Here is a 57671-nt window from a genome sequence, read left to right as displayed (position 1 = left end):
CAGTCACAGGAGATGCAAGCGCAGTGAAAAATGCAGTCCTCACCGCACGTGAGACGGGGCTTAAACTGCTCATATCATTGGGAAGTTATCCAGAAACACCTTCCGTCCCTTATCTGCGGTAGTTATTTCATTTTCCTCAATTCTCTCACCGCAAATATAACAGCAAGCGATGCTGCCGCCGCATCTGCAATCGGTCCCGCATACATAACACCGTCGATCCCCATGAAGAGAGGGAATATTAAGATCAGCGGAAGCAGGAAGAGTACCTGCCTTGTCAGGGACATCACGATTCCCAGTCTGGCCTTCCCGATGGAAGTAAAGAATCCGGATGACATCGGCTGGATTCCGTTTGCAAACGTCATAAACATAAATATTTTCAGGTAACGGTCCGCAAAGCGGAAGTACGCTTCACTTCCGGTTCCGAATATGCTGACAATCTGTCTCGGGAAAATCTGAAAGCACAGGAAGAACAAGGTTGCAATTGCAGTACACAAAACAGCGGCCCTCTTGTAAGTTCCCCGTACCCGTTCATAATTTTTTGCCCCATAGTTAAATCCCCAGATTGGCTGGCATCCCTGTGATATACCGATACAGATTGCCATAAATACACTGTTGACCTTGGAAATTACCCCCACACAGGCGAGCGGGATATCGCTCCCATAGGCAGATGAGGCGCCATAGTGGCGGAGCGTATTATTCATCGCAATCTGTACAACCGCCATTGCGATCTGGTTAAAACAGGAGGCCATTCCCAGTGCGGCAATCGCTTTCAGATATTCTCCTTTCGGCCTGAATGACGAGGCCTTCAGTTCCATATTCCTGAACTTTGCAAAGTATAGAATGACAAGCAGCCCAGAAACAATCTGCCCGATAATCGTAGCGGCTGCCGCCCCCTTGATTCCCCAGTGGAATACGAAAATAAACACCGGGTCGAGTATGGTATTCAGGATCGCCCCGGTCAGCATACATACCATAGAATATGTAGGACTTCTGTCGGCCCTGATAATATGGTTGCCCCCGGTTGTCAGTACAAAAAACGGCAGTCCCAGTGCCGTAATGCCCGTGTAATCCAACGCATAGGGCAGGACATCTTTTGTGGCGCCGAAGACGTGAAGGAGCGGCTCCAAAAACAGCAGTATGACCACACCTATCACGGTTCCCGAAATAACCAGCATTGAAAGCCCTGTTCCTGCAATCTCGCTGGCCCGCTTTTCTTTTCCGGCCCCCATCTCCAGATTATAGTTGGATGCACTTCCGATTCCAAGGAGGAGTGCCGTCGCCGTTGCTATAATGGAAACCGGAAATGCAATATTGGTTGCCGCATTTCCCAGCATACCAACGCCCTGTCCGATAAATATCTGATCTACAATATTATATAATGCACTCACCAGCATACTGATTACTGCCGGCACTGCAAACTTGGCAATCAGCCCTCCGAGAGGCGCTGATGCCAGTGGATTTTGTTTTTCACTCATTTAATCACTCTCAAATCTTTCCATAAATTTCTTTTGTAACGTATGCCTTCACGGAAATCCCCTCAGGCACATATTCTTCTTCCAGCAGCTGTCCATTCTTACGAATAAGCTGAATCTTACCTGCATCTGTAAACGGATACAGCCTTTCTATATAGATCTGCTCCTTCCGTATAATCTCCAGCAGCACTTCCTTCAGCTTTTCAAGCCCCTGTCCCGTCTTCGCCGAAGTCAGGATCGAATAGTCCGCCTGAAAATCCCGGAAATTACCTGTCCCTTCAAGCTTATCCTGCTTATTAAACAGCGTGACAACTGGTTTTCCTTCCACACCGAGCTGCCTGAGTGTCTCATAGACCACATACATCTGATTATCCATCTGGGGATTGGATGCGTCTACCACATGAATGATGATATCTGCATACTTTGCTTCCTCGAGCGTACTCTTAAAAGCCTCGATCAAATGATGCGGGAGTTTATTAATAAACCCGACCGTGTCCGTCAGAAGAATCTCCTGCTTCTTGTCCAGTTCCAGCACTCTTGTCGTGGTATCCAGCGTAGAAAAGAGCATTGCATCTGCCAGAATCCCGGCATCAGTCAATGCATTTTCAATACTGCTCTTTCCGGCAGATGTATAGCCGACAAGCGCCGCCACTTTCATGTGGGAATCCTTCCTCTGTGTACGGATCAGTTCCCTGTGCTGCTCGACTTCTTCCAGTTCCCTTTTCAGCTTGCCGATTCTCCCCCTGATCAGGCGCCGGTCTATCTCCAGCTTCTTCTCCCCGGGTCCCCTCGTGCCGATCCCTCCGCCCAGACGCGACAGCGAATCCCGGAGCCCCACAAGGCGGGCCGCCCGGTACTTCAACTGGGCCAGTTCCACCTGAATCTTTCCTTCGCTGCTGGTCGCCCTGGCCGCAAAAATATCCAGAATCAAAAGCGTTCTGTCGATCACCTTGCATTCCAGCTCCCGCTCCAGATTATGAAGCTGCACAGAGCTCAGCTCATCGTCACAGACAATCCCTGTCGCCTCCGTCTCCCAGAGCAGCTCCTTCAGTTCCAGAATCTTGCCTTTTCCCACATAAGTAGTCGGATGGACTGCCTCCCTCTTCTGGATCAGCCGTCCCGCCACAGACGCATTCGCGGTCTTCACAAGTTCCGCCAGCTCATCCAGCGATTCCTCCGTCTTCTCATACTCATTCACCTGAATACCAACAAGAACCATACGTTCTTCCTGTTCCTGCATTTCATATACCGGCATATATTAACCTTTTCAAAGGGGTCTGACCCCTTTGCCCTTCATTTTCAGAATATTCTCAAGATTTGAATATTTTTTTATCCAGATCTGCTATGGTTATTTCCTTCAAACGTGCCAGACACCGCTGGTTCAAGTCTTCATAGACTTCTTCCATGAGTCCTCCCATTCCTGAAGCTATCAGACATTTCATCTCGGAACTGCCGCTTTTCCAGCCTGATGATACGAAGGTAAAGTCCAGCGCATCTGCAATCATATATAGCGTCACGTCTTTGCTGTCCATTACAAAATGATAGCCGCCCTCGATCCCCTCTTTTGTCTCTACCAGCTCTGCCTTTTTTAGTTTTGCCATAACCTTGCGTATTCTTGCAGGGTTCGTGCAGATATTTTCTGCCAGTCCCTCACTGGAATATACACATCCTTTGTGATTTAAAAATACAAGGGCATGCACTGCAACCGAAAATTCACTTGTCATCTTCTCCCACTCCTAATCATACTGTATTCTAACCGTTAACTTTTTGGTAACAGTTTTCCTTTTATATTATAATTCATTTTTTAAAAAATACCACCCTAATTTTTATTTTCACAGGCAAGCCTGTAAACAGTAACGTCTATTTTAACCGGATAATAAATACCGGCAGCGGGGGGTCGTTCTTCCGGTTAAAATACTGGTTAACAATGACCAGCCAGCGTTTCGGATCCAGAGACTCTAAATAGGAAAGTAAAGCATCCCGCTCTTCATACCCTGTATCCTTCCCACTGTAAATACACAGGCTCATGATCCCATCTTTCTTCAGAAGCTTAAGCCCTTCCCCGACCGCACGGATACTCGTGTCAGGCTTTGTCGCGACTGCATGGTCCGCCCCTGGCAGATAGCCAAAATTAAAAACGATGGCAGATACGCTTTCTTTCACGTATTCTCCCATCTTTTCATGCCCGTCATGTATCAGGCAGAATCTGTTTTCATAACCGCATTTCTCCAGCCGTTCTTTTGTGCCGAGAATCGCCTCTTCCTGTATATCAAATGCATATACCATGCCGTCTTCCCCACAGAGCCTGCAGAGGAACTCTGTATCATTGCCGTTCCCCGCAGTGGCATCCACACAAATATCCCCCGGTTCTATATACTGCTCCAGAAACCGGTGGCAGTAATCTGTAATCCTATAACTATATTTCATATGAAACTCCCAGAATGCAACTATCTTGTTCTTAAAAATTCTGCTTCCTTCTGCATATCCTTATCATCCGGATACGCAGCCAGATATTCCTCTGCCTTCGCCCCCGCAGTCTCCCAATCCTGCTGCCTTTCATAGCAGACAATCTCGTTATACTTCATTTCCCGGACAACCTCGGTATAATCAGGGGCATCCTCATCTTTCTTCCCGCCCGTTTCCCCGGAAAGCGCTATTCCTTTCTGAAATGCATCCAGCGCCCCTTCCACATCGTTAAGCTGCATGGAACATACGCCGATAAAGTTATAGAGTGTCGGGGTTTCATCCCCTTCATTGTCCAGAACATTCTGAAACGCTTCTTTCGCCGCCTCATAATCCTGCTGCTCATAATAGGCCATGCCAAGCCCCCTGTATGCTTCCGCGGCATCCTCCTTCTCCTCTAAAGACTTCTGGAAAGAAGATACGGCTTCCTCATACTGCTGCTCCTCCATCTGCTGCGTCCCCTGCTCTATATAATTTACCTTGTCCTTGCAGCCGGTCAGCATAAAAGCAGCAAGAATCATACAAACAATCCCTTTTTTCATATAGCTCTCCTCTTATTCCGGGTACTTCAGTACCCAGAAAGAATTCAATATATTAATCAGCATCACTGCCATATCGGCAATAATCGCATTCTGCATGGTTACATATCCGAAAACCGCTAACAGCAGCAGAACTACCTTCATCCCGATTGCAAATACCAGGTTCAGCTTCACGGCACGGATGGTTCCTTTCGATATCTTAATGGCATTCACGATCTTCGAGGGTTCATCCTCCATCAGTATCACATCCGCCGCTTCCAGGGCAGCGTCCGCTCCCAGACCGCCCATTGCGATGCCGATATCAGCAAGCGCCAGTACCGGGGCATCGTTGATGCCATCCCCTACAAACGCAAGCTTCTCCTCTTCCATCTGGCTTTCCATGAACTCTCTGACCTGATCCACCTTTTCTTCCGGCATTAGATTCGCATAGACATAATCTATCCCGAGCTGCTTCGCCACATCATCTGCAACCCGCTCATTGTCCCCTGTCAGCATGACAGCCTCAAGCTGGTGCCTCTGCAGCCAGTGGATCGTCCACTTCACATCGTCCCTTAGGACATCCGCTATCAGGATATATCCCTCATACTGGTCATCCACAGCTACATGCACGGCAGTCCCAATCGCCTGCACCGGCTGATAGAATAATCCCTGCCGGTTCATGAACTTCGAATTGCCGATGCAGACCTGTCTCCCGTCAATATAGGCCCTGACACCGAAACCAGAATACTCCTTAATCGTTTCCACTCTCCTGCCGTCGATCTCTTTTCCATAGGCTTCCCTAAGCGAAACTGCGATCGGATGGTTTGAATATGCTTCCCCATATGCTGTAAGCTCGAGAAGTTCATCCGCATCCATATGCTTCGGGCATATCTCTTTTACATGGAAAACACCTTCGGTCAGTGTTCCGGTTTTATCAAATACGAAAGTCTCTGTCTTTGAGAGTGCTTCCAGAAAATTACTCCCCTTAATCAGCACCCCCTGTCTGGATGCCGCCCCGATCCCTCCTAAAAACGCAAGCGGAACAGAGACAAGCAGTCCGCACGGACAGGCTGCCACAAGAAAAATCAGACCGCGGTATACCCACGTCTCCGCATCTCCTGATATCATCATCGGAGGAAGGATCATGACAAGAATCCCGAGCAAGGTAACTGCCGGTGTATAAAACCTCGTAAACCGGTCCGCGAAGTTCTCGCTTTTCGCTTTATTATTATTCGCGTTCTCCACCAGATTAATAATTCTGGATGCGGTGGAATCCGCATAAACCTTTGAAACGCGAGCCTCAAGCACACCGCTGATATTAATGCTCCCGCTGTAAAGCCTGTCTCCGATCTTTACTTCACATGGCTCTGATTCACCTGTCAGCGCCTTAGTATCCACCATGCTTGTTCCCATCGTAACAACCGCATCCACCGGTATCCTCTCCCCGGGCCTGATCACAATAATGTGACGCGGCTTAAGTTCCCTCGGATGTACCTTTTCTTCACGGCCATGTGTCTTGCGGTTTGCATACTCAGGACGGATATCCATAAATCTGGCAATCGACTTCTTCGTCCTTGTCAGAGAAATCACTTCCACCATCTTTCCAAACTGGAAAAAAAGCATCGCCCCTACAGCTTCCGTATATTTTCCAATAATAAATGCCCCGATCGTCGCCAGCAGCATCAATAGGTTCTCATCAAAAATATGCAGTTTTTTGAAGTTCTTTGCCATATCCTGAAAAATCCCAACCGTCATCACCAGATACGGCAGTAAATACAATATCAGCTCTGTCTTCCCAAAAAGATCCCAGTGTCTGACTGCCAATAATGCACTGATGTATAAAACCAGACCGATCCCGATTTCAATGCATTTCTTTTTTACTTCTTTTGCCATTGCGGCCCCCTCTTTTTCTTACATGCTGTCTTATACGGGGCATGCTGTCAGGTTATATCCCCGCGCTTACTCTCTGATATGTTCCATTCCCTGATTCATAATTGTCTTTATATGCCCGTCGGCAAGCGAATAGAACACCGTCTTCCCTTCCCGCCGGTTTGAAACCAGCTTCATCTGCTTAAGTACACGAAGCTGGTGTGAGATCGCAGACTGTGTCATATTCAGCGTCTGTGCCAGATCACATACACATACTTCTGACTGGAACAGCACATACAGTATTCTGATTCTGGTCAAATCTCCGAACACCTTAAAAAAATCTGCCAGATCCTGGAGTTCATCCGCCTCCGGCATATGTGCCTGAACCTTTTCAACTACATCCTCATGTACATGGACAAAGTCACAATGTTCTACCTCTATTTTTTCCATATATGGAATCTCCCTTCAAGTTCAGAATTTATTATACGTGAAATCCACCATCAGGTCAAGCGCTGCCCCCTGCCGCAGGCGACTTTAAATGGGCAGCAGCACCCTATTAAACGAATAAAAATATGCGGGCCTTCCCGGATATAGCAATGACTCCCGGCCGAAGAAATAACCCCTTCTGCCGGAAGCCCTGTGCACCCGTATATTTCGTTTTTTGAAATTACTTTTTATAAAGTACCCGGATCGAATTCAGGATGCAGATCATAGCCACCCCTGTATCCGCGAATACGGCCATCCACATGTTCGCCATGCCCGCAAGTCCCAGAATCATGACAAGTGCCTTGACTATGAGGGCAAAGGCTACATTCTGCTTTGCAATCACGCCGGTTGTCCTTGCAATCTTCAGTGACTGCGGAATCGCTTCCATAGAAGAGGTCATGAATACTACATCTGCCGCCTCAATCGCCGCATCCGCGCCGCTGCCCATTGCCGCACCCACATCCGCCCCCGCAAGTACCGGGGCATCATTAATGCCGTCGCCGACAAACATCACACTTCCATGTTCTGAGCGGATCTTCTGCAATTCCTCCACCTTATTCTGTGGCAGGAGTTTTGCATGCACTTCATCAATCCCAGTCTCTTTCCCGACACTTTCCGCACTTTTCTGTGCATCACCCGTCAGCATAGCCGTCAGGATACCAAGCCTTTTCAGTGACGCAACCGCCTGTTTTGCATCCGCCTTGATTGTATCGGCAATCACAATTCTTCCTGCATACCTGCCATTTAACGCTAGCAGGACTTCTGTGCCATATGTGGTATCCTCACACTCTGCCAGATCAATCTGGTAGTTTTCAAGCAGTTTTTTATTTCCGCACAATACCGTACCCTCTGGTAATTCCGCCTTGATTCCTTTTCCAGAAATCTCTTTCACTGCCGCCGGCCTCTTCAGTTCAATCCCTTTTTCCCCAGCCGCAGTCACAATGCTGTTTCCGATTGGATGGGTAGAAGTCAGTTCACAGCTGCCAGCAAACTTAAGCAGTTCTTCCCGGTCTACGCCTGCCGCCGGAACGATATCCTGCACAACAAAGTTTCCCTCGGTAATCGTTCCCGTCTTATCCATGACAATCGCTTTCACACCCTGAAGCGCTTCGATAGCCACGCCTCCCTTGAATAAGATCCCTTTCTTCGATCCAGCTCCGATTCCCGAGAAAAATGCCAGCGGTACACTTAACACAAGCGCGCATGGGCAGCTGATTACAAGGAACGTAATCGCTGTGTATACCCAGTAATTCCAGTTTCCGGTTACGATGGACGGAATGATGGCCGTTGCAGCAGCAAGTGCTACTACAAACGGTGTATACACTCTCGAAAATCTTGTAATAAAACGGTCAATCTTAGGCTTGTTTGCCGCCGCATTTTCTACAGAATCCAGAATTCTGGTAACCATAGAATCTTCCAGTGCCTTATCCGCACGGATTTTCAGCAGGCCCGATGTGTTCACACAGCCTGATGTCACACTGTCTCCCACTTTTGCAGCAACGGGTACGGGCTCCCCTGTTACCGGTGAAGTATCAATCCGGCTCTCTCCTTCCACGATCGTACCATCCAGCGGAATCCGGTCTCCGGGCCTGACCAAAAGAACATCTCCGATGACAGCCTCCTGCGCAGGAATCACGTCAACATCGTCACCGTTCATCCTGTTTACCACTTCCGGGCGCATATCCACAGCATCCATAATCTGGCTGCGGCTCCTTGCCACCGCAATCTCCTCGAAAAGCTCTCCTACGCGGTAAAACATCATAACACCCACTGCTTCCGCATAATCCCCGATCACCAACGCTCCCAGCGTGGCGATACTCATCAGGAAATTCTCGTCAAACACATGCCCTTTGCCGAGATTCTTAGCAGCTGTAAATAAAACCGCCCTTCCCAGAATGAGATATCCAAGGATGAACAATGCAAAAGAAAGATAGCCATTTACCGGTTCTGTCAGTTTTCCGGCAATCAGGAAAACCGCCCCAAGACCGATCTCCACAAAATCCTTCCTGTTTTCACTGAATTTTCCTGCTTTTCTCTCTTCTTTAGCCACAGGTTTTCTTTCCCTTTTAGATACCGTAACTTCCCCTTCTATTGAAGAACAGATTTTCTGGAAAACAGGGAGCAGTTCTTCCTCCGTATTCGTCACTACCTGAAGCTGTTTTGTTGCATAAGTAATGTTTGCAAAATCAACCTGGGGAAGCTCCTGAATCTTTCTCTCCATCTTTGCCGCACAGTTCGCACAGCTCAGGTTTTCCAAAATGTATACCTGCTTCTTGACGTTGTCAAATGCATGATTTACCTGGCGCCGTTCCACGGCCTCATGCACATGCCCGTCATGTTCCCCATGATCGTGCCCGCAGTGGCATTCTTCCCCATGTTCATGGTGATGACCGTGGACATGCGCTTCCTCATGATGGTGCTCATGCCCGCACCCACATTCCTCCCCATGTTCATGGTGGTGGCTGTGTTCATGTTGATGGCCGTGTTCATGTTCTTCCCCGTGATGGTGCTCATATCCGCACCCACATTCAGGATGCGCATGATAAACCTTTCTATTAACTGCCTGTTGTGCCATATCTATCCCTCCATCATAAACAACATATGAATAACTGTTCATATGTTCATGTAATCACATTGAAGCCGATTTGTCAATAGAATTTCATGAAAAAAGATATATTTTATAAAGAAAAAACCGGAACCGCAGAACATGGAAATCTTCTCCCAGTCCTGCCTGTTCCGGCCCTTAATTTCGCTTACTTTTCGTCTACAAAATGCACACTGTTCTGTGCCCGCTTATTTCCTATTACATTCTCCGCTATCTCTTCCAGCTTATCTTTGCCGCTTGTGTTATCACCGGCATTCAGAAGACATGCCTGAATGGCATCATTCAATGACAGCATCTTATCGTCCAGTTCGGCGACCATCTGCGCACATTCCCTGAGTTCGCGGCTGATATAATCCGGAGCATTTCCCTCAAACTTATAGTAAATCTTATGCTCCAGGCTTGCCCAGAAATCCATTGCAATTGTCCTGATCTGAATCTCTACCTTCGTATCCACGACACTGTCGGAAAGAAAAATCGGTACTGACACGAGCATATGATAGCTCTTGTAGCCGCTTTCTTTTGGATTCTTAATATAGTCTTTGATAGAAAGCACCTTCAGGTCACTCTGGTTCCCGATCATCTCCGCCAGACGGTAAATATCTGAAGTAAACGAACAGATCAGCCTGACTCCCGCAATATCATTTATGTACTTTACCATATTCTCTATCGAAGTCTCATAGCCGTATCTCTTCAGCTTCTTGACTATGCTCTCCGGAGTCTTGATCCTCGTCTTGATGTGTTCGATGGGATTATACTGGTGAACATGCTGAAATTCATCATTCAGAATCTCCAGCTTTGTCCCTACTTCTTTTAATGCAGCATTGTATAGAAAAATAACCGTCTTCCAGCTATCTACGTCCTCGTAATTCTTGATAGCGTCATGCATCTGTTGCTCTCCTCTCACGTCGGAAATCCCCCTTTCCCAGCCTTTTTCAGTATATCATAAATCGTGCTTTATGTCAGCCAGTTCATTCTTTTTTAAGAATTCAAAGGCAAGGAATAAACTGGAAAAGATAATGTACCATAAGCAAAAGAAAGCATACGTAACTCTTCTTGCAGCCATATTCCCCTATAATTCCAGTTTCATATCCCCGAACTTGATCCACTTTCGTTTTCTCATAAACTCGGATATTCCCAGTGTCACAAATGCCGGCAATAATATCTGGATCACCAGTATCTTTATTAATACGATCAGCTGGGCCTCATTCTGTGTCATAACCTGCCATGTCATAATCTGTCCTACCAGCCCGGCCGTCCCCATACCTGACCCTGTCGCGTTACTGGTCATATGCAGCACCATCGTACCGACCGGGCCCAGTATCGCACTGGACAGTATCGCCGGCAGCCATATAATCGGTTTTCTGACAATATTCGGGACCTGCAGCATGGAGGTTCCGATTCCCTGCGCCAGAAAACCGCCGATTTTATTTTCCCGGAAGCTGGCCACTGCAAATCCGACCATGTTGCAGCAGCATCCGATCGTTGCCGCGCCTGCCGCAAGACCGGACAAATTCAGAATAATCCCGAGCGCGGCTGAACTGATCGGCAGTGTCAGAATCATCCCCATCAGCACCGATACAATAATTCCCATCAGGAAGGGCTGCTGTTCTGTTCCCCAGTTAATCAGAGACCCCAGCCAGTTCATAAACCGTGAAATCGGAGGCCCCAACAGCAGTCCCACAGCAGAGCCTGTCCCGATTGACACAAGCGGTGTGAGGATAATATCCAGCTTTGTCTTCCCTGAAATCAGGATTCCGCATTCTATCGCTATGTATGCGGCCACAAAAGCCCCCAGCGGCTCTCCGGGGCCCGCAAATACCATTGTACCGTCCTGAATCACCTGCCCCGCCAGAAGCTTACTTGCAAAGGCACCTGTCATTCCCGCCGTGGCCGCAGACACAATCACGAGATGGCTGGCATCCAGCTTCCTTGCCACGCCGACACCTATCCCGGCACCAGTCATAGCCGCCGCAACTTTCCCCACGGCAAAAATCATATTTCCTGTCGACCCGCCCATAAAGGTACCAATCTGCTGTATAATCGTCCCTATGATTAAAGTAGCAAACAGCCCCTGGGCCATTCCGCCCAGACCGTCTATAAAGATCCTGTCCAGTAACTTTTTCATCCCTTCGTTCCTCCTGCACTTACATCTGTCTTGTCACTCCCCGCCATTTTATCATAAACCGTTTGAAAAGTCACTTTTTTTCACACTTAATAAACCTTAAAAAAGCTTCATGTAAAAGGCTGTGCAGTCCTCCCTTAAGGATACTGCACAGCCCTTTATTTAATCTGTTTCTTTCATTCTCTCCACTAATGTTTCTTTTTGAAGCATCTTCACGCCATATTGTGTCATAATCAGCTGCATAGCCGCCAGCAGTACGATGTACAGAAGGACCGGTATCCACGGGAAAGTATAACTTACCCCCAGTCCCAGCTGTATACATGCACGCACCAGGCCGTATCCGAGAACCCCGCCGAACACAAGCGTACATATGGCGGAAACACCGACATAACTCAAGGTCTCCCTGCTTAACATAGTCCTTATCTGCTCCTTCGTCATTCCGACTGCCTGCAGGATTCCCAGTTCTTTTTTACGCGTAAACAGATTGGTCATGATCGTATTCATCAGGTTGATCACACCAAATGCCACGAGGAATACAGCCAGCACATAGAGAATCATTTTCATGGCGAAACTCTCATTCTCCAGATACTCCCGTGTTTCGGTTTTGGATGACAGATACATATTTTCTTCTGCCCCAAACAGTTTCTCAAGCTCCCTGCCAACCACTTTTTCCGTCCCCGGCTCCACAGCGATTTCATAGCCGTAGGTTGTATTCATCGTAGTCCACTGGTCCAGCATTTTAGCGGGCATAAGCAGGGTGCTTCCCATAACAGCCAACGGAAGTCTTACATCGCGTCCCTCCTCAACATTCTTCTTGTTCCAGGAAATCATTTTAATCGTCGCCAGTACCGGCACATTCTCTTCTATCCTCTCGCCTGTCTGATTATAGTAAACTACAGAAATCGTATCCCCTCTTTTAATAGGATTTTCTTTAAAGTTACTATTGCTCTCGGTTTCTACAACCATTCCCGGTCCGTCCAGAAGTTCGTCATATGTTTCCGGCCCGTCATAATCCATCTCTTTGAGTAATGCAAAATCTGCTTCTGTAAAACCATTGACACCTTCCTGCTGTTCTTCCCTGAACATATTTGCGGCTATCGTGAGATATTTCCACGGTTTCGCAGATATCACGCCGTCTATGCTCTCCAGTTCCTCCTTAAGGCCCTCCCCCATCACATCTTCTGCCTGAAGCTGTGCATAGGCTTTCACGCGCCCTTCAAGACTTGTATCATTGTTATCATAACCAGATTCTGCTGTCAGCTGTAACTGATATTCTCCTTCCGGGAAAAAGTTATCTGCAGAAGCTCCGGGGTCATAAGATACGATGAAAGTGGCAATCGTCCCTAAAAGAACTCCTGCAAGTACGAGTGAACTCATCGTCAGGATACTTTTCTTCCTGTTCCTTTTTAAGTTAATACCTGCCAGGCTGTTAGGTGTCAGCCGGCGTTTCAGTACCGTGGATTCCTTCATTTTTTCAGTGTAACCGGTATATCCAAGCGCCTCAATCGGTGATGTTGCCGCCGCAATTTTAGCCGGTTTCCTGACAGAAATGCCAACGGAAACCATTCCCAGAAGCAGACAGACAAGTGCTGCCCCTAAAAATGTGAACGTATCCCAGCCTTTCGGGACAAGGGCATATCCCATCACGCCTCCAAGCAGGATCCCAAAAGGCATACCCTTCAGCGCCAGAATCATTCCTTCTCTCGATACGAGCGTACGCACCTGCTGCCTCGTCATACCGAGTGTACGCATCTGTCCGTATTCCCGGACCTTCCCTGCCACTGCGATGTAGAAAATATTATGGATGACAAGGCCTGCCGCTGCCAGTATCAGCAGTGCCACCAGAACAAGAGTAATGATGCTGCCTGTTGTAAGCCTCGAAACACCTGCCTGACCAAAGTAACCATCATTTACCTTGATCTGGCCTTCCGGTATTCCAGCCGCCTCCCCGATCTTAAGAGCACTCTGTCTGGCTGTATCCAGATCCATATCCATAGCACCCTTCATATTAACGGACGCACTGACTGTCGGAACGCTTTCCCCTTTGAGCATCATGGCACAGGGAAGTGATACATAAATCTTGTGACTATTTTTTGCTTTGGACGGCGTATCTACAATGGCCGTGACCCGGTATTCCCTGACTTTTTTGTTTCCAAGGTCGAGTGATACAGTATCCCCCGGCTGCACGGATAGTCCAAGCTGCTCTATATAATCTGCCGGCAGCATGATATCATGGTCTCCTTCCGGGAGTTCCCCTGTGTATTCGATCTGGTCCCGCTCCATAAAAGTCTCATCCTGATACATTACAAGAAGACGGTTATTCCCTACTTTTCCACTGCCTGCCTTACTGTCTGCTGCCGCCCATTTCACTCTGTCATCAGTCTTTAGCTGCTCTGCCTGCTCAGGTGTAATGTCCATATAAGACACCTGAGCCGTATCTTCCAGAAGTCTTAATTTCTCTTTGGAACTCCCAAACACATATAGTATAAATGTCAGCACCAATGCCACGGACAGGGCAATCGTCAGACATGTAAAGAGATTCCTTGTACGGCTGTTTTCCATGCTTTTGTTCGCAAGCCGGCGGATCACAGTCTTATTTACATTCCGGTCCATTTTCATTACTGCCACCTGCTTTCTCTGATTTTCCCGTCTTCGATGCGTATCAGCGTATCTGCCATCTGGGCGATTTCTTCATTGTGCGTAATCATGACAATCGTCTGTCCAAACCGCACGCCTGTCGTCTTCAGGAGGCCAAGCACATCCTGACTTGTACGGCTGTCCAGATTCCCTGTCGGTTCATCGGCCAGAAGGATCGCCGGCTTTGCAGCAAGGGCCCTTGCAATTGCAATACGCTGCTGTTCTCCACCGGACATCTGGTTCGGCATGTTCTTCAGACGTTTTTCCATCCCGATCATCCTGACGATTTCCATCACATAGTCCCGGTCTACCTGATTACCGTCCAGTTCGATCGGAAGCACAATATTCTCATATGCATTGAGCACCGGTACAAGATTGTAGGCTTGAAACACGAATCCAATCTGCCTGCGCCTGAAAATCGTAAGTTCATCGTCATTCATCTCTGACAGTTCCCTTCCCGCTACCATGACACTGCCTTCTGTCGGATTATCCAGACCGCCCAGCATATGGAGAAGTGTCGATTTACCGCTTCCGCTTGTTCCCACGACCGCCGCGAAACTCCCCTGTTCCACTTCTAAATCCACTCCGTCCAATGCCTTAACAATAGATGGTTCGCTGCCATAATATTTTTTCAATCCTTTTGTTTTTAAAATACTCATCGTTCTCTCCTTATCCCTGCTTCATTGTCTTGTTGTTTTCTATAATCCAATCCTATCATCACAATGTTACAGGACCCTCTCATAAAAAGAGAAAAAGGTATCAGTTTTGTAACATTTCATTCTGCAAAAGCGTGAAAAAAATAGCCTCCCGGGATGGGAAACTATTTTAGCCGCCTTTTTAAGGCCTCTCATTTGAAAGAAAAAGGGAAAATGTGCTGCCTTCGCCTTTCCTCGACTCTGCCATGATATACCCAGACTGCTTCATCAGAATCTCCCTTGTCAGGTACAGGCCGATTCCGACGCCCTCTTCCTTACGAACGGCCTCTTCCCTGTAAAACCGTTTAAAGATATCGTTGATATGTTCCGGATCTATGCCGGTTCCGGTATCACGGATTCTGATCCGTGTGTACATCTGCCGGTGATCTACATCAAGAATTATCTTTCCTCCATCAGGCGTATATTTCACTGCATTGTCCAATACATTGAATATCGCTTCTTCCGTCCATTTCGGATCATAAAAAAGCCTCAGAGCTTCAGGACAGTGCACTTCCAGTTGAATCTTTTTCTTTTCGGCTTTGGGGAGTACAGACGATACGGCTCCGGATATGGTTTGGAACAGAGGCGTATTTTCTTTTTTCAGTGTAATCAGGTTACTCTCCAGCCGTGACATTTTCACGAGTGAACGTACCAGAAAGTCCAGCTTGTTTACCTGATTTTCCATCACCGACAAGAGTCTTCTGTCTTCTTCCCCCAGATCCGGGCTCATGCTGACCGTATCGCTGTACATCATAATATTGGCAATGGGAGTCTTCAGCTGATGAGAAATGTCTGACACCATTCCCTGTATCTCCTGTTTCTGGCGGAGATTCTGTTCGCCAGACAATCTGGTGACCTCCCCCAGCTTCTCCACCTTCATCGCAAGTTTGGATGAAAGCGTTTCAAGGTCCGTATTTCTGGATGGTTCTTTCCCAGCGACCATATCGTCCAGAGTATCACTGATATACCCCGTCAGCTTCCGGTACTTTCTCCTGAATACCAGAAAGCTTATTACCACTGCCGCCGACATGCCTGCTGCCAGAATCACCACTGCCGCTCCCAGACTAATCGTCATCTTTTATTTTCCTCCATCCACTGGTATCCCATGCCGTAAACAGTCTTGATATAGGAATTGTTATCATCCTCGATCTTGCCCCTGAGACGGCTGATATTGATGGTAAGTGTGTGTTCATCCACAAAGTTTCCGTCCTGATCCCACAGTTTGTCAAGAAGAACCTGTCTTGTCAGGACCTGCCCCGGATTCCTTATGAATACCTGAAGCAGCTTAAATTCTGTCGGAGTAAGGGTCAGTACTTCCCCGTTCTTTGACACGGTCCGGTTCTCAAGATCCACCTCAAGACTGCCGCACCTGTGTACCTGTTCCTCCTTTGCCGGCTCACAGCGCCTCAGGATTGCCTGAATCCTCTGGAGCACAATCCGTATGTTAAAAGGTTTCGTAATATAATCGTCAGCACCGGCCTCAAAGCCGCGTATCATATCCTCATCCATATCGTGGGCCGTTAAAAATACAATAGGCGCGCTGCTCCCACTGCGTATCTCTTCTGAAAAATGAAACCCGTCACCATCCGGCAGGTTTACATCCAGCAAAAACATCTGAAACTCCTGCTCTTTCATATATGCCCGGGCCTGTCTTAAGTTATATGCCGGGACCGGATGAAACCCGGCCCTCTGGAGATTAAAACACAGGCCGTCATTGAGCATTTCATCGTCTTCTATAATCAATATATTTTCCATCACATTTCATTATACTGATACACCGCATAATTAAGTAACAGGCAGATAATCGTCAGCCGATGTACCGGGCGGATATACGCCCTGTTTCCTCTCTTCTGCCCGTACATATTTTAGCATGGGGCATTCGTGTTTGTCAAAGAATCCTGAGGGGGCTGTAACATGGAGAAAGGGGCTGGTTACTGTTCACTCCCCAGCCTATCACTACGCTGATAGGCTGGGAGCCGTAACTTAAAACAGACAATAAGCCTGCCCCTCGCCGCAGGCGACTTTAAATGGGCAGGCGCGTTACTGTTTACAGGCGTACCTGTGAACAGTAACAGGGGCTGGAATCACTTCCAGCCCCGGGAGGGAAAATTATGAAATTTATGCTATCTATTCAAAAATCAAAAGGTTGTTTTCCTTTGATGTATATAACTATACAAAGGAAATGTGACATGACTGTGAGCATCAGATTAACTATTTATGATTCTTTTTAAAGATAATCTTAAGAGTATAAAATATATCTGTACTCCATAAACAGAATATGAATCTTGGGGCTTTTAATCTTCCGCAATCCTCAGTCTTTCTACGACTGTGTTCTTTACAGCTCCCTTATAGCTTAGTATCGGAACGATGACAGATATCAGCAGCAGTACCGGTGTGCATAGCAGAACCGGCAGGATCCTGAAGTGCCATGTGAATATTGCCATCTGCCCGGCTACGGCATTTACAATCACATAACCGACAGCCATTCCCACAGTACAGGTCACTAGCAGGGTGAGCACTGCATACAGCAGCCCCTCAAACTGCAGCATCTTTTTCTGCTGCTGCCCTGTCATACCGATGGCTTCGAGCGTAGCCAGCTCTTTCTTCCGTGAAAGAATCGAGGTGATTGTTACATTTACAAAGTTCAGTATTCCGATCAGTGCAAGGATAAAGCTTAAGAATCCTCCGGCCAGTGCATACACGTTTTTCAGATTATCAAACATTGCCACGTAATCTGCCTTCGTTTTCCCGTCCAGATCCGTATTCACCTTTTCACAGTAGTTCTTCATCCATGAAGTAATCTCTGCCCCTTTTCCCTCCTCTGCATCAAAAATCGTTTTCATCGGCTGCGTCTCCCCATACCGGGCCATGAACTCGGTATCCGGCATGATGTAAGCGACTGGCATAGCAGAATGGTACCACTGTGACTGCAGGGCATATGGAAGTTCTCCTACGGCCAGCACCTCATAAGCTTTACTTTCTCCGCTGCTGGATTCCAGCATAACTGTATCTCCTATATTCAGATACGGGTGCTCAAAACTGGTGTGGTCACCCCATTCAAATGAATTGACAATCACATAATTCCCAGTCTTAAATTTTTCCCAGTCCAGCTTTCCATCTGCCAGATTTATCTTGTCTGCTGCTTCCTTATTTACGCCATATATATCGATGTTACTGGCCTTTGACTCCCTCATCTGCCGGATTTCGCCGGCGACATCCTGATTGGAAAAGAATTTTTTGTACTCCTGCATATAGGTCTCCATATTATTCCATTCAGTATCCAAAAAAGAATGATATTCAGTATGGATATATATGTTTCCGATGTCCTTCACACCATCCTGCTTCACAAGTTCCTGCTGAAATTCCTTTGTAACGCCTGCCGTATTTGTATATTGGCTTCCAAAATTTGTCATGGACGCATCTGTAACCATATAATTTGAAACCATATAAGTAGACAGGTATTTATCCATGTCAAACCCCTTCACCATCGTGTAAACGCTGTTCAGGAGTATCAGGCTCAGGGACAGGGATAAAACGACAAGAACCAGTTTTTTAGGATTCCGTTTAACATTGGCCATCGCCATATGGAATGGGGATGCTTTTTTTGTCCGCTTCTTTTTTCCCTTTTTTTGTTTTTCTGTATATTTCACAGCCTCCACCGGTGATACCTTTGCTGCGATCCGGCATGGTTTGATACAGCTGATATAAACAGTTACGATTGTAAAAACAGCGGCCCCTATAAATATCAGCGGATTTGCAGAATAGATCTGTACATCATTTGTTAAAAGGCTGAGTACCGATGGAGCCAGCAGCCTGCCCGTCAGAAAACCAAGCAGCAGCCCGGTGGGAATTCCTAATAAGCACAGCATCCATGCCTGTCTTCGCACGAGTTTTTTCAGTTGTTTTCCCGTCGTACCAATGGTTTTTAGCAGGCCGTAAAAACGGATGTCACTAAAAATATTCAAGTAGAAGATGTTATAAATGATCAGATAGCCTGACAGCATGATCAACACCATAACTACTACAAGCATCATCACTGTTGTTGGATCGACCGAGGAGAATCCATATGCCCAGTTCACACCATAGTCTACTTTTGTCGTATCGAATCCGCATCGCTCGCAGAGCTGAAGCATCTGTTTTTCGATATCCCAGGAACTGCTGAAGTTAAAATTGGGATTCATGTAACCACTGTAATCCCCGCTATTTTCCGCTTCATAAAAGGGGGTCGTTTCCAGCGGGGCCGTCTTATCGCTGTATTGACGGGATACCAGTATTTCCTGTGCACGAAGTGCTTTATCTCCCTCCCAGTATCCGCACAGACGGAAGGTCTGTTCTACTACTTCATCGTGGACCCTGATCTTAAGTTCTACCTTTTCCCCCAATTTATGCGGGATCTCCAGTGCGTCCAATACAATGGTGCTCATCGCAATATCATCTATTTTCTCCGGCATCTTTCCTGTTGTCGGGTAAGAAAAACTGTTTTTTGCATCCTGATCTTCGAAATACCGGACCTCCCCCTGTATTTTATTTAGTTCCGGATTTTCAGTAAAACCTACTACGATGTTGTAGGATAAATCTCTGATTTTGCTGTCTTCCTTTAGTGTTTCGTATTCTTCCCATGTAAAATTTTTGAACCCTGCATGGCTCCTTCCCCCGACCTGGCGCAGACTGGATTCTGTACTGCTTTGCATGATACTGCCCCCAATGGAAAAGATCGTCGTAAACAGGACGGCAGTCAGGGCAATTGCCAGCACACTGATGATATTTTTCTTTTTCCGGGCCCCCAGTGTCCGGGCTGAAAGCTTTCTAATGATCTTTTTATTTTTCACTCTAGCCACGGTATCCACCACCCTTGCCTGCTTTATTCCCTGACGGCCGGGATGTTGTGCGCCTGCCTGTCTGCGGAATACGGTCATCCGGTATATCGCTGAACTGTCCTGCTTTTCTGACCTTTCCGTCTTCTATGCGGATAATCCTGTCAGCCATCTGTGCGATTTCCTCATTATGGGTAATCATGACGATTGTCTGTCCGAACTGGTCGCTGGTCACTTTCATCAGGCTCAGTACATCCTGGCTCGTATTGGAATCCAGATTTCCTGTCGGTTCATCCGCGAGTACGATAGCCGGCTTTGCGGCCAGTGCCCGTGCAATCGCCACTCTCTGCTGCTGGCCCCCTGAGAGCTGTCCCGGCAGGCTGTCCAATTTCTGTTCCAGACCGAGTACCTGTACGATCTCACGGATGTATTTTCTATCCACCTTATTTCCATCCAGTTCTATAGGGAGTGTGATGTTTTCTTCCACATTTAGTACTGGTACCAGATTGTAGTTCTGAAAGATAAATCCAATCTTTCGTCTCCGGAAAATGCACAACGCATCATCCTTCAGTGAAAAGATGTCTTTGTCATCCACATATACTTTTCCCGATGTAGGCCTGTCCAGACCTCCCATCATGTGGAGCAGGGTTGATTTTCCGCTTCCGGAAGTTCCGACAACTGCGGCAAATTCTCCTTCCATGACAGACAGGCTGACGCCATCTAATGCTTTTACTGTATTTTCACCTGATCCATAATATTTCTTGAGTTCCTCTGTTCTCAATATTCCGTTCATATTCTGCCTCCTTTTTATTCATGTAATTTTAGAAATCGCTAAAATAGAGTTTCGCTTGCGAAACTCGCGCCTGCGGCGGTCGCATCGCGACATCTACCTTATACGCCGCAGTGCGCATCCCCCGGAGGGTTTATTATTTCATAGGACGTACTTTCCTATGAAATAATAAAAAGCCTATTCACTTCTATGAATAGACTTTAACATATGAATCTTTCCAGACTCTTTCCGAAATCTAACAGTTCTGAAAGTTTTCACGCGGCAGATATACGGCAAAAGACGCACCTGTCTGGTTCGTCGTGCTTACTTTGATATAACCGTGTTCCTTTTTCAGAATCTCCCGCGCCAGATACAGGCCGAGCCCCACGCCTTCCTTCTCCTGAAACTGACTTCCACGGTAAAACCGCTGAAAGATTTTAGGGATCTCTTCCTCCGTAATTCCCGGTCCCTCATCCTGTATGCAGATACTGACAAACATGGGATATTCTCTGATGGCTACGGTCACACAGCTTTTCTCTTCTGTGTATTTCAGCGCATTATCCAGAATGTTATAGACGGCCTCTGATGTCCATTTTCTGTCGAAACAGGCCTGACATTCATCGGTCCATCCCTTCTTTACAATCTGGATTCCCCGTTTCACCTGTTTCTCCTTCCCGCGCAGGACCAGTTCTTCCAGCATCGGCTTAAGCGGCTGCTTCTGAGGGGATACCTGTATAATATTCGTCTCAAGGCGTGACATCTTGACAAGGGACTGAATCAGGGATTCCAACAGGTCTGTCTGGGCCATCAGTCTTTTTGCCAGTTCCTTGTCTTCTCCTTCCAGTTTTTCCTCAATAATTTCCCCGTAGAGCCGGATGTTAGAAATCGGTGTCTTCACCTGATGTGAAATATCTGAAACCAGTTCCTTGACAGCCTTTTTTTCCTTCTCCACATTCTGCCTGCTGAGTGCAGATGCACCGAGAAACCGCTTCCACTTTACCTCCAGCTTGGACAGTTCGCTCTCGTCATAGTCAGACTCCTGAAAGTTTCCTGAAGTGGCCTCATCCAGCATCATATTCAGCGTTTCATAAGTATTTTTCCTAAACCGCAGCCCCATCTATATTCCCGCCTCTCTATTTCCAGACATACCCTACTCCATATACGTTCAAAATATGTTCCGGGTTTGCAGGTTCCTTTTCCAGCTTTGCGCGAAGCCTGCTGACTGCAACCGGAAGTGCATTTTCATCCACATATTCCATTCCGTCTGTCCATACCTTATCTATCATAACATCCCGGGGTATGGTATTTCCCCGGTTCTCCAAAAGGACCTGCAAAAGCTTCTGCTCCGTCCTGCTTAATACAAGACTCTGTCCGTCTCTCTTATAAACCATTTTTACCGTATCCAGCAAGAGATGCTCATCCTCATACCGCCCTCTGCCATGATCAGAAAAAGACAGCCGCAGAAGATTCTCGATCCTCGCTCTCAAAACTGCAAGGCTGAACGGCTTGGTCACATAATCGTTCGCCCCCAGTTCAAACCCCATCACCTCATTCACCTCCAGGTCATTCGCCGTCAGCATCAGCACCGGCCGTGAGCACGACTGGCGGTATTCCTTCAGGAAATCATATCCATTCCCGTCGGGCAGGTTAATATCTAAAATAACAAGCCCAAACTCATTCTCCTGTACAGCAGAACGCGCTTCATGCAGCGTGTAACACTGGGTGAAACGGTATGAAGTTTTTCCAAGACCCAAAACAATTCCCTCATTTAATGCTGAATCATCCTCAACGATCAAGATATCCGTCATATTATGCTCCTTTTATCTGAAAATTCTGAATACGGACCGCAAAAGGGTCTGACCCCTTTTCATCTTATCAAAAAAGGCCGTACATTTCAATGCACAGCCTTTTTCTTAATGTTCTCTACTCTTCCTCTACAAATACGTCTTTTCCAAGTCCGCAGATCGGGCATACCCAGTCATCCGGTATATCTTCAAATGCGGTTCCCGGCTCGATTCCTCCGTCCGGATCGCCCTCCTCCGGGTCATATACATATCCGCATGGTTCACATACATATCTTTTCATTTCAAACTCCTCCTATTTCTTTCATGTTATCTTGTAAATGCACAGTCCTGTACTGAACAGTTACATTAGTTTTCCCTATTCACACCTCTGTCATGCATAAATTTCCAAATTCAGAGGTATATTTTAAGTTACTTTTAAATTGCCCATTCGTATTTTCCGCTGTCTCCCACCTGATAGAAGTCGGCATAATTGATTTTAAATATATCTTTTCCGGTACCTCGTATATCTATGTGGTTCTTGATCAGGTACTGCCATGTCCCGGCATGTGAGATATCTCCCTGAAGCAGGATTCCCTCTACTTTTCCGTCTCTTAGGATGACGCGCTTATAATGCTCTTTATCTTCTCTTACCTGTATTTCATCACCTTCTTCCTCGCAGATTCTTCCTACGCATAAGCTTAAAAGTCCGAAGAAATTGATCGTGTTCTTGATGGCAAAGCGGTCTGCATACTCTGTTTTTAGACCGCACATATTCTTTCCCGCCACTCTTCCCTGATCGGCTGCATTCGGCCAGATTCCTGACAGGCCTGTGATGTCGCCTGCCGCATAGATGTCAGGCTGGTTTGTCTGCAAATAGGAATCCACGCATACTCCGCGTTCACACATGATGCCGCTGCCTTCGAGATACCCGGTTGATGCACGGACACCGGCTGCGACAACGATCATATCGCATGCTGCTTTTTCACCGTTGTCCAGAACGACTTCATGAATCCTGCCGTCCTCACCACACTGTGCTTCACTGGCCCGCCTTCCAAGGAGGAAACGGACACCGGCCTTTTCAAAGAGTTCCTGATAGCTCTGGGCGCCGTGGGCATCGAGCTGTACCGGCAGAATCTGGGGGGCCATTTCTACAATGGTAACTCTCCTCCCCCTCTCAAGCAGTCCGTAGGCCGCATCCAGCCCAACGAGTCCGGAACCGATGATTAGCACATTTTCTGCCTCTTCTGCTTCCTTTACAATATCCTGGGCATCGGAAAGATTCCGCAGCCCATACACATTGGAAGCCTTTCTTAAATCTCCCACAGGGGGAATACAGCTGTCCGCGCCATTCGCAATCAAAAGCCTGTCATACCCCACTTTTTCTCCTGTGTCCAGATGAATTTCCTTCTCACCGGGACAGACTTCTACGACCCGGACCCCCTTTTTCCAGTCAACACGATACTTTTCAAAGAAATCATCTTCCGTAAAATTCAGGCTCTTTTCATCGCGCTCCCCCCCGATAAACTTATGCAGCATACAGCGGGAATGAATCTGTGTATCCGCGGAAATCAGCAGTATCCCGGCGTTTTCGTCCAGCCCCCTGATTGTCTTCGCGGCTTCTGTACCGGCAACACCGGCACCTATAATCACATGCTTCATACTTTTACACCTCCTCTACATAAATCGCTTTTTTCGGACAGGAAGCTACACAGGATGGTTCTCCTCCCGCGTTTACGCAGAAATCACACTTGATCACTTTACTTTTCGTCACCTGATCCGGCTTTAAAACGCCGAACGGGCAGTTCATCACACACATAAAGCAGGACCCGCACCGGGTTTCATCATAAAACACGTGTCCGCTTTCCGCATCCTTGCGAAGCGCCCCGCTCATGCATGATTTCACACATTCCGGGTCAGCACAGTGCCGGCAGAACAAAGGTTTGTAGTGTCCCTCTGCATCCTTTAGGATAAAATTACGGGACTCATTTTTAGGGTCTGTCAAATCCAGATCATATATCGTCCCCGGCGTTTCCCTGTGCGCCTGCATACAGGCGGCGGAACAGTTCTTACAGCCGTCGCATTTCTCATAATCGATCATGATACGTTTCATTTTTACCGCCCCTTTCTAAATCTGAAGTCCCCGGCGTTTTTCCAGAATAATCTCTTCCAGAATCTCCGCAGATTCCTTTGCATCCGGGTTAATAATCACCTGTCCCCCGGTCAGCTCTTTCATATCCTCTGTCAGCACTTTTACAGCCACCTTACTTCCAGTCATGAATGGCGGCAGCCCAAGGTGCAGTGGAAGCCCGAGTGATAGTCCGTAGCACCCGTCAGCCAGCGCCTGCTCTTCCAGCCATTGTGCCGCAGAAAGTACAAGCGGCAGCTGCGGAAGGTCCACGCCTAGTTCTTCTGCCAGTTCAGTTGCTACGATCTCAAGGCGGCCGATTGCAAGACATGGTCCAAAGTTCAATACAGGCGGGATGCCAAGGCTCTCACAGACAGCCCTCAGCTTAGGCCCTGCATATTTTGCCGCTTCCGGTGTCATAAGTCCGCAGTTCTCAATTCCCCCTGAAGAACATCCGGCCGTCAGGACAATGATATCCTTCGCAATCAGCTCCTTCACGAGGTCTACCGTCAGTACATCGTGCCCGCCTGCAGTCAGGTTAGAACACCCAACCACGCCGGCAACACCCTTTATATCCCCTGATACAATCAGGTCGATCAACGGTTTCCAGCTTCCGCCAAGGAATTTCTTAAGGGAGATTTCACTGACACCTGTCAGCGTGTTATCATAACCGTGCTCTTTCATCAGGTTCATCGGTACGCTGCCTCTGCGTGCACTGTAAGCCGCAACCACCTCATCAATAATCTCCTCTGTCACAGCGGGACGGTTCTCAAAATCAAATTCCTTCAGCTCTGCATTTGCCTTTTTCGCCACATTGTCAATACATATCTGCTTAATCTTTAATTCATCGCAGATTGGTTCGATCCCCGGCAGTGTACAGTTAAATTCCGAGATAACAGCATCAATCCCACCCGTTGCCAGTATCGCTTCACTTGTATAGTTATTGCCTGCATGACCATCAAAGATATCCTCATAATGGGCGCCGCGCAGCTGCAGATCCTGTCCTACACAGGTACACCCGACCAGCTTGAAGCCTTTCGCCCCGGCCTTTTCTGCCTTCTTTACAACATCCTCATCCGTCAGACGGTCCTGCAGGAAGGTGAACATCGAATGCTGGTGTCCCGTAATCATAATATTAATATAATCCGGATCAATGACCCGCAGTCCAACCGGTGCAAAACGGATCTCCGGCTCCCCAAGCACTACGTCGTTGAGAAGATTCGTCAGTACCAGTCCGTAAATTCCTGTGGAAATCCCCAGTTTTAAACAGTCCAGCAGCATATTGACCGGATCTGAGTTCAAATTTGTAGAACATTTTACAACTCCGTGGAACACTTCCGACTTCGCACCACCCGGGAGAATTCCGAGTTCTTTCCATTTCTTATAACGCGGAGCATATGCCATTTTTTCCGTGAGCTGCATCTTCTCATATTCAGGGAGGTAAAGGTCTTTCAGCACTGCGTCTGCAACCGCCTCGGCCCTCCTGTGGATGTCCTCTTCCTCAATGCCAAAAATCGCGGCCAGCCTGTTCAGGGTATCCGGTCCTTTGATTTCACCTTTTGACTTTGCAACGTTCTTAACATTCAGTGCCGTATTTTCAACGACATGTATGTAACACCCTGAACCGGAAGCGACAGCCCGCAGAAAGTTTCTGGCTACGATTGTGTCAGCATCTGCCCCGCAGATTCCTCTCGGGGCCTCCGGTGTGATGCGGCACGGCCCGTTAGCACAGAGCCTGCAGCAGACTCCCTGAAGCCCAAATGCACATTTCGTGCTCTGTCCTTCCACACGATGGTGGGACGTCTCCATCGGCAGTCCGGCAATAAAGCCTTCTAATGGCTTATCAGCGCTCTTACATGTAGTGCATCCATAACATTGATTCATAGTTGTACCTCCTCAATACTTGATAATTTTAGTCCACTTTGTTTTATAAAATTTTCCCTCCGAAAAAGAGGGATTATTTCCTTAAATCATCTCTGCAGCTTAAAAAAGGTCTGACAGTTTCCGTGCCCTTAATTCCTTCATCAATACGCCCTGTATCTTTGCGAGCTCCGTATGTACCCTGCACCTGCTGCCACCGGAATTCCTGCTGCAGTTTTCTCTGAGGCATGGCATAATCAGAGGCTCCTCATCGACTGCTGTCACCACATCATACAGATTCAGTTCCTCAAGCGGCTGACTCAGCCGGCACCCGCCCGAAGCACCCCGCCCAACCTCAATCAGGCCGGCTCTCCTAAGCTTCTTCAATATCTTATAAGCAAACGCCTCCGGAATCTCTTCCGCCTGACATATCTCTTTTACCGTATGCTTTTCCCCATCTCTCATGGAACGAAGCATACGAATCGCATAATCATTCTCTCTTGTTAAAAGCATGAAAGCACCTCTCATCTTTTGTTAAAATTTTAGCATACTGGACTTTTTTTGTCAACTTTAAATATGAACATTTACAAGCTTTTCGAAGAATGATATACTGGTAACTATCCAATCCAAGAAAGAGGTCGAATTATGTTCCGTTTATGGGGTAAAGAATTTAAAGACAACAGAATGCTGCGTGATACGGTCATCTGTGATGACACGGACGACACACGCACACACAAAGTATTTCATGCACTTGATGCAATCTGCTATGAATTTGATCTGAGCAAACCAATCTGGCTCGATAAGACAATAAATGACTTCAAGAAACATGCCAAAGCAAGATTTTACCAGGATAATTTTGTAGATTCCATCGATTTCGATTACCTTGAAATCCAGATTATAGAAGAAGAGTAAGGGAACAAAACCGCCCTTACTCTTCTTTTCTATTACTCGTTATGTATGGCTGCAAGCGGGCTCAGTCTCATCGCCCTCAGCGCCGGGAAATACCCGGCTGCCATTCCCACAAACACCGCGAATGCCATCGAGGCAAGCACAAGCCACGGCGGGATATAGGAAATATTTCCGTCAATTCCCATCGCATTGCCGCTCTGCGTCAGGAAGTTGATAATGAAGGACAGCAGGAAGCTTAGGATATTCCCCACTACACCTCCTATAAACCCGATAAATGCCGCCTCCATAAGAAACATCTGTTTAATATTCTTCAGACCGCATCCCAATACTTTAATAACACCGATCTCCTTTGTACGTTCATATATCGACATCATCATTGTATTTGCAATACCGATTGCAGCTACGAAGAGAGATACCGCCCCGATTCCCCCGAGAACAGCCTGAATCATTGCAAACTGCTTTTTCATGCTCTCCATATATTCTGCATTCGTTGTAACCTGATATCCCATATTTCTGATCGTAGCGGACAGTTCATCCACATCGTCCAGATTTTCCGCCTGCACGCTTGCAGAACTGTATACAAACTGTTTATACGGCTTGCCTGACTTCGTGCTGGGCTGTCCGGGAATTACTCTGCCGCGGAACTCTTTCTTCAGCAGTTCCTCTAATTTATCTATGTCACAGTAAACATAGTAAAAATTAGCATTATAAGTATCGATATCCCCTTCCACTACTCCGCTGGACTGGACAACATATTTTTTCGGCGGTTTAACCGGTGTCTGATTCGCTCCTCCTTCACCGCCCCCTGCCGACATCCCGGCACCCTGATTCTGTGTTTGAAAATAGCCATCCTGGTCCAGAATCAGAAACATCTGGTCATGTGCCAGATCCACATCCGGTATCTCCCCGGTTTCCCAGTATCCCTTACCGGTTGTCTTCTCATAGAAACTGGTAAGAACGCCGTTTCCAAAAACAAGTTCCAGATTGGCACTATCAGGGTCTGGAAGCCTTCCTCCGGCAGCCAGTTTTATATTCTGCTCCTTAAGTGCTTCCGGCGTCATCCCACGCAGCTGCAGATATCCCATGTACTTGCCTTTTAATGCAATCGCGCTGACATCCAGAATTGGATTTGCACTCTTTACATGCTCCAGCTGCTTTAGCTGGTTAATGACATCATCCGTAATATACTTACTTGGCTCCTGCTGGTCGGAATCACCGGAAGACATATAATACATGGAACCTTCTGTCTGCTTTCCCGTGACTGTCAGGTTCGTAATTCCGCCGGACTGCTCGACTTCACGGTACATGGACTCCTGCATTCCAAGCCCCAGAGAAATCATGACCACAATGGATGCTGTTCCGATAACGACTCCCAGGATGGTGAGAAAAGTTCTAAGCTTTCTTCGCCTGAGGTTGCCACTACTCATCCTCAGTAAATCGATCCACCTCATCCAACAAGTCCTCCTCTTCTACAGACTCCTTCTTTTTCTTTCTTCTCTTGAGTACGATAATCAAGATGACAATCGCTGCCACAACTACAACTGCTCCGATTACAACCGGTAAAACCGGAAATCCTTTTTCAGCCGGCATATCAACCATCTGCGACATATCCATCGGTGCCTGCTCCGGTGTGATCGTCAGTGAAAATTCCTTCTCTACTGTTGATGCTTTTCCAGATTCATCTTCGTATGAGACAATCATCTTACACTTCTGGTCCGGCGCCATCTCCTGTGTAGCTGTAACGATTCCGTCGATAGAACCTGTCGCACCTGAATCCACATTTCCGACAAAGACATCTTTACCTTCGATTCCATCCCCCTGGAATTTTGCTTTTACATTGTATAATTTAATACGGCCTGTATTATAAAGGCTGCATGTAATATTAGCCTCCTCGCCTACCGCTACTGCCTCAGGTGCAATCTCGAGTTCGCTGAATTCAAATCTTGCCGCCTGTTTCACAGGAATCGCCAGACTTGAAGAACTCTCATATTGTGTAGCATTGCTGTCTTCATATTTCATCGTCATTGCAATACTGTATGGCTTCTGAACCAAATCCGCCCTTGCATTCAACGCAATGGAGATATCCTGTGTCCCGCCTGCCGGGATGTAGTCCAGATAAATAGAGCTGGATCCTGATGACGGCAGGAATGCCGGTGCCTCCGCTGCTGCTTCGGTCCCTGATGACGGTGCCTGCAGATCAAACAGCATGTTGGAAACCGCCGTTTTTGTAGAAGTATTCTTCAAATGGATAATCAGCTTAAAGTCGCTGCCTGCATTCACTGCCCCCGGATCTGTATTGAATCCAGTGACAATGACCCTCGGTACGGCATCCTTACCGGATTCTGAACCGCCCCCGCCGCCTGAAACGACAGGGTCACTGTTTGAAAAACCGGCTTCTCCGCCTTCCGGTTCCCCGTTTTCTTCCGGCTTTGGCTCCTCAGGTTTTTCTTCCTTCGGCTTTTCTTTTGTCCTTACAAATACATATTTATTCGTCTGGAACTGATTCTGAATCCCGTCATCACAGGTAATCTTAAAAAACAGTCTCACCGTATTATTTCCTACATCCGAACGTACTGTTAATTTATCCCAAACAGCCTCTGCACTCTGCCCGGAAGCTATATCGCCAACCGTGACTTCATTCGTCATATTTTCAATATTAAACGGCCATTCTGAGGCATCGTTCAATACTGGGATTATCTTTACATTTTTAGCATCTGCTTTTCCGGTATTCTCTAAAGTAATCTTCAATTCCTGTTCGGAATCCCCTGCCTGATATGACGGTGCATCCTGTCCTTCTGATACCGATATTTTGATATCCGGTATCGGCTCCACCGTATCCTCTGCACGTACCCCCGCCGGCAGTATCATAGCTGCTGTCAAAGCAAGGCTCATTGCGATCCCCGCAATTTTTTTAAATGGTCTCATGTTCCTTTTCCTCCCTCTTTTCATGGTTATCTTCTATTTTTACGATTTTCCCGTCTATAATATGGAATATACGGTCTGCATATGTAGCCAGATGATTATCATGGGTAACCATGACAAGTGTCTTCTTCTGCTCACGCACGACTTTCTGCATCAGTTCCATCACTTCTTCTGACGTATGTGAATCCAGATTCCCGGTCGGCTCATCCGCAAATATAATCTTAGGATCTACGACAAGTGCCCTTGCCACGCCAACTCTCTGCTGCTGTCCTCCTGACATCTGGTTCGGCAGATGCTTCTTATGCTTTTTCAGGCTGACCAGGTCAAGCATCCGGTTGGCCTTTTTCAGGCGGCTGCTCTTTGCTTCTCCCCGGAAACTTAACGGAAGCGCCACATTCTCCAGTGCATTCATCGTTCCAATCAGGTTAAACGACTGAAAGATAAATCCGATATTCTCTCTCCTGAACCTGACCAGTCCGTCTTCGTTTAAATGCTCCATGTGCTCATTGTTTATAATTACCTCACCTCTTGTCGGCTTCTCCAGACCCGCGAGCATATTTAGAAGTGTCGATTTTCCCGAACCGGATGTTCCGACAATTGCACAGAATTCTCCTTCATTTATCTCAAAGTCGACTCCATTGAGCGCCCGCACCACCGAATCGCCAACCTTGTACAGCTTATACAAGTTCTTTACCTCAATGACCTTATTCACGGTGTCCCTCCTTCATATTGTGCCGTATACCCAATGCCCGGCTGCAGACGTGCATGCAGGGCATGTCTGACAGCACGCCCCGCATATATGCCCAATTAACATCAGCAGGCTGATAAGTATACTCTATTTTAACATCATACTTATGTAATTAGAATATTTAACTGTGTAATTTATTAAGATTTCCTTAATTTTTACAACAATCTTTATACTGCTGAAATTATCTGTCAGTCAGGCATAATATTTTATAATATTCCGTAAGTTTTTTCTCTTTCAGTAGTTTACTTAATGAAGGAGCTAATCTCCTCACCTTTTTTAGCTCCTTTCCCACCATAAAAAATAAGCCTGGAACCATACCTGTTTCCGGGCTTAATTTCTGTCTATAGTGTGATTAAAGCTTTCTTACAGGAATATCCTGTCAGTTTTTCACTTTTTTTATCCGGCTGGGAAAATCCTGCATATAACTCAAATTTACTGCCATACAGTGCTCTATTTCCATTTTCATCCACACTGGTGAATGCTTTTCTGTCAACTCTGACACGGATTGTTTTCTTTTCCCCTGCATCCAGATGAATTCTCGAAAATGCTACCAGCGAAGCAGACGGGGGAACAAACTCTGTGTATGTATCTTTCACGTAAACCTGCAGCACTTCGTCTGTCGGCACGTCACCTTTATTCTCAACTTCCGCCAATATTTCTGCTCCGTCAAAAACACCTTCCACAGATTTTTTTACTTCCACAGCCACACTTTTAACTGCACATTTTCCGTAAGTCAGTCCATAGCCAAATGGGTATAATACATCTCCTTTATAATATCTGTATGTCCTGCCCGCCATAGAATAATCTTCAAAATCCGGGAGATCTTCTATATCATTGTAAAAAGTTACCGGCAATTTCCCGGAAGGAGATACTTTTCCAAACAGGATATCTGCCACCGCTTTTCCTCCTCTTGCGCCCGGATACCACACTTGGAGAATTGCATCTGCATTCTTGTCTGCTGTTCTTAAATCCATTGCACTTCCCGTCATATTAAGCACGATAACGGGTTTCCCACATTTTAACACTTCATCCATAAGTTTTCTCTGGGACGGAGGAAAACTTAAATCCCGCTTATCCCCTGACGCATCCGAATTTCCGGTATCTCCTTCTTCCCCTTCCAGAGTCTCATCTAACCCGACAACAAGGATCACTACGTCTGCATACCCGGCGACTGTCAATGCTTCTGCAAGCCGGTCAGGCTGCTTTGGATCTGCAAGGTGCTCGACCGTATCCTTCCACAAATGACATCCTTCTGAATATAAAATGCGCACATCCTCTCCTGCCGCCTGCCGAATTCCTTCAAGGACAGTGATATACTCTGAAGATGTTCCATGATAATTTCCAATCAGGGCTTTTCTGCTGTCCGCATTCGGCCCGATCACGCCAATTGTATGAATATCCGTCGTTTTTAATGGCAGAATACCGTTGTTCTTCAGTAATACCATACTTTTCTGCGCTGCTGTTACAGAGAGCCGGATATGTTTGTCACACTCAACTTCCAAATAAGAGATATCATCCATTTCTGTCTTATCAAACATGCCCAGTAAAAAACGGGTTGTAAACAATCTCACACAAGACTCTGTAATGTACTTTTCATCTATAATCCCTTCCTGATATGCATTTAATATTTTCTGGTAGGTACATCCGCAATTCAGGTCACATCCTGCCTCAAGCGCCATTTTAACTGACAGTTCCGGGCGTTCTGTCACCTTATGGTTCTCATGGAAATCGCGGATTGCCCAACAGTCAGAAACATAATGCCCTTGAAATCCCCATTTTCCCCTGAGGTAGTGTTTCATTAATGTTTCGCTTGCACAGCACGGTTCTCCGTTTGTACGGTTATATGCACCCATCACTGCTTCCACATCAGCTTCCTTTACACAAGCTTCAAAGGCCGGAAGATAGGTCTCCTCCATATCCTTTTCGGAAGCAACAGCATTAAAAAAATGTCTCTTTTCTTCCGGGCCTGAATGAACTGCAAAATGTTTTGCACACGCTGCTGTCTTTAAATATTCACCATTCCCCTGCAGGCCCTTAATAAAACGGACTGCGAGACGGGATGTAAGGTATGGGTCCTCCCCGTATGTCTCATGTCCCCTTCCCCACCTGGGGTCACGGAATATATTCACATTTGGCGCCCAAAATGTAAGCCCTTTATAGATATCTCTGTCACCCTGCTTTAAATTTTCATTATATTTTGCACGTCCCTCAACAGCAACTGCGTCTCCGATTTCTTCCATCATATTTGTATCAAATGCTGCCGCCAGAGCGATCGCCTGTGGAAAGACAGTGGCAGTCCCCGCCCTTGCAACTCCGTGCAGTGCTTCATTCCACCAGTTATATGCCGGTATATTCAGGCGTGGGACTGCATCAGCGTCAAATTTTAACTGAGAAGCCCTTTCCTCCACCGTCATCTGGGCAACTAACTCTTGCGCCCTCTTTCTTGCTTCATTTCTATTCATATACAACCTCCGTTTATTCAGACAAATTTTGGTTAAAAAAATCTATCACATGATCATAGTATTTACTTCCCGAAAAAAATCCGTGCCCCTGCCCCGGGACAATGACCAGTTTTGCCTCATTCCCGGCATTTCTCAATCTGCCCGCATATTCTATAGATTGATTACATGAAACAACCTCATCACACGCTCCGTGGAACAAAAGCATTGGAGGCAGACCTTGTTTATGCGCATAGCTGACCGGGCTCATCTCTTTTAGAATCTTTGTTATCTCTTCTTCCTCCAATTTGGGGGACGGCAGTACATTCACAACAAATCCAGGCTCATGGTTCATATCTTCCACTAATGTATTTAAATTTGACGGGCAGTAAAAAGAAACAACACACTGTACCGGCTGCATTTTGCAGCCACTGTAATCACTCCCAACCATACACGCAATGTGCGCCCCTGCTGATTCACCCCAAAGTCCGATTTTTTCTGGGTTGATATGATATTTTTCTGCATGTTCCCTCAGGAACCGGACTGCCATCTGGCAGTCTTCCAGACACGCCGGCAGAACAGCATGTCTGGTAAGGCGGTATTCCAGACATGCAATGAAAAAACCTGCCTCCGCCAATTTTGCAAGTGTTTCCTCCGGCCGGTAGGATGCTGTAAGAAATTCATCATCCCATGCTCCGCCATGTATCCAAATGATAACTGGCATGTCTGTACAGCCTTCCTTATAAAAACACTCCATATACTGCCTCGGGTGCCCGTCTGCATAATATACACCAGACATATAATTTAAGCCGCGCTTGTAGAAATTAACCCGTGTAATATGACACAAATATTCATATGGATTTTTTTTCGTTTCTGTCATCTTTATCATACTCTCTTTAAATAATCGATATAATTCTTTTGTATTTCTGTTTCTGGTTTCTTTTTTTCTTCTGGCATATCATAAAAATGCATGATATTTGAAGCGGCCTGATCAAATGGATGCCATGTTTCCATCGGCACCCCTGTACTGTCCTCTCCATTTGGATCTCCGGTCTTAATAAAGTTCACCCAATAGTTACACATCTGTCTTGCGAGATCATAGTGTTTTCCAACAAACGGTCTCCAGCATTTTGCCAGTGTCTCAAAAAAGAACCATAAATCCGATGAGTGAAACGCCCCGGGATCATCTTCCCCCGGAATTTCAGCCCCAAATTCATAGACATATTGGGGATATGTATACCCTTCGTCATGCTCTATGGAACAGAACATTCTGGAACCTGTTTCTATAGAATTCACCGTCCCTCTCAAAAATTCATGATTCGTCCATCCTAAAAGAACCGGAACATCGAGGAAACTATGTCTTGGGATATTGTGGCGCCATGTATCCGTTTGAAACTTCCCGTCTGTCACAGTCACCCAGAATTTTCCATATTGATCATTTTTATCTCTTATATACTCTGCCGGAAGTTTTCTTGCTTCGTCCACGGAAGAAACTCCGAGAAATTCTAAAAACCTGATGCTGTTTTCTTCTGCTTCTTCCAGAGTAACCGAGAACTCGTCGTGAAATGGATCTCCGAATATCCCGCTGGAAACAATTGCCCCCTTGATGCAGTCTTTATTTTCCTGACAGTTCAACTGGGTGAGGACACTTCCTCCGCCCGCAGACTGTCCCCCGATTGTTATACAGTCCGGATCTCCCCCAAAAGCCTGGATATTTTCCTTTGTCCATTTTAGGGCGGCCTGCTGGTCCAGATTTCCAATATTTAATTCTCCGGCCACATTTTCTCCCATCATATCAGGGTGTGCAAAAAATCCGAATACATTTAAACGGTATTGAATGGTAACTACAACTATGCCCCTGCGCGCCAGACGCTCTCCGTCAAATTCCATCTCTGCGCTGTTCCCCCACTGGAGCGCTCCCCCGTGTATCCAGAAAAACACTGGAAGTTTATCTTCCCGGGAAGAAGCCGGAGTCCACACATTTAAATATAAACAATCTTCGCTCATGGGAATTTCACTATCTACATTCCATTCTCTCGTATAGATATTTTCCTTATTTAAGCCGGGGATACTCTGCATTGGTATTGGTGAAAATTCAAGACACTCTTTGATACCATCCCAGTTCTTACAAGGTTTGGGCGCCCGCCACCGATTTTCTCCGACTGGGGGACAGGCATATGGAATGCCTTTAAAAGATATAATTCTGGGATCTGCTGCCGCAGATCCCCTGACATAACCGTTTTTAATTTTTGTGATTTTAATCATTGTCCTTGTTCTCCAGATCGACTGTAAATACGGTGATGGAATGTCTGTCCAAATGTATTTTTCCAGCCTTCAATATATCCTTTACCTCTTTTGCAATAACATTTTCCGGTTCTTTTGACGTATTGGATGCATTGAAATCCGGGTGATAAATCTGATAACATAAGGCCTGATCCCACGCGGCATTACTGTCTGGCACGGATAATTCCACCTCATAATCTTTGTCTAAATTTTTATTAATGAGAGATACCGCCATTTTCGTACCATCCTCATTCATTGCCGCCACGCAGTCGATATAGCTGGTCTTTACCATACGTTTTTCACTCTTCGCGTCAAGTGCGAATTTCGCTTCAGCCATCCGGTTCGAATAATCAATTACTTCTGGAAGTTCAAACTGCTCACTTTCCATACGGGTTTCTACATAACAGTCACATGCCGCGAATACTTTTGATAACAGCTCAAACACAGAATACTGTGCTCGTCTCAAAACATGGTCCTTCTTAACGGAAATGGCTCCGCACACATTTACGAACGGTGAGTAACTTGCAATTTCTACAATATCACTGCTTCTGATAAATGAATGCAAAATCCCTGCCGTCAAAATCGCATTTTTAAGGGTAAATCTGGTATCATCCGCGTCTTTCTCGAAATCCCACGCATAGGTATTCCATTCGTCCCAGGCAACCTTAATGTTCGTCAATGCATCATTTGTGCCTGATACGATAGATGCCCGGGCAACCTCTGTGAGCTTTGTAATATAATCTGGAATATACATACACTGATTATAATCTTCATCTGTAAAAATGCCGTAACCAATCGAATAATGATGGATCGCCACATGGTCGATGAGCGGTTTTAAAACACGTGCAACTTCATAATTCCAGTCACTCCCCAGATCATACCCACAGGCAACTAATTTGATAGAAGGATCTGTCCATTTCATTGCTTTCGCAAAATTCAGCGCCTTCTTTGCATAATCCTGTGCATTCATTGAACCAAACTGCCAGTCTCCATACAGCTCATTTCCTAATCCCCAGTATTTTACATGGAACGGCTTCTCGTACCCAAGACTTTTTCTCATATTTGCATACTTCGTATCCCCTGTACCATTACAAAATTCCACCCAGTTCATCGCTTCTTCGGCAGTTCCGCTTCCCATATTCACACATAAATATGGTTCGGCTCCTGTTTTTTCACAGAGTTTGATAAACTCTACTGTCCCCATCCGGTTATCATCTTCTGCAACCCATGCATAATCGAATTTCTTCGGTCTTTGTTCTTTTTTGCCGATTCCATCTTCCCAATGATAATTAGAAACAAAATTTCCTCCCGGATATCTCAGCATCGGAACATGCACATCCCTCAGCGCCTGAATCACATCCTTTCGGAATCCATCCTCATCTGCCATCGGGCTGTCCGGGTCATACACACTCCCGTAAATAACATCTGCTGCATGCTCCATAAAATGCCCGAAGATATGTTTGCTAATCTTATTTCTTGTGTGGTCCGCATATATTGTCAATTTCGCATTCTTTGTCATACTACTTATCCTTTCACTGCTCCTGCAACGAGGCTTTTTTGTACTTGTTCACTCAATAATAAATACATAATAACTGTAGGAATCGTCGCTATCATCAGGCCTGCTCCGATTTCACCCCATTTTGTTGTATACGCTCCTACCATAGACATGATACCTACTGTAAGAGTCTTGAACTCTGCCTTATTGATAAACGTAACTGCAAACATCAATTCATTCCATGAAGAAATAAATGTGAAAATACTTACTGTCGCAACTGCGGGTCTGATTAATGGAAAAACAATCAGCATAAACATCCTGTAAATTCCGCATCCGTCAATTGCAGCGGCTTCTTCCATCTCCTTTGGCAATGATTCCATAAAACTTGTAAACAGATAAATCGCCATCGGCAGACCAAACGCAATATACGGGATAATAAGTGAAGCATAGGAATTTAATAAATGGGTTTTACTCAAAATAATAAACAATGGCAGCAATGCCGCATGAATCGGTACCATCATTCCCATCAATATAATCTTTAATGTTGTCTCTCTCCCTTTCCATATCATTCGTGAAATCGCATATGCCGACATCGCTGATACGATCAGAGTAACGGCAATCGTAATACCCGTAACAAGTACACTGTTAAAAAAATATTTTATAACATTTGCCTTAAAAAAAGCCGTAACATAATTTTCAAACCGCCAGTGCTTTGGAAGTCCCGCTATATTCCCTCCAAAAATCTCACTATTGTCTTTTAACGAAAACTCAAACAGCCAAAAAAGCGGATATACCTGAATAAATGCGAAAATAATCAGAAAAACATGTGTAACACAACTTTTCGCCCTGCCTGTAATTTTTTTATTCATTAATACTTCTCCTTATCTCTGAAAAATAGACGAAGCACAAACGTAAGAATCATACACTCAATAATTACAAAGATAGCGATTGCACTTCCATAACCATATCTAAATGAATCAAAAATCGTTTTGTACATATAAATCGTCGGTACCTCTGTTGAAAAGAACGGGCCGCCGCCTGTCAAAACGTAGATAAGGTCGAATATTTTCAAAGCTCCAATCAAAGAAAAGGTAACACAAACTTGTAAAATCGGCTTCAACAATGGTATTGTAATCTTCCATGCAATCTGGACTTTGTTCGCCCCGTCAATCCTTGCAGCTTCATTGATATCGGGGGAAATAGATTTAATTCCCGCATACATAATCAGCATATGGTATCCGATATACTGCCAGAGGTTTGGAATAAATGCCGCTGCCAGTGCGGTACTTTCCTGCCCCAGCCAATCCTGCCCCGGTATTCCCAGTACGGAGAGAAAAGCGTTTAGCAGGCCATAGTCCCCATTGAATATTTTCTGCCACAGTTGTCCGATTACAACGCTGGAAATAATGACAGGTATAAAAAAGGTTGTGCGGTATACTTTTTCTCCTCTGCGTACATTTGCCACAATAATTGCCAGTATCAAAGAAACCGGCAGCTGGATGAGCAGGGAACATGCGGCGTAGAGTAATGAGTTCTTAACGGAATTTAAAAATCTTTCATCTGCAACCAAATCTATGTAGTTCTGAAAGCCTATAAACGTTCCCTTTCCGATACCATCCCAATCCAAAAGACTATAATAAGCCGACATACAAATCGGGACAACAACAAAGACAGCCATCAAAAACATGGTAGGAAACATGAACAACACGATTGCCTTTTTATTTGATAATATTTTTTGCATTTCAATGCTCTCCTTACAGCAAAGGGGCTACAATAAAATGCAGCCCCTTTTTATGAACCTTAATCTTTAATAAAAATCTGAAGGACTCAATTTTGACATACTCTCACAGAATTCTTCTGGTGTAATCTGTAATCCAATCAGTTGAGCCAGCAAATCTTTATAGGTTTCAGAATCTTCTGATGAAAGAATATTATCCCACCATGAAATATAAGATGTTCCTGTTTCCATCAAACCTGCAGACTCGGTATCCAGTGGTGTAAGCCCTGAAGTATCCACACCTGTTGTATCCCAGCACGGAAGTCCTGCTCCCTGCTGATAACCAACCTGGCCGATCTTCTTGCTCAAATATTCAAGGTACTCCACTGCTTCCTTTGGATGTTCACAATTCGCATTGATATAATATCCGTCTGAGCTGCCGCCGGAGAATTCTGTGATACTGCCTGCACCATCTTTAATTACCGGGAATGCAACACAAGACACCTTACCATTTGTCGGTGAATCCTCTGCCTGAATGGATGGATGTACCCAGTTTGCCTGATAAAGCATTGCTGCCTGTCCTGCTGCAAAACCTTCCACCATTTCATCGTAGCTCATGCTCATCATGTTTTTGTTAAAAGCGCCTGCATTCACCAGTTCCTGAAGCTTTTCTGCCGCTTCTATAAACGGTTTGGAATTAAATTTTGACGGATCGCCAAATGCTTCTTCCAGTCCTGCATTCCCTGCAGTTCTTGCGGAAATAATATCATACATATACATACCCGGCCATCTGTCTTTTTCTCCCAGAATCATCGGGGTATATCCGGCTGCATTCAGTTTATCAATTGCATCCAGCAGTTCCTCCCATGTTGTAGGGATCTTCGCACCTGCATCTTCAAACATTTCTGTATTGCAGTACAGGTTTGCGAGAAACGTTACTGTCGGAAGTGTATATAACTTGTCGTCAAACGTACATCCGTCCAGCATACCCGGCAGGACACTATTTAAGGTATCTTCACTCACATAATCATCGATAGGAAGGAGATATGACGCATCAATATAAGGCTTCACAAAGCTTCCCCCGCTGAACATATATGAAATATCCGGTGCCTCACCCGCTGCAAATGCAGTTTTAATCTTCGTTTTATACTGTTCTCCCGTAACACCATCCTGTTCAATCGTTATGTTTGGATGCAGCTCATGATATTCTTCTACAGAATCTTCGATAATCTTCTTTACCGGATCTGTGTCCGCCACCGACTGATGCCAGATTGTCAGTGTAATCTGTCCGTCTGAATCCTTTGCCGAACCTGATTCATCCTTTGATGACCCGCAGGCTGCAAGCGAAACTGTCATGGAAGCTGCAAGAAGCATTGCTCCCACCTTTCTCATTACCTTTTTCATTTCATTACCTCCTTATGAACGATAGCTTGTTCTTGTATAATTAATTATAATGAAAAAGAACAAGCAAATACATTCATAAACCTTTCAGGAATGTTTCATTTTCTTGTTCTTTTTCATCTCAATATTTCATTATTTTGATTTTGTTTCAATCAATTTTCTATATTCTGTTATCGAATACCCCATCATTTTCTTGAACCAGATACTCAGGTAATGGGCATCCTGTATTCCGATCTGCCTGCCAATATTATAATCTTTTAAATTCGTTGTATGGATGAGCTCGAGCATCTTCAAAAGCCTCATGTCAGACTGTATTTCTACATACTTTTTTCCTGTAAAACTTTTCAACATCTTGCTCAGATGGCTGTTGCTGAGAGAAAACTCTGTACTCAAATAATTTAAACTCAATTCTTCCCTGTCAATCTGACTGAGCATAAACAGCAATATTTTCTGTATTGTCATTCCATTGCTGTCTCCACGTTCGATTTTTTTTCTGACAGCTATTTCTACCGCAATATTCCCCAGACAGTACTTCAGATGCTCTGCCGTATAACACCAGGACAACTCTTTATCAAACAAAAGGCCACACTGATTGATTTCCAAATCAATACAAAGTTTCTGGCAGCTCATATGTATCTTTCTGCGCAGTTCATAAAGATCTTCTTCATCCGGAATACAGCCTTTCACGATTTCTTGTACTTTTTCCATGCTGCCATTTTGGACTGCTTCTTTTAATTCTTCCCATCCGGGCAGCGCTTTCGCGCCTTCAATTTTCTCTTCCTGCCGTTTCTCCCGTATAAAGGCAAGTGCATCCAGATATGCCGCGCGGAGCATCCCCCACCCTTCAAACGGTTCTGATACTCCGGCTAACAGATGGCATCCTAATTTTGTCCGGATCAGTAATTTTAAAATATCTATACATTCCACAAAAGGAATTTCTGCATTATCAGAAATAATCACAATCCGGTTCCACAGATCTTTTAATACAACAACCCCCTCATCGCTCTCAAAAAATGCACTCGCTTCATCCAGCACCTGGGCAATCAAAGCCACTTCATAAAAACCTTCCTGAACGACCAGAACCGCAATTCTGACTTTATCACAACCTGTTCTGTCAATGGTTACTCCATACTCCAGAAGTTTGGCTTCTACATCTTCTCCTATATCGTCTTCTGCTAAAATCTTGTTAATATAAATATCCCGAAAGGCCGTTTTATGTTTTTCTATTTCATCCCGGAACTGGTTATGCTTTTCCTTCTGCTCGCGAAGCTTTCTAATTTCTTCTGTGGCACGCTCAAGGGCAGAGTTCAGTTCATCTGCCTGCACCGGCTTTAAAAGATAGTCAAAAATTCCCACTTTGATACTTCTTCTGGCGTATTCAAAATCATCATAGCCCGTTACAAGTATAATCTTAACTTCCGGCAGTATCTGCACACACTTTTCACTGAATGAAAGTCCGTCTTCCTCCGGCATACAAATATCACTGATAACGATATCCGGTCTGACGTTCTGAATATCCGCAAATGCATCGGCTCCGTTTGAATATTCCCCTATAATTTCCAGATTTAACCTGTCTGTGTTCATTTTCATGCGGATTAGCTTTCTAATCAGCATTTCATCATCAATAAGAATTACCTTCAGTTTTTCCATAATTCATATTCCCCCAAAACATCGCTTTCCAGATAAATATGTATCTCTGACATATCGCTATTTAATATCTCATATGAAAACGCATCTTCATACAAAAGGCTCAGTCTCTGGATAGTTCCCCTTAAGCCCAGACTGCGCTTCTCGCTGTATGTTTTGCAGGAAGATATCTCATCCATAACCTCTTTTGGGATTCCTTTCCCATTATCTCTCACGCAGATATGTATCTTATCTTGAATTTTCTCAACACAAACCTGAATGTACCCATATTGTTTCCGCTGCCGGATTCCATGCTGAAACGAATTTTCTACCAGCGGCTGAATCGTCAATTTTGGAATATTGTACTTAGCGCATGCTTCATCCAGACGGACATCAAATTTGAAGGTTTCCCCAAACCTTATTTTAAGGATATCCGCATAATCCCTGGCAATCTGTATTTCCTCACTGATTGAAAGAAATTCCCGGCCGCCACTGACTGATTTTCTATAAAAATCACCAAGTGCCTCGACAAGTTTTGCGCTGTCCCGCATGTTTTCCGTAAGAATAAGCGCCTCTAATGTTTCCAGTGTATTATAAAGAAAATGTGGCTTCATTAATTCCTGCATTTCATTCATTTCTACAATCCGAATGCGCTTCTGCCTTAAAACAGCTTCTTGGATCAATCGCTTGATCTCATCGACCATCTTATTGTACCCGTCAAACAATACGCGGAATTCGCTTAAATATGTCCGTTCACTGATTTTGGTAAGTTCTCCGTGTTCCACGTTTTTCATTCTGTCCAGCAGGGCTTGTACCGGTCTTGTCAGAATATTTGCAATTGTGACCGAAATTCCTATAATCAAAATTCCAAGTGCAATGATGAGGATGATATTAAACTGTAAGATTTTTTGAAAACTATCCGTTTTTATTACGGGAGAATACCTGATGATTTTCCAGCCCTTCTCATAATTAATAATTCCTGATAAAAAAAATGGCTTTTCATCAATATTTTCCAGACGCAGCAGTTCACCATCCGAAGTTTCCAGTTCACTGGCAGTCTGCATAATACTGTCAGCCGGGCTAAGGTCTCCTTCTTTGAAGATTACATCGTTGTTTTCATTTAAAATGATAATCCCATCCTTCTCAGAAATAACACTCTCTGAAATAAGTGATTTTATTTTTTGATTATCAATCTGTACCCCTATCACACCACGGCTTTCAAAAGTATTCAGGTCATTAAATGGCCTTACCAGCACGGAATAATTCTGCCCCTCTCTCTTTTCTGTGAGCAGTTGGACCCTGCCATATTTATCTTTTAGCCAGTCATACTCTGTTGTATTTTCCGAATAAGAATCAGCATGCTCGCCGACAGTCAGTTTCTGTCCATTACGGTCAATCAGCCAGGCAGTATCGATACTTTCCGAGAACTGCATAACCGAATAAATTCGGCTGATCAGAACTTGCTGTTTATTAAAATCTGATACGATATTTCCACTTTTCATCTGGTCCTGAACTACACTGTCCGCCAGGATCAATTTAGAATAATTATCGGCATTCTCAAATACAGTAATCAAAGATGTATCAATTGAATGGAGTGTGGCAATGTTCTCCTGTCCGACAGTTTCAATCTCATACTGTTGATAGTGCCGGATATAAATCATTAAATACGCAAATATACTGAAAAAAATAATGATACTCAGTAAAAATGAAATTTTAAGGCTTAGTTTCAAATTAAGCATAATCTTCAAATCTTCCCCATTTTTCGTGATGGACAATTGCATGCTTTATTCCTTGGTAATAACGCACTTTATGCTGTATATGCAATAGTTGTTCCTGCATTTCGCCGATTCTGTCTGTTAATTCTTTTTCACTATTCAGAATAAGATCAAGAATTTCCTCAATATTGCCTTCAAGATCATTCTCATACTTGTAAAATTTACATATCTCCCCGAGGGACATTCCGCAGTCTTTAAAGCATTTTATACTTGTAAGCTGCTGTAAATGAACCTCATTGTAAATCCTCAATCCATTCTTATCTCTTTCTACACCTTTAAGCAGGCCTAATTTCTCATAATATCTAAGTGTCGACGCAGGAAATTGTGTGATTTCCGATATAACCCTGATACTGTATTGCTTCATATTCTCCTCCTAAACTATAATTTTGAGCAGAAAAAGCATAACATTTCAAAATGCTGTTGACTTAAAGTCTACTTCAAATGATACGATTTGTAAAGAAAATAAATATTCAAAAAGGAGAAATCAAAATATGAAGTATCGAAACTTAGGTAAATGTGGTTTAAAAGTAAGTGAAATCGCTCTTGGAAGCTGGATGACAAATCTGGCCCAACCATCTGCTGTTGAAACAGCCAGAGAAACAATAAAGTTCGCCTTTGACTCCGGTGTGAATTTCTTCGACTGCGCAGATGCATACAGCAGCGGGGAAGCCGAGCGTTTTCTGGGGCAGGTATTAAAGGATTATCCGCGCCACGAACTTGTTATCTCCAGCAAAGTGTATTTTCCCACCGGAGCCGGCATCAACGACCGGGGATTGTCCAGAAAACATATTTTAGAAAATTGCTCCGCTACCCTAAAAAATATGCAGTTGGATTATCTTGATCTATATTATTGCCACCGCTATGACACCGGGACTCCTATGGAAGAAACACTGCGGGCAATGAGCGACCTTGTTTCTCAGGGTAAAATTTTATACTATGGTGTGAGTGAGGAATGGGGGAGTGACAGAATCGAGGAAGCCCAGAGGATTATTGAACGTTACAATCTGTATCCCCTTACAGTGATACAGCCCCAATATAATATGCTGGACCGCTATATTGAGCATTCCCTGCTTGATACCTGTCGAAAATATGGTATCGGAATCACATCTTTTTCACCACTTTCACAGGGCATCCTTACCGGAAAATACAAACGCGGCCAGGCATATCCCGCCGGTTCCAGAGCTGTCCACCAGGCGGATCACCAGGTTGAAAACCTCCTGACAGACCATACCTTTGAAATTGTAGAAAAACTGACGGCCATTTCCGATGAATTGAATATTCCCCTGGCAGTTTTGGCAATGGCATGGATTTTACAGAAAAAAGAAATCAGCTGCATCATCACGGGGGCAAGTTCACCGCAGCAGTTGCAAAACAACTTGTCTGCAAGCGATTATACGATTCCGCAGCCTATTCTCGAGAAAATCGAAGAAATTTTAGACTTTAAAAAATATGAACGGCATGTAGGATAAATCACACAGGGGATGCAGCACGAAGTAATTAGTGCCGCATCCCCTTCTTTTTAATCAATCTGCCAATCTACCGGCTCCACATTGTTCTCCTCCAGAAAACGGTTCGTCTGGCTAAACGGTTTGCTCCCGAAGAATCCCCTGTATGCAGACAACGGGCTTGGATGGGGGGCCTGAAGAATCAGGTGCTTTGGATTATTCAGCATCACCTTTTTCCGCTGCGCCGGGCTTCCCCAGAGAATAAACACGATCGGCCGGTCCTGCGCATTAAGTACTTTAATCGCTGCATCCGTAAATTCCTCCCAGCCGATTCCCCTGTGGGAGTTAGCCTGATGTGCCCGAACCGTGAGAACGGTATTAAGCATCAGCACACCCTGTTCGGCCCATTTTGTCAGACAGCCGTGATTGGGGATCTCGCTGCCGAGGTCATCATGAAGTTCCTGATAAATGTTCACCAGTGACGGCGGAACCTCCACACCTTTTTTTACAGAGAAGCACAGCCCGTGTGCCTGACCGTTATTATGGTACGGGTCCTGCCCCAGAATCACAACTTTTACATCCTTAAGTGGTGTAAGATGAAACGCATTGAATATATCATTTGCGGGCGGAAATATCAGACGGGTATGGTATTCCTGATTCACCGTCTGGAATAAGTTCTTGTAATAATCCTTTTTAAATTCATCTTTTAGTGCTTCATACCAATCGCCATTTATCCCAGCCATGTTCATTTACTCCTATCTTTTATGTTTAATTAATCGAAGGCTCTCTACAGCCTTACTGAAATGCCTTCCTTCTGGAGGTATTCCTTCACTTCCCTGATTTCCAGTTCTTTATAATGGAACAGTGAAGCTGCCAGTGCGGCATCTGCCTTCCCTTCTGTCAGCGCTTCTTTAAAATGTTCCAGTCTGCCGGCGCCGCCTGATGCTATGACCGGAATCGAAACATTTTCCGCAATCGTACGTGTCAGTTCCAGATCATAGCCTGCCTTTGTGCCGTCACAGTCCATGCTCGTCAGCAGAATCTCTCCCGCTCCGAGGCTTTCGACCTTTCTGGCCCATTCGACTGCATCTATACCGACATCGATCCGGCCGCCGTTCTTATAGATATTCCATCCACTGCCATCCTCCCGCTTCTTCGCGTCGATTGCCACGACTACACACTGGCTGCCGAACTTTTCCGCTGCGTCATGGATCAGTTCCGGAGTATTGATTGCAGAAGAATTGATGGAAATCTTATCTGCTCCTTCACGAAGCAACGCCCTGAAATCTTCTACTGTACGGATTCCGCCTCCTACTGTAAACGGAATAAATACACACTCCGCCACCTTCCTGACCATATCCACAACCGTCTCCCTTGCATCGGAGGACGCCGTAATATCAAGAAATACCAGTTCATCCGCCCCGGCCTTGTCATAGGCCTTTGCAATCTCAACCGGATCCCCCGCATCCTTTAAATCCACGAAATTAACGCCCTTCACAACCCTGCCCGCATTCACATCCAGACATGGAATGATTCTCTTTGTAAACATCGCCCTTCCTCCTAAAGTTCCACAAAATTCTTCAGTATTTTTAAGCCTACGTCACTGCTCTTTTCCGGATGGAACTGGCAGGCAAACACATTTCCCGATTCAACGGAAGCGTGAATATGGGTGCTGTATTCCGTGGAAGCCTTCACGATGTTCTCATCCTCCGCCTTCAGATAATAGGAATGCACGAAATAAACATAGGACTGCTCCGGCACTCCCCGAAACAGTCTGCCATCCCCCCTAAGTTCCAGTGAATTCCATCCCATATGCGGAATCTTCAGCCCTTCCTGATCCGGAATACGCAGAATCTCTCCTTTCAGAACTCCAAGTCCCTTTACGCCGGGAGATTCATCGCTCCGCTCGAATAAAAGCTGGAGTCCAAGGCAGATTCCAAGAAACGGAATCTCCCTGGCCACAACTTCATGAATCACTTTATCAAGGCCTCTCTCTCTCAGATTCGTCATAGCATCACCAAAAGCCCCTACTCCCGGCAGGATTACTTTATCTGCCTTGAGAATCGTATCCCGGTCTTTCGTTATCACAACTTCCTGTCCGAGCAGCAGGAGCGCTTTTTCCACACTCTTTATATTGCCCGCGTCATAATCAATTACTGCTATCATAAGTTTTCATCCTTTCCCCTTTTATCTGTGTCCGTATTGCCGGTCCCGATTACAGGCACCGGGGCTGTATCAACCGTATCCAGATCGTGGAATAAGGCATACAATATACCGACTGTTGCCAGTTGGCACGTTGTATGCCTTAATAGTAGCATTTTAACGCATTTCCTTACGTTTTTCAAGATTTTTTACTTACCGGTTCCATTTTCCCGGAATCCAGTTCAAACCAGAATTCTACCCCGTTCTCGAAATTTCTGACACCATAATCCTGATGAAAAGACTCCATAATCGCCTTAACTATTGAGAGCCCGATTCCATTCCCGCCATACTCCCGGGTATGGGCCTTATCCACTTTGTAGAACTTATCCCAGAGCTTCCCTAGATCTTCCTCCGGTATTGGCTTGCCGCTGTTAAATACAGAGACTCTTACAGTCTCTTCCTTTGATGTTACCCGAATTTCAATCCGCTTTTCGTTCTCAACATGGTGGATCGCATTCGTAATATAATTACGCACTACCTGTTCTGTCTTAAATTCATCCGCCCATACACAAACCGATTCGTCTGCAATGAAATCGACCGTCGCCTCTGCCTGCTGTATTAAAATCTCGCAGCTTGCGAGTACCCCCCGTATCAGCCCTGCAATGTCAAACCGTTCGAATTCCACGTCATCATCCCCGAATTCGAGCTGGTTCAGAATCAGCAGGTTCTTGACCATCTGATTCATCTTCGCTGCTTCATCCATGATGACATCACAGTAAAAGTCACGGCTCTCCGGATCGTCATTCACACCTTCCTTCAGCCCTTCCGCATACCCCTGAATCAGCGCAATCGGTGTTTTCAGTTCATGAGAAACATTCCCGAGGAATTCCGTACGCATATTTTCCAGTTTTTCTTTCCGTTCAATATCCTTCTGAAGCCGGTTATTCGCGCTTTTCAGCTCGGATATCGTCTTTTCCAGCCTTTGGGACATCACGTTGAAGTTCCTGCCCAAGACTCCGATCTCATTATCACCGCCGCTTGTATATTTGGCATCAAAGTCCAGATTCGCCATACGCTGTGACAAGATGGCAAGTTCCTTGATCGGTTCGCTTATCTTTCTTGAGAAAAAACATACCAGAATCCCACCAAGCAGGATAGCGATTGCCCCCATATAAACAAGGAACTTATTCGCCAGATCGGCGCTCTCCCGGATGCTTTCCAGAGGACTCCGCATGACAAATATAGAATCGTCAGACATATTCCCCCACATCTCAAGATATTCCGTACCATTCACGAAATCTTTTGTCTTATAGATTTTGTAAGTATCCGTACTTTTCAGTGTCTTGCCATTATCCTGGTTTTTATCAAAAATATACGCCAGCAGCTTCACATAGAGCGGGCTGCTCCCGTCCCTTACTGTGGAAAACACGATGGACCCGTCAGTCTGCACGACTATAACAGAGATGTTACTCTTCTCTGTCTGCCTCCCAAGCTTCTCCGTCACCGAATCATCTCTGATCTCGTTCTGCCTGATCGCTTTATCGATAGAGCTGTACATATTCGTCAGGTCCGCCTGCTTATGGACAATGTAGTATTCCTCCAAAAACCCGGAGTTCACGACAAACATCAGCACGAGTATAAACACAATCAGACCGACAAAGACAACCATCATCTGCCGTCTTATGGAATGTTTCATGCTTCCACCTCGAATTTATATCCCATCCCCCAGATGGTCTTAATGTATTCCCCTTTATCGCCGAGCTTGCTCCTTAACTTCTTGACATGGGTATCAATGGTACGGGCATCCCCGAAATAATCATAATTCCATACATTATTCAGAATCTTCTCCCGGGAAAGTGCAATGCCCTGATTCTCAACAAAATATGTGAGCAGCTCAAACTCTTTGTAGCTTAAGTCAATAGCCTTATCGTCTATTTTAACGATGTGTGCAGCTTTATCTATCATAATACCGCCTGCATCTATCACATCTGAGGCTTCAATCCCTTTCGTCCGCCTGAGAATGGCCTCCACTCTCGCCACAAGGATCTTCGGACTAAACGGTTTTGAAATGTACTCATCGACTCCAAGATCGAATCCCTGAAGTTCATCCCGTTCTTCGGAACGTGCGGTCAGCATAATAACAGGCACCTTAGAGTGCTCCCTGATCTCCCTTAAAACCTGCCATCCGTCCATCTTTGGCATCATAACATCCAGTATAATCAGGGCAATTTCCTTATCCTCATAAAAAATATCCATAGCCTCCATGCCATCTCCGGCCTCCAGCACAATATATCCTTCCCTTGTCAGGAAATCCTTCACAAGCTTACGCATCCTGCTTTCATCATCTACAACTAAAACTTTGACTTTCTCCATCCTGATCGTCTCCTATCCGCATGATTACTCTGTTTATTACTTTTTGTATCATAACAGGTAAATATGGCAAAACTGTGAAAATACGCGCCCTGCGGGCATAAACAGTAACTTTTATTCCACACTTTTCAAAGATTCAACCATATTGATCCTCTTAAGTTTAAAATACATCACCGCATTAACGAAAAGCGAGAATCCGATTGTAATCAAAAAACTATAAACAAAACTACTCGGATCAATCTCCCGGCCGAACATCACCGAATCAATCTCAACCGTTACGATGACAAATTGATGCAGCAATTTTCCAAGGAACATTCCGAAAAGGGCACCAATCACAGTCAGGATGATATTCTCCCTGTACACATAAGCCGATACTTCATTATCATAAAATCCCAGTACTTTCAATGTGGCCAGTTCTCTCTGCCGTTCCGTAATGTTGATATTATTCAGATTATAGAGTACGACAAAGGCAAGCATTCCTGCTGAAATCACGAGTACAATCAGAACGATATCCAGACTGCTAAGCATGCTGTCCAACTGGTCCTGAAGTGTATTTGTATAGCTGACACTCAAAGCCCCTTTCGTCTCCAGAATAGATTCTCCAACCTTTTCTATCTGGCCCTCTTTTCCGGCCTTCATTTTATAGTAGATCGAATTATAGTCCGGGGCTTTCCCGTAAAGTTCCTCATATAATCCGGGTGTCATATAGAGATAATGCCCCATGTAGTTCTCACATATATTTTCTATTCTGACCTCAATCTCACCCTTATCATCATCTTTAATCCTGATAGTATCACCGGCTTTTACGTCCAGTGTTTTTGCCATCTTTTCATTCAGGATGGCGCCCTTGTCATCCAGTTTATAATGTTCACCCGTAATCCGGTTCTTAAACACGACAAAATCTGAAAATCCCTCCACATTGCGCGGTACATTCAGATATACATCCTTCGTTACCTTGCCGTGGCTGACCTCTATCTGCTGGAGAAGGTTCTCCGCCGTGCTTTCCACCCGTGAGTCGGATGTCAATATGTCGAAGGATTCCTCTTTCTGCTCATTGGATGCATCCTCATCAAGAATGATGTTTCCGTCATAGAGCTGAATATCATTATACTGGAATACCGCAATATCAAAGATTGAGTCTTTCAGTCCAAATCCGACCAAAAGCAGTGCCATACAGCCGCCGATTCCAAAAACGGTCATGAAAAACCTCTTTTTATAACGGATCAGGTTTCTTACGGTTGCCTTCCAGATAAAACTCAGATGCTTCCATATAAATGGAATCCTTTCCATAAATACACGTTTTCCCTGCTTCGGTGCCGGCGGGCGCATCAGTTCTGCCGCCTGTTCCCTCATCTCATTAAAACAGGAGAAAATCGTTGCAAGCAGCGTACACGCCAGCGCGGCTGCCGATGCAGTCAGACCGTAGAACATATTATACGGGATCTCGACGTTCGGCATATGCTGGTACATTATCCCGTATGCAGTAATAATGATATAAGGAAGTATTTTCTCACCAATCAGAATTCCCAAAACACTTCCGCTGACAGTTGCCAGACAGGCATAGCCGAGATATTTCCCGGCAATCGAATGCCGCTCATATCCCAGTGCTTTCAGCGTACCAATCAGAGTCCTTTGTTCCTCCACCATACGTGTCATGGTTGTCAGGCTGATCAGTGCAGCCACGAGGAAGAACAATACCGGGAATACCTGGCCGATCGCCTTCATACGGTCTGCATTTTCCCCATACCCTGTGTATTCTGTCAGGGTACTCCTGTCATAGATGTACCATTTTGCATGGTCAATCTTTCTGATGTCATCTTCTGCATCCTGAATCTTCTTCTCGCCATCCGCAATCTTCGTGTCCGCTTCTTTTTTCGCGTCGTCATACTCTTTCTGTGCATCATTTAATTCCTGCTCTTTTGAGGAAATCTCACTCTCTGCATCAGCAAGATCATTACGTCCCTGTTCAACCTGAGCCCATCCATCATTGATCTGCTGCTGTCCGTCATTGAGCTGGGCGGCTGCCTCCTCAATCTGGGCGCGGGCAGCCTCGATCTGCTGGTCACCTTCGGCTATTGACGCCTCCATCACCTGAAGCGTCCCAAGCGTCTGCGGGTCTGTCATCCCGCTTGAAACAAGTGCGGCGTACTGTTCCTTCGCCTGGTTCAGCTCTTCAATCTTTTCATTCAGCGTATCAGTCTGTGCATTTAAATCTGCATAGCCCTGATCTACCTCTGCCTGCTTCTCATTCAGCTGGTTACTGGAATCTTCCAGTTTTGCATAACCGTCTGCAATCTCGGTCCTTGCATCATTCAGCTTGTTTCTGCCGTCGTCCAGCTTTGCTTTTGCATCATTTAGCTTCTCATTTGCTTCCTGTCTGGCATCGTCTAATTCTTTCTTGGCATCGTCCAGCTTTTCATTGGCTTCATCTACGATTTCCTTGTACCTGGCATTTTCCCTCGTCTTACGGATCTTCTCGACTTCATCCATCACAGCCTCAACCCTGTCATCATATTCATCCGTAAATGCAGTCAGCTCTTTCGCCCCGCCGACTGCTGCATACAGCTCCGTATACACATCCATATCAAAACTGCTTTCAGGGACACAAACAAATCCACTGACGGAACCTGTCCCGATCGTACTGCTGCCTCTGTGGAAAGAAATGTAGCACGGACTGCTCACACTCCCCACAATTGTAAAAGTGTCATTCTTCAGCGTATCCTTAATGTCATCGTCATTACCGGATGTAAATGTAATCTTGTCGCCGATCTTATACTCACTGGAAGATAAGAAATCCACATCCACAGCGCACTCGCCGCTTTTCTGCGGAAGCCGCCCCTCTTCCACAGTTACTTCATTCATGGAAGGAAGAAGCGATGTAATATGTACTACCTTTTTGCTGTCATATACACTGCACAACGCGTCCGTTGAATAACCGGCCTCAGCCTTCAGGATACCGTCGACCTCCTGAAGCGCTTTCAGATCGTCTTTTGTCAGGCCCAGTGTGCTGACTACCTTAATATCCATCAGATTCTTCTCATCAAAGTAAGCGTCGCCCGAGAGACGCATATCCGGCTCCGCAGAGCGGATTCCGGAGAAGAATGCAACCCCGATTGCAACAATAAAAAATATAGAAAGAAAACGCCCGAGGCTGCGGCGTATTTCCATATAAAAATCTTTTCTCAGTGCCTTCTTACTCATATCTTAGCCCTACCATTCAATTTCGTCTATTGATCTCGGATTCTCGTTCACTTCCATGCTTGAAACTTTTCCGTTCTTGATCCTGATCAGTCTGTCTGCCATTGGTGCAAGTGCTGAATTATGAGTGATAACGATCACTGTCATGCCGCGCTCCCGGCACATGTCCTGAAGCAGTTTTAAGATAGATTTCCCTGTATTATAATCCAGCGCCCCTGTCGGCTCATCACAGAGCAGAAGCTTCGGGTTCTTTGCCAGTGCCCGGGCGATGGAAACCCGCTGCTGCTCCCCGCCTGAGAGCTGTGCAGGAAAGTTATCCAGACGGTCCCCAAGTCCCACTTCCTCCAGAACCTCTCTTGCATCCAGTGGGTTTTTACAAATCTGCAGGGCAAGCTCAACATTCTCCAGTGCCGTCAGATTCGGCACCAGATTATAAAACTGGAACACGAAACCAATATCATTCCTGCGGTATCCCGTAAGCTGTCTCGAATTAAAACCTGTGATATCCTCCCCGTCGACAGTAATCCTGCCGTCCGTGGCCGTATCCATTCCGCCCAAAATATTCAGTACCGTCGTCTTTCCGGCACCACTGGGACCTACGATTATGACAAATTCCCCCTTGTTGATTGCAAAGTTAATGCCATCTACTGCGCGGATTTCCACTTCCCCCATTTTGTATACTTTCGTTATTTCTTCAAGTTTTACGAAATCATTCATAATGCTTCTCCTCGTCTGTCTGATATTCCCCCGTTAAATATTGATATTATAACATGAACCGCTGCAAAAGAGAGTGTGAATTCGTTATTATTTAATAAAAAATTTAAGCAAAAAAATCAACCGTTCAGCTATTAAAACGGTTGATTCTAAATTCTTTTATTTTCAATTAGCAGCCGGTCCCCAGATCAGGCAGAATATCCTCCGTCTCTGATTTAATTCCCTGTAAGCTGCCCGTTAGCCTTTACAGCCTTACGAAACAGCAGAAGTCCCACCAAAAACATGACAGATAACGCACTCACCCCGATATTCACATTGCCGGTAAGCTGGCTCAATACAGATACAAATGCAGTTCCGAATATAGAAGCCCCTTTCCCGCAGATATCATAGATACCGAAATACTCTCCTGACTTTTCCGCCGGAATGATCTTGGCAAAATAGGAACGCGACAGAGCCTGAATCGTCCCCTGAAACATTCCGACAAGCACTGCCAGTATCCAGAAATCAAGCTGCGTATCCAGCCAGTATGCATAAATAGCGATGCCCAGATATGCCGCAATACAGATTGTGATAATCGTTGTGGATGATATCTTCTTGGACAGCCTGCTGAAAATAAGTACACAGGGGAAAGCAACGATCTGCGTTAAAAGCAGTGCAAGCAGCAGCCCCGTGCTGTCCAGCCCCAGTGCCTGACCATAGGCCGTAGCCATATCAATTACTGTATAAACGCCGTCAATATAGAAAAAGAATGCAATCAGAAAAATAAGAATATGCTTTTCCTTCGCGATATCTTTAAATGTATGCCCCAGACGGCTGAAGCTGTTCTTGACAATATGTTCTGTTGTCTCCACAAAATACTTTTGTTTATAAGACCTAAGCAGCGGAAAGGCTGACAACAGCCACCAGACCGCCGTAATCAGGAAGGCGATGGCCATCGACGTCTGCATCCCAAGCCCGAGCTTTCCGGCGCCAAGCACCACCCCGAGGCTCGCCACAAACGGAATACAGCTCCCGATATATCCCCATGCAAACCCCTGTGAGGATACTATGTCCATCCTCTCCGGCTCGGTCACGTCTGTAAGCATGGCATCATAAAAAATGAGGCTGGAGGAATATCCTGTCTTAGCCAGAATAAAAATACCGAGAAACCAGATCCAAGAGGATATAAACCCCATAACAACACATCCTATGACACCCACACCCAGACAGACAGAAAAAATAACCTTCTTGTAATTCTTCGTATCCGCAACAGCTCCCAGTGTAGGACCCAAAATTGCAACAAGCAGGGTGCAGATCGATGTTGCATATCCCCAGTATGCCAGATAATTGACTGATGATATCCCCGCCTGATCGGCAAGGTGGTTAAAATAAATTGGGAAAATCGTTGCTACCAGCATAACGAATGCTGAATTCCCCACATCATACAGTACCCACTTCTTCTCCAAAGCCGCCATTTTAAATTTCATAGCCTTCCCCCTCACATCATTTGAGTCTTCCTGAAAAACAAATGCTTCCGGTCATCCCCGCCTATAGCGGCAGTGATTCCCAGTTGTCTCCGGCACCGAATGTCTCATGGAACCGTCCCGGCAGTTCTGCCTTTTGAAACAGTGTCTTCTGATATTGAATGATCAGTCCTGCAGCCAGAGGCACCGCTCCTGCATAAAGCTTCTTCAGAAGCAGGCAGTACTCTGCACATGCCGGATTCGGCTCCTCACTCATGACCATGCCATGCTTGGAATCATAACATCTGGCCGCCTTCATCGCCGTAAAGAGTACCTTTCTCCGTCCTTTGGTCGGTGCCATCAGAAGCTTATGAAACGTAATCATGGAGCTCAATGCCTTCTTCACCGTCTCTGCCTCCAGTCCGTCAAAAAACGGAGCGATAACCTTCGCATTCTCCATATCCGGATGTATATGCTTCGTCCCAAGATATGTGAGAGGATTGATATGGTCCTCTGTCAGCAGATAACGGTCGAACTCCATCTCCAGCTCAAAATGACTGATTCCGCTGACCTGAATCATCTTTTCAATGTACTTGTGGCACTCACTGTCCAGTGCAAAATGACAGATAAAACCATACATATAAGCTCTTGCCGCCGCAGGATTCTCAGACTTTTCGATCACATCCACTGCATTTTTGAAAAACTCATCGGCCATCTTATCATGGAGTGCATACCCCTGCGCACTCACCGGATTCTCAGAAAGCGCTTTATAATAGAACAGAATATCCGGCCCGTGCAGCCCTATATCAAACAGTGCCCTGTTGTTCTCAACCGATGTCTCAAGCGGTCTCGGAAGGGCGCTGATTACATCTTTTCCGAATTTGTAATGTGCATACGTTGTTGGCATAGTAAAAGACCTCTTTTCCTCTTATTATTATCATTGTAAGCACTTAATGCCCTTATTCGCGGCATCTTCATGCTATGTAAAAAATATCCGGCATGTGGGCAGTATCCACAGCTTTCTATTCTCAGTTGTCCCCCTCTTGACAGAACTTCATTCCAAAAACTTCATACTGTCTACATCATTATACCTTATATAAGGATAATAGTTCAACAAATATAACGCAAAGTAAATCCTTTTACATACTATCAGTTACTGTTCACAGGCAAGCCTGTAAACAGTAACGCGCCTGCTCATTTAAAGTCGCCTGCGGCGAGGAGCAGGCTTATTGGCTACTTTACGTTCTTCCTCTCAGCCTATCAGCGTAGTGATAGACTGGGGAGTGAACAGTAACTACTATCACACATTTCTGTTCATGAAACCACTATTTTATGTAAAATTCAGGTAAACTATAACGCTCTAAAAATTGTCACATTAAGGAAAGAAATGTAATTTTCCCTGAATGCCTTGACTTTACGGGACCTTTTCTATAGAATGGATATGCAGAAACATCTAAGGGCTTGTACTGGTTTCGACAGGGATCTTGAAGATGGAGAAGCTATCCGCAGGCTGATGCGTCAAATCGCAAAATTAAAATTAAACGCTAACGATAATTTCGAATTAGCTGCAGCCTAAATGCTGCATGTTAGCCCCGGGGTACCCGCACCCCGGGAATCTGGCACCGACTATGCGGGAAACGATATTGGCAAAGCTTTGAGCCAATAGGCGTATTATGAAGCTACTGAAACCGTAAGGATGTTAGTTTTCGTACGGCAGAGGGAATGACAAAGAACTGACTATGATAGTAGAAGTACATGGGATAGGTTTTTGGACGCGGGTTCGATTCCCGCCAGGTCCACTATTGCGGGGGAACGGCGAATATTCGCCTGTTCCCCCTTTTTAAGATTTTAGCTATTTTATAATTAGACCAGATATGGCTTCATACTCACCTCCTTTTATTCTTTTGCATAACTTTCCATTTACTTTGTTAATTCAAATATGTTATTGTATAATTAGATTATGGATAAGGGAGGAATTTTATGAAAAAGAGATTATTAGCAATTATTATGGCCGCTGCTATGGCATTTTCATTTACTGCATGCGGAACTTCAGATGGCAAATCAACATCCGCTGAAGATGTCAAAGAAAAGTTAGGGGATACACTGAAAGACCTTTCTGGAAAAGAGGAGGAAAAACCAGCAGATGTAGCGAAAGAACATTATGAAATAGATTTATCTGCCGGAAATTATATCGCAGGTACCGATATCCCTGTAGGTACATACAATATAACAGCAACCGGGGGATCCGGTAATGTCTCTTCATCTAATATGTTTACCGGAGGTTTAAATGAGATTATGGGCTCTCCTGCCGAAGAAGGGTATTCCATTGATTCTTTTAACGGATTGAAAATGGAATCTGGTGTCACATTAACACTGGGCAGTACTGTAACTATTCATTTAGTTTCTGAAGATGCCGAAGTTTCCTCAGTTACTCCAAGGACTGTTGCCGATGCTACCCCAATTGATTTAGGTGCTGGAAACTATACGGCAGGAACTGATTTCCCTGCCGGGACATATAATCTGATTGCTACCAGCGGCAGTGGAAATGTAAGTTCCGATAATATGTACCAGGGTGGTTTGAATGAAATTATGGGAAATCCGGCAGAAGCAGGGTTTAGCATATCACAATATAATAATGCAATTTTTGAAGAAGGTACTGTACTTTCTGTTTCTGGTGCATCCATACAATTAGTTCCTGTAGGAGAATAAATATAAACTAAAGCGTCCCTGCACCCATAGGAACAGCTTAAGATATACCCATTCAAAAAGGGGCTGTCGCATCAATTTTGAACCGCTCCCCGTCAAGTAGACAATTAAAAAAATAAAA

The 57671-nt window shown here is 45.4% G+C and carries 50 protein-coding genes and 1 other RNA gene (1 of these 51 running past the window's edge); 5 read left to right on the top strand and 46 right to left on the bottom strand.

Features of this window, described 5'->3' with window-relative positions; all coding sequences use genetic code 11:
• Window positions 1-122 carry the final stretch of a microcompartment protein PduB gene (gene pduB, locus DWX43_RS19675; RefSeq protein ID WP_109731240.1) on the top strand. The gene continues 607 nt to the left of window position 1, outside the view, so the window shows 122 of its 729 coding nt (coding positions 608-729); its start codon lies off the left edge, out of view; the stop codon is at window positions 120-122.
• On the opposite strand, the gene DWX43_RS19670 is transcribed toward pduB, so the two are convergent.
• The 23 genes from DWX43_RS19670 to DWX43_RS19560 form a co-directional block, all read right to left on the bottom strand.
• The gene (locus tag DWX43_RS19670; protein ID WP_118621560.1) at window positions 123-1475 is read right to left on the bottom strand and encodes an MATE family efflux transporter; all 1353 of its coding nucleotides are present in this window, start codon (window positions 1473-1475) and stop codon (window positions 123-125) included.
• A gap of 10 nt (window positions 1476-1485) precedes the next feature.
• Complete coding sequence (hflX, locus tag DWX43_RS19665) at window positions 1486-2727, bottom strand: GTPase HflX (protein WP_118621559.1); 1242 nt, start codon at window positions 2725-2727, stop codon at window positions 1486-1488.
• Between the two features lie 55 nt (window positions 2728-2782).
• Complete coding sequence (locus tag DWX43_RS19660; RefSeq protein WP_109731243.1) at window positions 2783-3196, bottom strand: Rrf2 family transcriptional regulator; 414 nt, start codon at window positions 3194-3196, stop codon at window positions 2783-2785.
• A 136-nt stretch (window positions 3197-3332) separates the two neighbouring features.
• The gene (locus DWX43_RS19655; RefSeq protein ID WP_109731244.1) at window positions 3333-3899 is read right to left on the bottom strand and encodes a class I SAM-dependent methyltransferase; all 567 of its coding nucleotides are present in this window, start codon (window positions 3897-3899) and stop codon (window positions 3333-3335) included.
• Between the two features lie 20 nt (window positions 3900-3919).
• Window positions 3920-4477 carry a tetratricopeptide repeat protein gene (locus DWX43_RS19650; RefSeq protein ID WP_118621558.1) on the bottom strand — a complete coding sequence of 186 codons (558 nt, stop codon included), beginning with the start codon at window positions 4475-4477 and terminating at the stop codon, window positions 3920-3922.
• A 12-nt stretch (window positions 4478-4489) separates the two neighbouring features.
• Window positions 4490-6346, bottom strand: a complete 1857-nt coding sequence (locus DWX43_RS19645) for a heavy metal translocating P-type ATPase (RefSeq protein ID WP_118621557.1) — start codon at window positions 6344-6346, stop codon at window positions 4490-4492.
• Window positions 6347-6412: 66 nt separating this feature from the next.
• Window positions 6413-6772, bottom strand: a complete 360-nt coding sequence (locus DWX43_RS19640) for a metalloregulator ArsR/SmtB family transcription factor (protein WP_118621556.1) — start codon at window positions 6770-6772, stop codon at window positions 6413-6415.
• A gap of 217 nt (window positions 6773-6989) precedes the next feature.
• Window positions 6990-9383: a heavy metal translocating P-type ATPase gene (locus DWX43_RS19635; RefSeq protein ID WP_118621555.1), complete on the bottom strand. Its 2394-nt coding sequence runs from the start codon at window positions 9381-9383 to the stop codon at window positions 6990-6992.
• A 178-nt stretch (window positions 9384-9561) separates the two neighbouring features.
• Window positions 9562-10299: a GTP pyrophosphokinase family protein gene (locus tag DWX43_RS19630; protein ID WP_109731249.1), complete on the bottom strand. Its 738-nt coding sequence runs from the start codon at window positions 10297-10299 to the stop codon at window positions 9562-9564.
• 183 nt (window positions 10300-10482) lie between these two features.
• Window positions 10483-11538, bottom strand: a complete 1056-nt coding sequence (locus DWX43_RS19625) for a PTS sugar transporter subunit IIC (protein WP_109731250.1) — start codon at window positions 11536-11538, stop codon at window positions 10483-10485.
• A 159-nt stretch (window positions 11539-11697) separates the two neighbouring features.
• A complete protein-coding gene (locus tag DWX43_RS19620; RefSeq protein ID WP_118621554.1) occupies window positions 11698-14154 on the bottom strand; it encodes an ABC transporter permease in 2457 nt (818 codons plus the stop codon).
• On the bottom strand, window positions 14154-14831 hold the full coding sequence (locus DWX43_RS19615; protein WP_118621553.1) for an ABC transporter ATP-binding protein: 678 nt from the start codon (window positions 14829-14831) through the stop codon (window positions 14154-14156). Before DWX43_RS19615 ends, DWX43_RS19620 begins: the two co-directional genes overlap by 1 nt.
• Window positions 14832-15009: 178 nt before the next feature.
• Window positions 15010-15942, bottom strand: coding sequence for a HAMP domain-containing sensor histidine kinase (locus DWX43_RS19610; protein ID WP_243099405.1), 933 nt, complete (start codon window positions 15940-15942; stop codon window positions 15010-15012).
• Window positions 15939-16622 carry a response regulator transcription factor gene (locus DWX43_RS19605; protein WP_118621552.1) on the bottom strand — a complete coding sequence of 228 codons (684 nt, stop codon included), beginning with the start codon at window positions 16620-16622 and terminating at the stop codon, window positions 15939-15941. Before DWX43_RS19605 ends, DWX43_RS19610 begins: the two co-directional genes overlap by 4 nt.
• 539 nt (window positions 16623-17161) lie before the next feature.
• Window positions 17162-19705 carry an ABC transporter permease gene (locus DWX43_RS19600; RefSeq protein WP_182440771.1) on the bottom strand — a complete coding sequence of 848 codons (2544 nt, stop codon included), beginning with the start codon at window positions 19703-19705 and terminating at the stop codon, window positions 17162-17164.
• Entirely contained in the window at window positions 19698-20474 is a 777-nt protein-coding gene (locus tag DWX43_RS19595; protein ID WP_118621550.1) for an ABC transporter ATP-binding protein, read from the bottom strand. Before DWX43_RS19595 ends, DWX43_RS19600 begins: the two co-directional genes overlap by 8 nt.
• Before the next feature lie 232 nt (window positions 20475-20706).
• On the bottom strand, window positions 20707-21567 hold the full coding sequence (locus DWX43_RS19590; protein WP_109731256.1) for a HAMP domain-containing sensor histidine kinase: 861 nt from the start codon (window positions 21565-21567) through the stop codon (window positions 20707-20709).
• 16 nt (window positions 21568-21583) lie between these two features.
• Window positions 21584-22258, bottom strand: coding sequence for a response regulator transcription factor (locus tag DWX43_RS19585; protein WP_118621549.1), 675 nt, complete (start codon window positions 22256-22258; stop codon window positions 21584-21586).
• Between the two features lie 115 nt (window positions 22259-22373).
• Window positions 22374-22535: a rubredoxin gene (gene rd / locus DWX43_RS19580; RefSeq protein ID WP_109731258.1), complete on the bottom strand. Its 162-nt coding sequence runs from the start codon at window positions 22533-22535 to the stop codon at window positions 22374-22376.
• Window positions 22536-22669: 134 nt separating this feature from the next.
• The gene (locus DWX43_RS19575; protein WP_118621548.1) at window positions 22670-23893 is read right to left on the bottom strand and encodes an FAD-dependent oxidoreductase; all 1224 of its coding nucleotides are present in this window, start codon (window positions 23891-23893) and stop codon (window positions 22670-22672) included.
• Between the two features lie 4 nt (window positions 23894-23897).
• Complete coding sequence (locus DWX43_RS19570; RefSeq protein ID WP_109731260.1) at window positions 23898-24344, bottom strand: 4Fe-4S dicluster domain-containing protein; 447 nt, start codon at window positions 24342-24344, stop codon at window positions 23898-23900.
• A gap of 15 nt (window positions 24345-24359) precedes the next feature.
• Entirely contained in the window at window positions 24360-26243 is a 1884-nt protein-coding gene (cooS, locus tag DWX43_RS19565) for an anaerobic carbon-monoxide dehydrogenase catalytic subunit (protein WP_118621547.1), read from the bottom strand.
• Window positions 26244-26342: 99 nt separating this feature from the next.
• Window positions 26343-26732 carry an Rrf2 family transcriptional regulator gene (locus DWX43_RS19560; protein WP_118621546.1) on the bottom strand — a complete coding sequence of 130 codons (390 nt, stop codon included), beginning with the start codon at window positions 26730-26732 and terminating at the stop codon, window positions 26343-26345.
• Between the two features lie 132 nt (window positions 26733-26864).
• Between DWX43_RS19560 and DWX43_RS19555 the strand changes: the two genes are divergently transcribed.
• Window positions 26865-27131 (top strand): hypothetical protein, encoded by a 267-nt coding sequence (locus DWX43_RS19555; RefSeq protein ID WP_118621545.1) that lies wholly within the window; start codon window positions 26865-26867, stop codon window positions 27129-27131.
• A gap of 32 nt (window positions 27132-27163) precedes the next feature.
• Here the strand turns inward: DWX43_RS19555 and DWX43_RS19550 are convergent, their stop codons facing one another.
• The 13 genes from DWX43_RS19550 to DWX43_RS19490 form a co-directional block, all read right to left on the bottom strand.
• The gene (locus tag DWX43_RS19550; protein ID WP_118621544.1) at window positions 27164-28579 is read right to left on the bottom strand and encodes an ABC transporter permease; all 1416 of its coding nucleotides are present in this window, start codon (window positions 28577-28579) and stop codon (window positions 27164-27166) included.
• Window positions 28548-30053: a hypothetical protein gene (locus DWX43_RS19545; protein ID WP_118621543.1), complete on the bottom strand. Its 1506-nt coding sequence runs from the start codon at window positions 30051-30053 to the stop codon at window positions 28548-28550. Before DWX43_RS19545 ends, DWX43_RS19550 begins: the two co-directional genes overlap by 32 nt.
• Window positions 30040-30762 (bottom strand): ABC transporter ATP-binding protein, encoded by a 723-nt coding sequence (locus DWX43_RS19540; RefSeq protein ID WP_109731266.1) that lies wholly within the window; start codon window positions 30760-30762, stop codon window positions 30040-30042. Before DWX43_RS19540 ends, DWX43_RS19545 begins: the two co-directional genes overlap by 14 nt.
• 377 nt (window positions 30763-31139) lie before the next feature.
• Window positions 31140-33260 (bottom strand): glycoside hydrolase family 3 C-terminal domain-containing protein, encoded by a 2121-nt coding sequence (locus DWX43_RS19535; RefSeq protein WP_118621542.1) that lies wholly within the window; start codon window positions 33258-33260, stop codon window positions 31140-31142.
• A gap of 13 nt (window positions 33261-33273) precedes the next feature.
• Window positions 33274-34116 carry an alpha/beta hydrolase gene (locus DWX43_RS19530; RefSeq protein WP_182440770.1) on the bottom strand — a complete coding sequence of 281 codons (843 nt, stop codon included), beginning with the start codon at window positions 34114-34116 and terminating at the stop codon, window positions 33274-33276.
• A gap of 5 nt (window positions 34117-34121) precedes the next feature.
• Window positions 34122-35501 (bottom strand): carboxylesterase family protein, encoded by a 1380-nt coding sequence (locus DWX43_RS19525; RefSeq protein WP_118621540.1) that lies wholly within the window; start codon window positions 35499-35501, stop codon window positions 34122-34124.
• Window positions 35494-37038, bottom strand: a complete 1545-nt coding sequence (locus tag DWX43_RS19520) for an alpha-L-arabinofuranosidase C-terminal domain-containing protein (protein ID WP_118621539.1) — start codon at window positions 37036-37038, stop codon at window positions 35494-35496. The genes DWX43_RS19525 and DWX43_RS19520 overlap by 8 nt, the downstream gene beginning before the upstream one ends.
• Window positions 37039-37043: 5 nt before the next feature.
• A complete protein-coding gene (locus DWX43_RS19515) occupies window positions 37044-37883 on the bottom strand; it encodes a carbohydrate ABC transporter permease (protein WP_118621538.1) in 840 nt (279 codons plus the stop codon).
• Window positions 37883-38755 (bottom strand): sugar ABC transporter permease, encoded by an 873-nt coding sequence (locus DWX43_RS19510; RefSeq protein ID WP_118621537.1) that lies wholly within the window; start codon window positions 38753-38755, stop codon window positions 37883-37885. Before DWX43_RS19510 ends, DWX43_RS19515 begins: the two co-directional genes overlap by 1 nt.
• A gap of 66 nt (window positions 38756-38821) precedes the next feature.
• Window positions 38822-40135: an extracellular solute-binding protein gene (locus DWX43_RS19505; RefSeq protein WP_118621536.1), complete on the bottom strand. Its 1314-nt coding sequence runs from the start codon at window positions 40133-40135 to the stop codon at window positions 38822-38824.
• 129 nt (window positions 40136-40264) lie between these two features.
• A complete protein-coding gene (locus tag DWX43_RS19500; protein ID WP_118621535.1) occupies window positions 40265-41782 on the bottom strand; it encodes a response regulator in 1518 nt (505 codons plus the stop codon).
• Window positions 41770-43497 (bottom strand): histidine kinase, encoded by a 1728-nt coding sequence (locus DWX43_RS19495; RefSeq protein ID WP_182440769.1) that lies wholly within the window; start codon window positions 43495-43497, stop codon window positions 41770-41772. The genes DWX43_RS19500 and DWX43_RS19495 overlap by 13 nt, the downstream gene beginning before the upstream one ends.
• On the bottom strand, window positions 43490-43897 hold the full coding sequence (locus tag DWX43_RS19490) for a MerR family transcriptional regulator (RefSeq protein WP_118621533.1): 408 nt from the start codon (window positions 43895-43897) through the stop codon (window positions 43490-43492). The genes DWX43_RS19495 and DWX43_RS19490 overlap by 8 nt, the downstream gene beginning before the upstream one ends.
• A 127-nt stretch (window positions 43898-44024) precedes the next feature.
• Between DWX43_RS19490 and DWX43_RS19485 the strand changes: the two genes are divergently transcribed.
• Entirely contained in the window at window positions 44025-45002 is a 978-nt protein-coding gene (locus DWX43_RS19485) for an aldo/keto reductase family protein (RefSeq protein ID WP_118621532.1), read from the top strand.
• Between the two features lie 50 nt (window positions 45003-45052).
• Here DWX43_RS19485 and ung read toward each other — a convergent pair whose 3' ends face one another.
• From ung to DWX43_RS19440, 10 genes are all read right to left on the bottom strand, one after another.
• A complete protein-coding gene (gene ung / locus DWX43_RS19480; protein ID WP_118621531.1) occupies window positions 45053-45721 on the bottom strand; it encodes a uracil-DNA glycosylase in 669 nt (222 codons plus the stop codon).
• 44 nt (window positions 45722-45765) lie between these two features.
• Window positions 45766-46527 carry an imidazole glycerol phosphate synthase subunit HisF gene (gene hisF / locus DWX43_RS19475; protein ID WP_109731279.1) on the bottom strand — a complete coding sequence of 254 codons (762 nt, stop codon included), beginning with the start codon at window positions 46525-46527 and terminating at the stop codon, window positions 45766-45768.
• A gap of 11 nt (window positions 46528-46538) precedes the next feature.
• The gene (gene hisH, locus DWX43_RS19470; RefSeq protein WP_118621530.1) at window positions 46539-47144 is read right to left on the bottom strand and encodes an imidazole glycerol phosphate synthase subunit HisH; all 606 of its coding nucleotides are present in this window, start codon (window positions 47142-47144) and stop codon (window positions 46539-46541) included.
• Complete coding sequence (locus DWX43_RS27065) at window positions 47141-47296, bottom strand: hypothetical protein (protein ID WP_181368670.1); 156 nt, start codon at window positions 47294-47296, stop codon at window positions 47141-47143. Before DWX43_RS27065 ends, hisH begins: the two co-directional genes overlap by 4 nt.
• A gap of 23 nt (window positions 47297-47319) precedes the next feature.
• Window positions 47320-48816 carry a HAMP domain-containing sensor histidine kinase gene (locus tag DWX43_RS19465; protein WP_118621529.1) on the bottom strand — a complete coding sequence of 499 codons (1497 nt, stop codon included), beginning with the start codon at window positions 48814-48816 and terminating at the stop codon, window positions 47320-47322.
• Entirely contained in the window at window positions 48813-49493 is a 681-nt protein-coding gene (locus tag DWX43_RS19460; protein ID WP_109731282.1) for a response regulator transcription factor, read from the bottom strand. The genes DWX43_RS19465 and DWX43_RS19460 overlap by 4 nt, the downstream gene beginning before the upstream one ends.
• A gap of 111 nt (window positions 49494-49604) precedes the next feature.
• Window positions 49605-52691, bottom strand: coding sequence for an ABC transporter permease (locus tag DWX43_RS19455; protein WP_118621528.1), 3087 nt, complete (start codon window positions 52689-52691; stop codon window positions 49605-49607).
• Window positions 52692-52700: 9 nt separating this feature from the next.
• A complete protein-coding gene (locus DWX43_RS19450) occupies window positions 52701-53405 on the bottom strand; it encodes an ABC transporter ATP-binding protein (protein WP_118621527.1) in 705 nt (234 codons plus the stop codon).
• A gap of 212 nt (window positions 53406-53617) precedes the next feature.
• A complete protein-coding gene (locus DWX43_RS19445) occupies window positions 53618-54868 on the bottom strand; it encodes an MFS transporter (protein ID WP_118621526.1) in 1251 nt (416 codons plus the stop codon).
• Window positions 54869-54929: 61 nt separating this feature from the next.
• Window positions 54930-55751, bottom strand: a complete 822-nt coding sequence (locus tag DWX43_RS19440) for a zinc dependent phospholipase C family protein (protein WP_109731286.1) — start codon at window positions 55749-55751, stop codon at window positions 54930-54932.
• A 550-nt stretch (window positions 55752-56301) separates the two neighbouring features.
• Between DWX43_RS19440 and ssrA the strand changes: the two genes are divergently transcribed.
• Both ssrA and DWX43_RS19430 read left to right on the top strand, forming a co-directional pair.
• Window positions 56302-56646, top strand: a transfer-messenger RNA (tmRNA) gene (gene ssrA, locus DWX43_RS19435).
• Window positions 56647-56824: 178 nt separating this feature from the next.
• The gene (locus tag DWX43_RS19430; protein WP_182440768.1) at window positions 56825-57553 is read left to right on the top strand and encodes a hypothetical protein; all 729 of its coding nucleotides are present in this window, start codon (window positions 56825-56827) and stop codon (window positions 57551-57553) included.
• The last annotated feature ends 118 nt before the right edge of the window (window positions 57554-57671 follow it).

The organism is Clostridium sp. AF19-22AC (assembly GCF_003479085.1).
GTDB classification, from domain to species: Bacteria; Bacillota; Clostridia; order Lachnospirales; family Lachnospiraceae; genus Faecalicatena_A; species Faecalicatena_A orotica.
This window is presented reverse-complemented; position numbering and strand designations above follow the sequence as displayed.

Bases quoted from the DNA above. Each gene is read 5' to 3' on its own strand.
- DWX43_RS19610 (WP_243099405.1), bottom strand. From the start codon at position 15,942: ATGACGATTAGTCTGGGAGCGGCAGTGGTGATTCTGGCAGCAGGCATG.
- DWX43_RS19560 (WP_118621546.1), bottom strand. From the start codon at position 26,732: ATGCTTTTAACAAGAGAGAATGATTATGCGATTCGTATGCTTCGTTCC.
- hisH (WP_118621530.1), bottom strand. From the start codon at position 47,144: ATGATAGCAGTAATTGATTATGACGCGGGCAATATAAAGAGTGTGGAA.
- DWX43_RS19620 (WP_118621554.1), bottom strand. From the start codon at position 14,154: ATGAAAATGGACCGGAATGTAAATAAGACTGTGATCCGCCGGCTTGCG.
- DWX43_RS19505 (WP_118621536.1), bottom strand. From the start codon at position 40,135: ATGAAAAAGGTAATGAGAAAGGTGGGAGCAATGCTTCTTGCAGCTTCC.
- DWX43_RS19650 (WP_118621558.1), bottom strand. From the start codon at position 4,477: ATGAAAAAAGGGATTGTTTGTATGATTCTTGCTGCTTTTATGCTGACC.
- DWX43_RS19645 (WP_118621557.1), bottom strand. From the start codon at position 6,346: ATGGCAAAAGAAGTAAAAAAGAAATGCATTGAAATCGGGATCGGTCTG.
- DWX43_RS19625 (WP_109731250.1), bottom strand. From the start codon at position 11,538: ATGAAAAAGTTACTGGACAGGATCTTTATAGACGGTCTGGGCGGAATG.
- DWX43_RS19595 (WP_118621550.1), bottom strand. From the start codon at position 20,474: ATGAACGGAATATTGAGAACAGAGGAACTCAAGAAATATTATGGATCA.
- DWX43_RS19660 (WP_109731243.1), bottom strand. From the start codon at position 3,196: ATGACAAGTGAATTTTCGGTTGCAGTGCATGCCCTTGTATTTTTAAAT.
- DWX43_RS19525 (WP_118621540.1), bottom strand. From the start codon at position 35,501: ATGATTAAAATCACAAAAATTAAAAACGGTTATGTCAGGGGATCTGCG.
- DWX43_RS19530 (WP_182440770.1), bottom strand. From the start codon at position 34,116: ATGACAGAAACGAAAAAAAATCCATATGAATATTTGTGTCATATTACA.
- DWX43_RS19450 (WP_118621527.1), bottom strand. From the start codon at position 53,405: ATGAATGATTTCGTAAAACTTGAAGAAATAACGAAAGTATACAAAATG.
- DWX43_RS19555 (WP_118621545.1), top strand. From the start codon at position 26,865: ATGTTCCGTTTATGGGGTAAAGAATTTAAAGACAACAGAATGCTGCGT.
- DWX43_RS19585 (WP_118621549.1), bottom strand. From the start codon at position 22,258: ATGACGGATATCTTGATCGTTGAGGATGATTCAGCATTAAATGAGGGA.
- DWX43_RS19605 (WP_118621552.1), bottom strand. From the start codon at position 16,622: ATGGAAAATATATTGATTATAGAAGACGATGAAATGCTCAATGACGGC.
- hisF (WP_109731279.1), bottom strand. From the start codon at position 46,527: ATGTTTACAAAGAGAATCATTCCATGTCTGGATGTGAATGCGGGCAGG.
- DWX43_RS19520 (WP_118621539.1), bottom strand. From the start codon at position 37,038: ATGACAAAGAATGCGAAATTGACAATATATGCGGACCACACAAGAAAT.
- DWX43_RS19515 (WP_118621538.1), bottom strand. From the start codon at position 37,883: ATGAATAAAAAAATTACAGGCAGGGCGAAAAGTTGTGTTACACATGTT.
- DWX43_RS19495 (WP_182440769.1), bottom strand. From the start codon at position 43,497: ATGCTTAATTTGAAACTAAGCCTTAAAATTTCATTTTTACTGAGTATC.
- hflX (WP_118621559.1), bottom strand. From the start codon at position 2,727: ATGCCGGTATATGAAATGCAGGAACAGGAAGAACGTATGGTTCTTGTT.
- DWX43_RS19440 (WP_109731286.1), bottom strand. From the start codon at position 55,751: ATGCCAACAACGTATGCACATTACAAATTCGGAAAAGATGTAATCAGC.
- DWX43_RS19455 (WP_118621528.1), bottom strand. From the start codon at position 52,691: ATGAGTAAGAAGGCACTGAGAAAAGATTTTTATATGGAAATACGCCGC.
- DWX43_RS19590 (WP_109731256.1), bottom strand. From the start codon at position 21,567: ATGGGGCTGCGGTTTAGGAAAAATACTTATGAAACGCTGAATATGATG.
- DWX43_RS19485 (WP_118621532.1), top strand. From the start codon at position 44,025: ATGAAGTATCGAAACTTAGGTAAATGTGGTTTAAAAGTAAGTGAAATC.
- DWX43_RS19615 (WP_118621553.1), bottom strand. From the start codon at position 14,831: ATGAGTATTTTAAAAACAAAAGGATTGAAAAAATATTATGGCAGCGAA.
- DWX43_RS19575 (WP_118621548.1), bottom strand. From the start codon at position 23,893: ATGAAGCATGTGATTATAGGTGCCGGTGTTGCCGGTACAGAAGCCGCG.
- ung (WP_118621531.1), bottom strand. From the start codon at position 45,721: ATGGCTGGGATAAATGGCGATTGGTATGAAGCACTAAAAGATGAATTT.
- DWX43_RS19545 (WP_118621543.1), bottom strand. From the start codon at position 30,053: ATGAGACCATTTAAAAAAATTGCGGGGATCGCAATGAGCCTTGCTTTG.
- DWX43_RS19655 (WP_109731244.1), bottom strand. From the start codon at position 3,899: ATGAAATATAGTTATAGGATTACAGATTACTGCCACCGGTTTCTGGAG.
- DWX43_RS19460 (WP_109731282.1), bottom strand. From the start codon at position 49,493: ATGGAGAAAGTCAAAGTTTTAGTTGTAGATGATGAAAGCAGGATGCGT.
- DWX43_RS19510 (WP_118621537.1), bottom strand. From the start codon at position 38,755: ATGCAAAAAATATTATCAAATAAAAAGGCAATCGTGTTGTTCATGTTT.
- DWX43_RS19630 (WP_109731249.1), bottom strand. From the start codon at position 10,299: ATGCATGACGCTATCAAGAATTACGAGGACGTAGATAGCTGGAAGACG.
- DWX43_RS19550 (WP_118621544.1), bottom strand. From the start codon at position 28,579: ATGAGGTGGATCGATTTACTGAGGATGAGTAGTGGCAACCTCAGGCGA.
- DWX43_RS19500 (WP_118621535.1), bottom strand. From the start codon at position 41,782: ATGGAAAAACTGAAGGTAATTCTTATTGATGATGAAATGCTGATTAGA.
- DWX43_RS19490 (WP_118621533.1), bottom strand. From the start codon at position 43,897: ATGAAGCAATACAGTATCAGGGTTATATCGGAAATCACACAATTTCCT.
- DWX43_RS19445 (WP_118621526.1), bottom strand. From the start codon at position 54,868: ATGAAATTTAAAATGGCGGCTTTGGAGAAGAAGTGGGTACTGTATGAT.
- cooS (WP_118621547.1), bottom strand. From the start codon at position 26,243: ATGAATCAATGTTATGGATGCACTACATGTAAGAGCGCTGATAAGCCA.
- DWX43_RS19635 (WP_118621555.1), bottom strand. From the start codon at position 9,383: ATGGCACAACAGGCAGTTAATAGAAAGGTTTATCATGCGCATCCTGAA.
- DWX43_RS27065 (WP_181368670.1), bottom strand. From the start codon at position 47,296: ATGCTACTATTAAGGCATACAACGTGCCAACTGGCAACAGTCGGTATA.
- DWX43_RS19570 (WP_109731260.1), bottom strand. From the start codon at position 24,344: ATGAAACGTATCATGATCGATTATGAGAAATGCGACGGCTGTAAGAAC.
- DWX43_RS19535 (WP_118621542.1), bottom strand. From the start codon at position 33,260: ATGAATAGAAATGAAGCAAGAAAGAGGGCGCAAGAGTTAGTTGCCCAG.
- DWX43_RS19430 (WP_182440768.1), top strand. From the start codon at position 56,825: ATGAAAAAGAGATTATTAGCAATTATTATGGCCGCTGCTATGGCATTT.
- DWX43_RS19640 (WP_118621556.1), bottom strand. From the start codon at position 6,772: ATGGAAAAAATAGAGGTAGAACATTGTGACTTTGTCCATGTACATGAG.
- DWX43_RS19465 (WP_118621529.1), bottom strand. From the start codon at position 48,816: ATGAAACATTCCATAAGACGGCAGATGATGGTTGTCTTTGTCGGTCTG.
- DWX43_RS19670 (WP_118621560.1), bottom strand. From the start codon at position 1,475: ATGAGTGAAAAACAAAATCCACTGGCATCAGCGCCTCTCGGAGGGCTG.
- rd (WP_109731258.1), bottom strand. From the start codon at position 22,535: ATGAAAAGATATGTATGTGAACCATGCGGATATGTATATGACCCGGAG.